This is a genomic window from Micromonospora sp. C81, from assembly GCF_018070425.1.
GTDB lineage: Bacteria > Actinomycetota > Actinomycetes > Mycobacteriales > Micromonosporaceae > Micromonospora > Micromonospora zamorensis.
Genome location: NZ_JAGPXS010000007.1, coordinates 1 through 57671, shown reverse-complemented (window position 1 = coordinate 57671; position 57671 = coordinate 1). Strand labels below are relative to the sequence as shown.

The window sequence follows — 57671 nt, the reverse complement described above, 5'->3', positions numbered from 1 at the left end:
GTCGCCGTGTTGCTTGTCGAACATCGACTGGACCTGGTGTACGCGCTCTCCGACACCGTCACCGTCCTGCGCGACGGTCGGACGTTGGCCGCCGGCACGCCGGACGAGATCCGCACCTCGCCGCTGGTGCGGCAGGCGTACGCCGACGGGGTGGCCTGATGCTGTCGGTGGATCGTCTGTGCGCCGGCTACGCCGGAGGGATCGTGCTGCACGAGGTCAGCCTGCGGGTCCGCCCGGGCAGCATCCAGGCCGTGGTGGGTCGCAACGGCGCGGGCAAGAGCACGCTCGTGCACACGATCGCCGGGCTGGTGCGAGCCTCCAGTGGTCGCATCGAGATCGGCGGTGTGCACGTGGCCGGTCGGCAACCGCATCGCATCGCCCAGTCCGGCGTCGGTCTCGTCCCGCAGGGCCGGCGGGTCTTCTCCCGGTTGACCGTGGCCGAGCACCTGCACCTGGCGGCCGCGCCGTGGCGGGCACCCGTCTCCGGTGGCGAGGGCTGGACGGTGGCCCGGACCCTCGAACTGCTGCCGAGATTGGCGGCGCGGCTGCGACACCGCGGGTGCGAACTCTCCGGCGGCGAGCAGCAGATGCTGGCGATAGCGCGGGCGCTCCTCGGCCAACCACGGGTGCTGCTGCTCGACGAGCCGTGTGAGGGCCTCTCACCTGACCTGGCGGCGCGGGTGCGTGAGCTGGTCAACGGTCTCGCCGCCGACGGCCTGACCGTGCTGCTCGTGGAACAACAGCTCCAGCACGCGATCGACGTCGCGGACCGGGTGGCGGTGCTGGAGTACGGCCGGGTGGTCTACGACCGTCCGACGGCCGAGGCGCGCGTCGACCCGGCCCCACTGGCGGCGATGTTGAGCGTCGCCGCCGCCCCACCGCCGCCGCCGCCCAACCGACCGGCCCCTCGGCTCTGGGCCGACACCCCCACGTCACCCGACCCCTCGGAGAGGTAGACACCCGATGGCAACCGCTACCAGCGATGGCACGTACACGTTCGACAACGGCCAACCGGAGGCCGTTCCCCAGATGCAGGCACTGGAGTCCTTCTTGGACCCGATCACGACGCGTCGACTGGCCCAACCGGTGCTGCGACCGGGAGCGACCTGCTGGGAAGTGGGGGCGGGCGGCGGCTCGATGGCCCGGCGGCTCGCCCGCGCTGTCGGCGACGACGGCCACGTGCTGGCCACCGACATCGACCCCACGCACCTCGCGGCGGAGGGCAACCTGCACGTACGCCGGCACGACGTGCGCACCGAACCGCCGCCCGGGGACGCGTTCGACCTGATCCACGCCCGGCTGGTGCTGCTGCACCTCCCCGACCGGCGACGGGTCCTGCGTACGCTCACCGGCGCGCTGGCTCCCGGCGGGTGGCTGGTGGTCGAGGAGTTCGACTGCACCGCGCCGCTGCGGGTGCTGACCGCGCCGACCGACGACGCCGCGAAGCTCTTCGCGCAGGTCATGGACGCCATGATGGGTGTCCTGGCGGACCACGGCGCCGACCTCGGGTGGGCGCAGGACGTGCACACCGAGATGGCCCTCGCCGGTCTGACCGACCTGGACACCATCACCCACTCGCAGAGCTGGGCCGGCGGCTCGACCGGAGCGTCGCTCTACGAGACGAACTCCCGCCAGTTGGAACCGGACCTGCTCGCCGCGGGGCTGTCGCCGAACCAACTGAACGCCTTCCGGCGGCTGGTCCGCGATCCCGGGTTCGCCGTCATGTCGTACCACTTCGTCTCCACGCGGGGTCGCCTGCCGAAATGAGCAACCGCACCGGCCGGGCTCCCCGCCAGGGAGCCCGGCCGCCGCGTGCTCGCGGGTCAGTGGTGGCGACCCTCCACCACCCGGTAGGTGCGCAGGTTCGGGTCCGCCTTGATCTGCGCCTCGGTGTACTTGATCGTGTCCCAGCCCTTGCCCGAGTAGAGCGCGGTCTGGTCGCCGTACCAGGGTGAGTTCGGGTTGGTCGACTGGGAGTAGGTGAGGATCTGGCGCCCGGACGGCCCGTGCGGGCCCAGCTCCACGGCCATCACGAACGACGAGCCGTGCACCACCTTCGGGTAGCCGACGCCGGGCACCCGGTTGTTGACGATCATGTTGAAGATGCCAGCCTCGGCGCGCCCGCCGTGAATAGGAATACGCCGGTCGCCGCGCTGCTCGGTCTGGACGTCGCCGAGGCGCGCGTCGAGCGGGATGCCAGCGAGCCGCTGTACGGCGTCGGCGAGCGCGGTACGCACGCCCGGGTTGGCGGTGTCGAGCCGGCGTGGCGTGTGCACCGGGTCGCTGACGGCGAAGGGCTCCGCGAAGCGCAGCCCGTTGGCCAGGGCGAACTCGGTGAACAGGTGTGCGCCGCGGCTGTCCAGGTCGGCGTGCAGATCCCAGCGGGCCAGTGTCGTGCAGGCGGCACGCAGGTCGACCGTCGCGCCGTTCGAGGCGGTCCCGGTCGGCTGGGCGGTGCAGAGCGCCACCAGGTCGTCGCGGACCAGTTCGCCGCCGTACACCCGGTTGCCGAAGACGGTCCGCCACAGACGGTCGGTGGTGAACCCGCGGCCGGGTAGCCCGTCGGTGCCGTCGAGGCGCTGCTGCACCTGGTCGAGGCCGAGACGGGTACGCAGGCTGCGGGGGGTGCGTTCGTCACCGATGATCCGCGCGTAGCCCTCCAACGGGGCCTCGGGGTTGGCGAGCCAGAAGCTGTCGTTGGAGTTGGTGACGTAGTCGGTGCGGAAGCGGACGGGCAGGTTCGCGGGGCCGAGGATGCCGGGCACGACGGCGTCCGGGTCGGCGCCGAGCGCGCACGCCGACCGGGAGCCGTCCAGGACAGCCTGGCCGCTGCTGGTGTAGAGCGGCTGGAACGGTGCCGGAATGCAGGCGGCGGCGAGGGCGTCCGTCACCCGGGGCACGACCGAGTGGTCGGCGTAGAGCGCCTCGCCCCTGGCGTCGGCGGCGATCACGTTGACCCAGGGCAGGAACTGGTAACGGTCGAGTACGCGCTTGAGGTCCCGGACCGTCTCGGCGCGGCCCATCTGCAGCCAGCCGTCGAAGGCCCGGTTGTTGGTCGCGTTGATGTCGGTGATGGCGTACGCGGTGGCGGCGGTCCAGTCGAAGCTGCCGGGCACCACCACGACCGGGCCGTAGTGGGTGTCGTGGAAGGTCCGGCTGACCGGCACGGTGCCGCCGTTCGGGCCGGGCACCCGCACCGTGACGGTGCGGGTGGTCATCTTCCGTGGTTGACCGTCCACGTAGTAGGAGGTGGGGTCGCCGGGGACCAGCGCGAGGCGGTGCCAGACGAACCGGCGAGCGGTAGAGACGGTGTGGCTCCAGGCGAGGGTGCGGTTGTGCCCGATCTCGATGATCGGGTCGCCGATCAGCGCGGCGCCCTCGACGTCGTAGCGGCCGGGCACCTTGAGGTGCATGCGGTAGAAGCGTTCCGCGCCCTCCCACGGGAAGTGCGGGTTGGCCAGCACCATGCCGCCCCGGTTGGCGGTCGCCGCCTCGCCCAGCCCGTACGCGTTGCTGCCCACCCCGGCTGGTGCGCCGTCGACCGACGCGAGCACGGCGGCCGCACCGGTCGCGTCCTGGACGGCCGCCGGGCCGGTGGCGGTGGGCGGGGCGGCGGCGACGATCCCGTCGAGCAGCGCCCCTGAGCCGGCCCGGATCATGCTGTCCCAGGTGGTACGCCAGATGTCCAGCTCGGTCAGCGGGCGTACCCACGGCTTGGCCCGGCATGCCGGGTCGGTGAGCCTCGCCGCGCCGGTGCGGCGCAGGTAGGAGTTGTAGCCGGCGACGAAGCCGCGAATCTGGTCACGGACGTCGTTGGACGGGGAGTGCACGCCGTCGCGGCGACCGTCGAGCAGCCGCTCCACCGTCCGATCCTCGATGGCCTTGCGGAAGAACAGGTCGCTGCGCACGTTCGCGTCGGTCGGGCCGGTCGCGCCGAAGTAACGGGAGCGCTCGCCGCTGACCGTCACCGCCTTCTCCGCGATGACGCACAGGTTGTCCTCCGCCTGAACGTACCCGACCCCGAAGCCGAGGTTGGCGTAGCTCGTGGCGGTGATGTGCGGGACGCCGTACGACGCGCGTCGGATCTCGGCCGAGTAGCCCCGGTCGCGCTGGTGCGCGCCGGCCGGGGGCCCGCTCAGGCCCACCAGGACCAGGCCCAGGACCACCCCCGCTGCGCCGAGGCGTGTTGATGCTGTCACCGGTTCTCCCCCCGTCGCCCCCGGGCGCCGCTGCCCGAGGGACATTCACGTTGGTCGCCATTCTCGTCACTGCCGTGCCACCTCGTACACCCCCGGCGCGCCGACCGCGCGCCGAGCTGCGGCCAGCGGCCGTCCGCCGCGAGGTCGCACGGGCTCGGCCGCCTCAGCTAGCCGACTCAGCCGGGCCCTCGCTCACCGAGGAAGCGACTCCTGGTCGGCCAGGACGATCAGGTCGTCGGCGCGGGCCGACTGCGGCGCCCTCGCCCCGTCGGGCCACACGAGATAGCCCACCGGCGGACCCGACGACCCCCACGTGGCCTCGATGATCGTGGCCAACCCCACGTCGTCCGGATGTCTGCGCAGGCGTACCCGGGTGCCCGGCGCGTGTCCGTCGTCGGCGACGATGAGCAGCGCGTCGAGGATCTGCCGGACACCGGCGACGGGCAGCCCCGGCACGTACGGCTCGCCCGCGTACCCGATCCGCGGCGTCATCATCGTGCGGAGGAGCGCGGCCTGCCGGATCGCTTCCTGGCGGATCTGCCAGTCCGCGGTGTGCTCGGCGACAGCCAGCGCCGCCTCGATGACCGACCAGAGCGCCAGGGGCTCCCGATCGAGCACCCGGCGGGCCTCGCGGTCGACCTCGGCGCAGGCAGTGTCGAGCGCGGTGTCCTCGCCCAGCTCCGCGATCCAGACGAGATCCCCCACCTCGGGCAGCAGCCCCGGGGACTCGGCCGCGATCACCACGTACACCATCGCGAGCAGTTCCACCCGGCCCTCGCCGTGATAGAGCGCGCCCACCCCGCTGCCGGTACGACCACGGCTGGGCGGGAACCGCTCGGCGAGGTGCTGCGCGCGGCCATGAGGCAGGACCGCGGCCCGCCTGGTGTCCGACACCCGTTCGTCGAACGACCGCCGCTCACGGCGTTCGACGAGCAGTTGGCGATGCGGATCGAACCCGATCGGATAGATCGTCCGCCCGTACGTGGCGAGGGTTTCGCCGGGTCGCAGCCCCACCGACTCAAGGTGGCGTGCAGCCACCGAGTAGGCGACACCGGCCTGGGCGGCGTGCTCCCGGATGGCGCGCTTGCGAGCACGTCCCGGGGTGGGGGTCGGCCGTGGTTGGTGATCAGACATGACGCCTCCGGTGCAGCCCCACGCACTCCACCGAACGGGCGGCGTGACCGGCACGCCGGGAGTCGACACAGCGGCGCGGAGTCGGAGACTCTTGGCCCCGGGATGCGGTCAGGCGTGGGCCACCACATCGGGCGCTGGCAGGCGCTCTGCCGCCGCCAGCATATCGCGACTTCGACCACTGGTGCGGCAGCGCAGGCGTCGGCCGGCCTGCACGGCGGAAGTCGAGTCCGCACCGCGGGCCGGCCGACGCCGAGCGGTCACCTCGGGACGTGGAAGCGCAGGTGCGTGACGTGTGGTGATTCGATCACCGCGGTGCGTTCGAGTTCGATGTGGTCGGTGCCGAGGTGGTCGAACAGGCGGGTGCCGGTGCCGAGGAACACCGGTACGAGTTGGACGTGGATCTCGTCCACCAGCCCGGCCCTGACGAACTGTTGTCCTGTGGTGGGCCCGCCCATGATGAGGACGTTCCGGTCGCCTGCTGCCTGTCGCGCCTGGCGCAGCGTGCTGTGGAGGCCGTCGTTCACGAACGTGAAGACGTCGCTCTTCATCCGCAACGGGTCGCGCGACTCGTGCGTGACCACGAAGCACGGCACCGGAAACGGGGTGTCCTGCCACAGGTCCACACCGACATCGAACGTCCGTTTGCCGATCACCACGGCGCCGGTCGTGGCATGACGCTCTCGTACCTGCGCGGCGTCGACCCCGACCGGGGTGACGCCGTCAGCCGCAACAGCGCGATCCCCGTCGGCCTGGAACAACCACTCGTGCAGCCGCTCGCCGCCTCTGCCCATCGGTTGTCCGGCGGTGACGTCAGGGCCGGCGGCGAAGCCGTCCAACGACATGCTCATGCTCAACACCGTGCTGCCCATCGGTGCCCCCCTCAACGCTGAAGCTGCGCCATCTTGGAACCGACCACGCCGTCCTGCCAGCGGTAGAGATCGCGCAGCAGGGAAATCTCGGCGCCGTGGTGGATCAGCTCCCTGTTGACGTGCAGGACGATGCCCTCCATGGGAAACCGTTCGGGACCCACGGTGGGCGGATTCTCCAGGTCGGCGTCCGAGAGCTCGCGGACCCCCGCGTTCCATCTCCCGTACATCTCATCGAGCTGTTTCAGCGCCTCGTCAGCGGTCCCCGCGTAGGCGAATGTCCGGGAGTCGACATCCTGGCCGCCGAAGTGAAATCCGACCCGATAACCCAGGCAGGAGACGATGATGTGCGCCAGCCGCCAGGCAATCGTGGTCACCGGCGGCGGGACCGGGTCAGGGGACGCGGAGTCCATCGCCCATTCCCCCGAACCTGCCGATATCGGTGTGGCCGACGTGCCACGTGGACGGATGCTCCAGCAGCCACGCACCGGCTCCCAGAAGTACTCCTCATCGGCAAGGCCGTGCAGCCGCGGCCGCAGGTTCTTCTGCCAGTGCCGGTCCAGCTGGTCCGCGATTCGCTCGCTTCTTGTCACTTCCGCAACCTACACACAACGGAGACCTGGCTACGCCCCTTGCGAACGCCGTCGCCGGCCGGTCTGCGCCATAGCGGCTCGTGCACGGGGACAACCGGATCATCTCATTGACCTCAACATGACTTGAGGTTTTAGGGTCGCTCAGTCGAACACTCCCAGGAGGCACCCGTGGCAACCCAACGCCTGTCCGACGCCGAACTCGCGACGCAGCCCGCCGCGTACTGGACCGGCGTGGCCTACGAGGCCCTCATCGCCTTCACGCGGGCTCGCCACGCCGAGTTCGGCTTCACCCAGCCCCAGTTCTGGTTGCTCCGCAACCTGTCGGGCAACGACATCTCACCCGACGGGCACGGCATGACCATCGCCGAGCTTGAATCGGCCATGAGCACCTACCTGAGGTCCGAGGACGATCTGGAGGCCGAGGCCGACGTTCTGCTGGATCGGGGTTGGCTCACCCGGGACGACCACGAGCGACTGTGGATCACCGAGGCGGGTGAGGCGGCCCGCGTCGACCTCAAGCAGCATGCTCCGGCGATCCGCGCCCGCATCCATCAGGGAGTCGACGACGCCGACTACGTGACGGCACTGAAGGTGCTCCGGCAGATGATCCGGAACACGGACGGCCCGGCGGTCTGACTCGCAGCGCCCGTGTCAGCCGGTGTCGGTGGCTTGTCAGGGCGGTGTCAGCCGACCCGCGCAGGCTGCACGCATGACAGCTGACCTGGTGATCGAGGCCGAGGGCCTCGTGAAGAACTTCGGGAAGACGAGGGCGCTGCAGGGCGTGGACCTCACCGTTCCCCGCGGGACGGTGCTCGGGGTGCTCGGCCCCAACGGCGCCGGCAAGACCACCGCCGTGCGCATCCTCTCCACCCTGCTGGCCCCGGACGGCGGGACCGCCCGAATCGGCGGTTTCGACGTGGTACGGGACGCCGAGCGCGTCCGGCAGAGCATCGGCCTCACCGGCCAGTACGCCTCGGTCGACGAGGACCTGACCGGGCGGCAGAACCTGGAACTGTTCGGCACCCTGCTGGAGCTGGGGCGCACAGGCGCCCGGCGGCGGGCCGCCGAACTGCTCGACTGGTTCGACCTGACCGACGCCGCGAACCGGCAGGCCAAGACCTACTCAGGTGGCATGCGGCGGCGGCTGGACCTGGCCGCCAGCCTGGTCGGCTCTCCCGACGTGATCTTCCTGGACGAGCCGACGACAGGGCTCGACCCGGCCAAGCGCGAGGACATGTGGGACGTGGTCCGCTCGCTGGTCGGCAACGGCTCGACGGTGCTGCTCACCACCCAGTACCTGGAGGAGGCCGACGCGCTCGCCGACGCGATCACGGTGATCGACCACGGCCGGGTCATCGCGCACGACACCCCCGAAGGGCTCAAGCGGGTGGTCGGCGGGCAGACCCTGGAGGTCCGGCCGTCCGACTCGGCGCAACTGGCCCGCACCGCGGCGATCCTGACCCAGGTCGGCTCCGGCGCGCAGGCCGACGAGATCCGCAAGGGCGTGCTCGCGGTGTCGGTCACCGACGACGCGGCCCTGACCGAGAGCGTCGCGCGCTTCGCCGCCGCCGGCATCGCAGTCACCGAACTCTCCCTGCACCTGCCGAGCCTCGACGAGGTGTTCTTCACCCTCACCGGGCGTACGGCGTCCGTTGACGACACCACCCGCCCCACGGAGGTCGCGGCATGAGCACTCTGATCGACACGGCACCCACGAGAAGCCGCGCGCTCTCGACAACGACCCCGAACCCCCGCCCGTTCCGGCTGGTCCGACATTCGTTGGCGCTGGCCAAGCGCAGCCTCATCAAGACCTGGCGCACGCCCGAGGCGCTCATCGACGTCACGCTGCAACCGGTGCTGTTCCTCATCATCTTCGTGTACATCTTCGGCGGCGCGGTCGCCGGATCGACCCACGACTACCTGCAGTTCCTGCTGCCCGGCATCCTGGCGCAGACCATCGCCACCGGCGCGATCGCGATCGGCGTCAACCTCAACACCGACATCGCCAAGGGCATCTTCGACCGGTTCCGGTCGTTGCCGATCCCCCGCTCCGCACCACTGGTCGGTGCGGTCCTCGGCGACGTCGTCCGGTACGTGATCGTCACGGTCTCGACCCTCGCGATCGGCTACGTGATGGGTTTCCGGATCGACACAGACCCGTTCCGGGCGATCGCCGGGTGTCTGCTCGCGGTGCTGTTCGCGCTCTGCCTGAGCTGGCTGCCGGTGCTGGTATCGATGAAGGTGCGCACCCCGGGTGCCGTACAGGGTCTGATGTTCGCGCTGATCATGCCGCTGAGCTTCGCGTCGAACGTGTTCGTCGGCGCCGACACGCTGCCGGGCTGGATGCAGGCGTTCGTGGACGTCAACCCGATGACCCACCTGGTGGCGTCGGTACGCGGACTGTTCCTCGGCACGCCGGTCGGCAACCACGTCTGGTGGACGCTCGCCTGGTGCGCCGGCTTCGTCGCGGTGTTCATGCCGCTGGCGCTGCGCGCGTACCGCAAGAAGATCTGACCTGGTCACGGCGTCGGCACCTCGACCTGCCGACGCCGTGGCCGAATGCTGGCCCGGCTGGATGCAACGCCGACGGCAGCAACACCCCGGACGGCGTCAGTCGTCGCGCCCGACACCACGATCGGGCGCGGACATGTCGCCCGTCCGGGGTGTGCCGTCGGCGATCCCGTAGCGCAGGTGAACGGTGCCCTTCGGACTCGCGACCGGCGGTTCGAGGAGCGTCACGTTGGTGGGCACCGCGCCACCGTCGAACACCTTCTTTCCGACGCCGAGCACGATCGGGTGCACCCAGAGGTCGAGTCGGTCGAAGAGTTGCTCGCGCAGCAGGGTCTGCACCAGGTTCAGGCTGCCGACGACCTTGATGTGCTGGTGCCGGTCACGGATCTCGCGCACCGCGCCCGCCAGATCCGGGCCGAGCTGTGTGGAGCCGGCCCAGGAGAGGTCGGGTGCCCCCCGGGAGGCCACGTACTTGGGGATGCGGTTGAAGAGGCTGGCGATGGCGTTGTCCTCGCCGCCCTCCTGGTGCGGCCAGTAGGCGGCGAAGATGTCGTAGGTCCGCCGACCGAGCAGCAGGGCGTCCGTGCCCTCGTACGCGGCAGCGACCTGCGCCCCGGCGACCTCGTCGAGCAGGGGCGCCTGCCAACCGCCGAACGCGAACCCCTCCGGGTCCTCCTCGGGGCCGCCAGGCGACTGCCCGACCAGGTCGAGGGTGGCGAACAGCTCGATGTGGATGAGGCCCATGCCCTGCTCCCGATGAACTGGTCGGCCCGGCCGGAAGGTGGACCAGCGGCTCACCAGCACACCGGTCCGGGACGCCGCACCGTCACTTCCCGCTCACGATAGACCAGGGTCCGCGCCCAGCTGCGACTTTGACACAGGCCCTTGGGCGAGCAGGTCGTCCATCAGCTCGCGGACCCGGGCGACGGTCGCGGAGACCGACCGACCGCGCCACACGGCCACCAACGACTCGCGTTGCTCCTCGGCCCCGAGGGCGGCGTTGAGTCGTTCGGCGTCGCCGGGTGGGAAGAACGTCCCGGCATGGGTGCCGATGCGCGTCGCGAGCGCGAACAACTCGCGAGCCGCCGCCACGTCGCCCCGGTGGGCGGCGAGTTCGGCGCCGCCCTGCGCCCATGCCCCGATGACCGGCAGGTCCCGTGAGGAGAGCGCCTCGTCGCTGGCGAGGGTCAGTGCGGCGGCCGCGCGCGCGTCGGCGTTCTCTCCCGGCACCGGTCGCACCTGTGCCACCCGCAGGTGCAGGACCGCCACCGCGACCCGGAGCATGGCGCGGGGCTGCGGCGGCGGGCCGGTCCAGCCGGCCAGGATGCGGATCACCCCGTCGCCGTACGCCCGGGCCTCGTCGTACCGCTCGCGCTGCCACGCCACGTGGGCCAGCCCGAGGCACGCCACCGCGGCGTCCACGGCCTCGGCTTCGCCCGGCGCCGCCGTCTCGACCAGCCGCCGCTCGGCGTCCGGGTCGCCGGCGAGGGCGAGTTGCACGTCCAGCCGCACCCGGATGGACCGGGCATCCTGCGTGGCACCGATCAGCTCCATGTGGCGGACGCTGCGCGCCAGCCACTCGGCGGACCGCGCACCCTCGCCCGGCACCAGGAACTGCCCGACGGCACCCGCCGCCATCGCCATTCCCCACTGGTCACCGGCCACCTCGAAACGACGGTAGGCCTGCTCGGCGTCGACGACCGACGCCTCGTACATGCCACCGTTCTCCCGGACCGCGGCGCGGGCGAACAGGCCGAGCCCCTGCACGTACGGGTCGGGATGCTCGACCATGCCGACGGTGCCCTTCATGCTCTCCTCCGGGTCGACGGCGTCGAACAGGGGTAGCGCAGTCGCGATAACGGTCAACCGGGACGACACCTCGTCCGGCCGTTCGGCGAGGACTGTCCGAAGTGCCCGACGGGCGAGCACGGCGAGCCGGAGGTCGCCGCTGATGCCGGCGTTGACCCCGATCAACAGGCACATCCAGGCCAGCCGGTCGGCGTTGGGCAGCGGCAGGCCGCTGCGACGGCCGTAGGTGATCGCGGAGTGGAGCCGTCGCTTCGGGTCCTCGACGTGCAGCAGACCCGCCGCCCACCCGGACACCTCCAGGTGCAGTCCGCGAACCGCCCAGAGGTGGAACAGCGCGGTGGCGATCTCGACGGCGGCCGGCTCGTCGTCCTGCCCGAGTGCCCAGCGCAGACCCGCGAGCAGGTTGTCCTGCTCGTCGGCGCAGCGGGTGAGCGCGTCGATCTGGCCGGGGCCGACGAACTGGTCGGCGAGCGCGACCGCCTGCTCCCGCGCCCACTCGACCAGGCCGTCCATGGCCGGTCCCCGTGCACCTACCGCGTCGAGGCGGGCTTCGCCGTACTCACGGACCGTTTCGAGCATGCGGTAGCGCGGTGGACCGTCCCCCTCGACCAGGGTCAACAGGGACTGTTCCACGAGTGTCGCCAGGCCACGACGGACGTCCGGGGTCTGGGCGACCGCCGCGGCGAGGTCCGCGGTGAACGGCGCGGGGATGACCGCGACCCGCTGGAGCAGGTCACGGTCGTCCTCGGCGAGCAACTCCCTGCTCCAGTCGACCATCGCCCACAGGCTCGCGTGCCGCTCCGGCAGGCCGCGCAGGGCGTCGTCGAGCAGCGCGAAGCGGTCGCTCAGACCGGCGAGGACGTCGTCGATCGGCATGCTGCGCAGTCGCGCGGCGGCGAGTTCGAGTGCCAGCGGCAGGTTGTCGAGCCGGTGGCACAGTGCGAGTGCCCGCGTGGTGTCCCAGGTGGGCACCGCGCCACCGGCCCTCGCCCGGGTCTCGATCAGGGCGAGCGCGTCGCTGTCCGGCAGGGCGGTCAGCCGGTGGACCAGTTCGCCGGCGAGGCCCAGCGGTGCCCGGCTCGTCGCGAGCACGGTGACCTCGGGCGAGGTCACCGCGACCAGGTCCGCGACGACGGTGGCCACCGCGTCGAGGACGTGTTCGCAGTTGTCCAGCACGACCAACCCGTCGAGGTCGGGGGCCACGGCGCGAAGCCGTTCCTCGGGGCTGAGCACCCGCCGCTCCAGGCCCAGGTTGCCGCCGGTCGCCGAGGTGTCCGCGCCCCCGAGGGCCGCGAGCACGGTGGGCAGCACCTCGTCGGACGAGCGCAGGCCGGCCAGTTCGATCACGCGTACCGACCGCCCGGCCGCCGCCGTGCGACGCGTCACCTCGGCGGCGAGACGGGTCTTGCCCGCGCCGCCGGCTGCCACGATCGTCACCAGAGGCGCGTCGGCGAGTCCCTCCACCACGGCCGCGACGTCGCGTTCCCTGCCGACGAGGGCGGTCATCGGCCGGCGCCACGCGGCGGGCAGGGCGATCCGCATCGGCTGCCGGGGCGAGGGCTCGACGGCCGGGGTGGTCAGCTCGCCGCGCAGCAGCGCCAGGTGGACCTGTGTGATCACGGGTGACGGGTCGGTGCCGTACCGGTCGGCGAGTTCGGCCCGGAGTCTCTCCACCACCTCCAGCGCCTCCGCCTCCCGCCCCTGAGCGGCGAGGACCCGGACGAGCAGGGCGGCGGATGGCTCGTCCGGCGGTGTGCGCGCGACGAGCCGACCCAGGTCGACCTCGTCGAACGGGCCCGCGCCGGCGAGTGCCGCCTGTGCGCGCAGCGCGGCGACGTCCGCGAACAGGCGGGTGTCCTCTGTGGTGTCGAGTTCGGGGACCTCGGGGAACAGGGCTCGCGCCTGATCGGCAGTGCTGCGGGCGGCACCGGCGTCGCCCCCCTGGAGCGCGGCGCGCGCCCGGTCGACGATCGCGCGCGCCTCGACCGCGTCGACGGTGATCTCGTCGGCGGGCAGCCGGTATCCGCCCGGCACCGCGACCACGGGCAGACCGAGACGACGTACCCGGGACACGAGCGCCTGGACGGCACCGGTCGCGTCGTCGGGTGGCGCGCCGTCCCACACGGCGTCCGTGAGCAGACTCGTCGACACCGCCCGTCCACGCGCGTCGACGAGCGCGCGGATCACCGCGGCGAGCCGTTCACCCCGGACCGGTCGGCCGTCAACGGCGAGTGGGCCGAGGGTCGTGATCTGCACGGAACCAGCATCCCCCACGCGTGCACGGACCCGACCACCGACGCTCTCCCCGCGGACCACGACTCCGGGACCGGCTTGACACGCGGGCATTTCCTTAGGTTAGCCTCACCTAATGCAGAGCGAGTTGGCGTCGGCCAACGGGGAGCGCAGCCTGTCCGGCGTCGACCTCCGTCTGGGCTACCACGGTGTGCCGGTGGTGCACGGTGCCATGATCAGCCTTCGTGCGGGTGCCGTGACCGCGCTGGTGGGGCCCAACGGAAGCGGCAAGTCCACCCTGCTGCGGGCCCTGGCCCGGCTGCATCCGATCCAGTCCGGCACGGTCCACCTCGCCGACGGCGTCACCGCCGCCAGCCTCCCGTCCCGGGAGTTCGCCCGTCGGGTCACGCTGCTCGCCCAGAGCCGGCCGGTGCCCAGCGGGGTCACCGTCCACGACGTCGTGGGATACGGCCGCCACCCCTACCGAGGGCGCTGGCGCGCGGAGGATCCGAACGGTCCGGCGGCCATCGCCCGCGCCATGGACGTCACCGGCGTCGCCGCAATGGCCGATCGACCCGTCGACGAGCTGTCCGGCGGCGAGTTGCAGCGGGTGTGGCTGGCCACCTGCCTGGCCCAGGACACCCCGGTGCTGCTGCTCGACGAGCCCACCACGTTCCTCGACCTGCGCTACCAGGTGGAGATCCTCGACCTGGTCCGTGACCTCGCGGACGACCACGACGTCGCCGTCGGCGTCGTGCTGCACGACCTCAACCAGGCAGCCGCCGTGGCCGACGAGGTGGTCCTGCTGCAACAGGGCCGGGTGCGCGCCACCGGCACCCCCGCGGCGGTCTTCACCGAGGACGCCCTCACCGAGACCTACGGGATCCGCATCGAGGTGACCACCGACCCGATCAGCGGACTGGTCACCACCCGCCCGGTCGGGCGGCACGCGATCCGCGCCCTGGTCTGAACACCCCTCATCCCCAGCAGAGAAAGACCGTCATGACCCGTACCCGTTTCACCGCCCTCCTCGCCGTCGTCGCCGCGCTGACGCTCGGCGCCTGCGGCACCACCGAGAACGCCGCGGCCCCCGAGACCTCCTCCTCGGCGGCCGGCGGCCCGGTCACCCTCACCGACAGCCGCGGCAAGGAGATCACCCTCAAGGCCCCGGCGACCAAGGTCGTCGGGCTCGAGTGGGGCGAGGTCGAGATGCTGGTCAGCCTGGGCGTCATGCCCGTCGGTGTCGCCGACCCCAAGGGCTACGGCACCTGGGTCACCTCCGCGAAGCTCGACCCGGGCGTCAAGGACGTCGGCACGCGCGGCGAGCCCAGCGTCGACTCGATCGTCGCCCTCCAGCCCGACCTCATCGTGATGGAGGACGACCGGGGCGCCAACATGGTCAGCCAGCTGGAGAAGTACGCCCCCGTCGTGGTCGCCAAGGGCAGTGACGCCACCGACAACCTCGGCCGGATGCGCGCGGACCTCAACATGATCGCGAAGGCCGTCGGCAAGACCACCGAGGCGGAGAAGCTGCTCGCCGACTTCGACGCGGCCATCGCCGACGGCAAGAAGAAGATCGCCGACGCGGGCGCCGCCGGCCGGCCGTTCGCCATGGCCGACGGCTGGAAGGAGGGCAGCACCGTCAGCATCCGGATGTTCGGCAAGGGCTCTCTCGTCTCCGAGATCGGCACCCAGCTCGGCCTCACCAACGCCTGGACCGGCAAGGTCGACGAGGCGTGGGGTCTCGGCCAGACCGATGTCGAGGGCATGACGGTCCTCAAGGACCCGAACCTGCGCTTCTTCTACAACGCCTCCGACGGCGACGACGTGTTCGCCGACGGTCTCGCCGGCAACGCCATCTGGAAGTCGCTGCCCTTCGTCCAGAAGGGCAACGTGCGCAAGATGCCCAACGGCATGTGGACCTTCGGCGGCCCGCTGTCCGGCAAGCAGTACATCGACGAACTCGTCAAGACGTACGCGGTGTGAGCGTGCTGAGCGCACCCCCACGTCCGGAGCCGGCCACCCGGCCGGCTCCGGGCGGACGCCTGGCCGTACCCCGCGTCGCCGCTGTCTTCGTCGCCGCGATCCTGCTGCTGCTCGTGGTGGGCGCGGTGCACCTGACCCAGGGCACCTCGACGGTCGGCGCCCTCGACCTGCTGCGGCTGGCGACGGGCGCCGACGACGAGGCGGCCCGCGTCCTGCTCGCCTCCCGGTTGCCCCGGCTGCTCGCCGGGTTGGCGATCGGCGTCGCGCTCGGGTTCGCCGGCGCCGCGTTGCAGTCGATCGCCCGCAACCCACTCGCGTCCCCCGACACCCTCGCTGTCAACGCGGGCGCCCACCTGGCGATCGTCGCCGTGGCCGCGTTCGGCGTCTCGCTGCCCGCGCTGCCCGCTGGTGGCCTCGCCTTCTGCGGAGGGCTCGCCGCCGCCGGCCTGGTGATGGCGATGTCCTCCGGTGGCCAGGCCGGCACCACCCGACTCATCCTCGCCGGCTCGGCGACCGCGCTGGCCCTCGGGTCGGTGACGACCCTGCTGCTACTCCTGTTCGAGCAGGCCACCATCGGTCTGTTCGCCTGGGGCAACGGCTCGCTGGTGCAGAGCGACCTGACGGCGCTGACCCAGTTGGCCCCGGTAATCGTCGGCGCCGTCGTGGTGCTGATGCTGCTCGGGCACCGCCTCGACATCCTCGCCCTCGGCGACGACACCGCCACCGTGCTCGGTCTCAACGTGCGGCGCACCCGGCTCACCGTCATGGTGCTGGCCGTGCTGCTGTCCGCCGCGGCCGTCACCCTCACCGGCCCGGTCGGTTTCGTCGGCCTGTGCGCCCCGGTGATCGTCCGGCTGCTCGCCCCCGTGGTGCCGGGGGTGCACCGGCACCGGATCCTGCTGCCGTTGTCCGGCATCGCCGGGGTCATCATCGTCCTCGGCTCCGACGTGCTGCTGCGCGCCGTGATGGGCGGGCAGGCCGGTGTCGACATTCCCACCGGCGTGGTCACCACACTGTTCGGCGCGGCAATCCTCATCTGGCTGGCCCGCCGGCACCGCGACGCGGGCCCCACCCGCCGCCCGCCCGGCGGGCACGCGGCCGTCCGCTCCGCCGCCTTCCACCGCAGCGTCCTCACCGTCACCGCCGTCCTGACCGTCGGGGCCGTGGCGGTCGGCATGCTCGCCGGTGACACCTGGGTGCTGCTCGGTGACGTGCTGAACTGGCTCAACGGCAGCACCGGGCCCGCGTACACCTTTGTGCTGGACCAGCGGTGGCCGCGCGTCGCCGCGGCGGTCCTGGCCGGCGCGGCGCTCGCGGTGGCCGGCACCACAGTGCAGGCGGTCTGCCGCAACCCGCTGGCCGAACCCGGCATCCTCGGCATCACCGCCGGCGCCGGGCTGGGGGCCGTCTCACTGCTCACCTTCGTGCCGCTGGCCGGGGTGTGGGCCGTCTCCGGTGTCGCCGGGCTCGGCGCGATGCTGGCCTTCGCCCTGGTGTACGGCCTGGCCTGGCGCGGCGGACTGAGCTCCGACCGGTTGGTGCTGATCGGCTTCGGCGCCTGGCAGGGCGGCATGGCGGTCATCACCTACCTGGTCGTCGCCTTCGACCCGTGGAACACCGGCAAGGCGTTGACCTGGCTGTCCGGCTCCACCTACGGTCGGATGCCCACCCAGGTGCTGCCGGTGCTGATTGCCCTGCTGGTGCTCACCCCGGCCGTCGTCGCCGCCCGTCGCGAACTCGACCTGATGGCGCTGGACGACGACACTCCCCGGGTGCTGGGCGTCCCCCTGGAACGCACCCGTCTGATCGCGCTCGGCGCGGCGGCGCTGCTCACCTCCACCGCGGTCTCGGCCGTCGGGGTCATCGGCTTCGTCGGGCTGGTCGCCCCGCACGCCGCCCGGGCGCTCGTCGGTGGCCGGCACTCCCGGGTGCTCCCGGTGGCCGCGCTGCTCGGCGCGGCGCTGGTCAGCATCGCCGACACCGTCGGCCGGACGCTCATCGCTCCGGCCCAGATTCCCGCCGGCCTGGTCACCGCCATGATCGGCGCCCCGTACTTCGTCTGGCTGCTGTGGCGGTCACGCGCAAAGACGACCAACACCCGGTAGACGCCGGACCGAACCCGGAGAGGCACCCATGACCAACACCCTGCCCATCGCCCCGTGGCGCGTGTTCACCGTCACCGTCAGTGCGGTACGCCGCCTCAGCCCGTCCTTCCTCCGGGTGACCTTCACCGGAGTGGACCTCGACCGCTTCGCCGACAACGGCTACGACCAGCGCATCAAGTTGGCGCTGCCGCTGCCCGACCAGCGCGGGGTGGATTTCCCGGAGGGGGCGGACTGGTACGCGCAGTGGCGGGCGCTGCCCGAGCACCGGCGTAACCCGATCCGCACCTACACCGTGCGGGCCGTCCGACCGCACCTGGCCGAGGTCGACGTCGACCTGGTGCTGCACGGTGACGGCGGGCCGGCGACACGCTGGGCGCGGCGGGTGGGCGCCGGCGACCAGGTCGCCATCGTCGGGCCGGACTCCGGCTACGACGGCAACCACGGCGGGGTCGAGTTCCGACCGTCGGACGGGAGCTGCCTGCTGCTGGCCGGGGACGAGACCGCCGTGCCGGCGATCGGCAGCATCTGCGAGCGACTGCCCCTCGACACCCGGGGGATGGTTCTGCTGGAGGTGCCCCACGCCGACGACGTGCTGCCGCTGGTGGCGCCTCCCGGCGTCGAGGTCCGCTGGATGACCCGGGGTGTCGACGGGTACGGCAGCCGGCTGGTTCCCGCCGTCGCCGCCGCGGCCGACCAACTGCTGGTGCCCCGCGCGTCGGCGACCAGGCAGCCCGTCCCGGACGTGGACGTGGACACCGAGATCCTCTGGGAGGTGCCCGAGGAGGTGGCCACGGCGCCGCTGTACGCGTGGCTGGCCGGGGAGGCCGGCGTCATCCGCACACTGCGCCGGCACCTGGTCGCCGAGCGAGGTCTGGACCGGCGGGCGGTGGCCTTCATGGGCTACTGGCGCCTCGGCCACGCCGACGCCAACTGACGCACGAGGTGCGTCGCGGGCCGCACGGTGCGTACAGTTTCGGGTCGGACTTGGGGCGAGCCGGCTGGATCCGGCACGGGATACGGGACGAGACAAAGACGCATGACGGTGGACAACATTACCGAAAACGGTCAGGACGGCATTGACCGAAGCCGGCTGGAGGCCTGCCTCAGCGTCTTCGAGGCGTTGGAGGCGTTGCCCTCCGACCATCCCGACGTGGTGCGGGTGCAGCGGGCCACCGCGCGGCTCTACAAGGTGATCAAGCAGAGGCGACGCGAGGAACGGCGGGACGCCATCCTCGCCGCCGACCGGGCTGTGACGGAAGCCACCGCCACCGGCGCTCCGGGACGCATCGACGACGAGACCCAGGGCATCCCGCTCGCCACCTCCGTCGCGGGCGAGACGGCGGGCTTCCTGCACAACCCACGCGGCTGCTATGTCTGCAAGCAGCGCTACCGCGAGGTGGACGCCTTCTACCACCAGCTCTGCCCGTCCTGCGCCGCGCTCAACCGGGAGCGCCGCGACGCCCGTACCGACCTGACCGGGCGGCGCGCCCTGCTCACCGGCGGCCGGGCCAAGATCGGCATGTACATCGCTCTGCGGTTGCTGCGCGACGGCGCCCACACGACGGTGACCACGCGGTTCCCGCACGACGCGGTCCGCCGGTTCGCCGCGATGCCCGACAGCGGGGACTGGCTGCACCGCCTGCGCATCGTCGGGATCGACCTGCGCGACCCCGCCCAGGTGATCGCCCTCGCCGACTCGGTCAGCAGCCAGGGCCCCCTCGACATCCTGATCAACAACGCGGCGCAGACCGTCCGCCGCTCCCCCGGGGCGTACGCGCAGCTCATCGCCGCGGAGGCCGCGGCTCTGCCGGACGGCCCGCTGCCGGAGCTGATCACCTTCGCCAAGCCGGACGGCCAGGGCGGCCCAGTCGGGAGCCTGACCGCCGCGCCACAGTCGACGGCGCTCACTCCGCACGCGCTCACCGCACTGGCACTCACCAGCGGTTCGGCCTCGCCGGAACGCATCGCGGCGTCCACGGCCATCGACGCCGGTGGCCTCGTACCGGATCTCGACTCGGTCAACAGCTGGGTCCAGCGGGTGCAGGAGGTGGACCCGGTCGAGCTGCTCGAGGTGCAACTGTGCAACGTCACCGCGCCGTTCGTGCTGGTCAGCCGGCTGCGCCCGGCGATGGCCGCGGCGGCGGCCCGCCGCAAGTACGTGGTGAACGTGTCGGCGATGGAGGGCCAGTTCGGCCGGGGCTACAAGGGGCCGGGGCACCCGCACACCAACATGGCCAAGGCCGCGCTGAACATGCTGACCCGCACCAGCGCCGAGGAGATGCTGACCGACGGCATCCTGATGACCAGCGTCGACACCGGCTGGATCACCGACGAACGCCCCCACCCGACGAAGATGCGACTGGCCGACGAGGGCTTCCACGCCCCACTGGACCTGGTCGACGGCGCGGCCCGGGTGTACGACCCGATCGTCCGCGGCGAGCTGGGCGAGGACCTGTACGGCTGTTTCCTGAAGGACTACGCGCCCTGCGCCTGGTGATCGCCCCGCGCCTGGTGATCGCCCCGTTCGACGAGGAGAAGAAACATGTCAACTGACCGTGACGCGTGGCCGACCCTGGACGAGCTGAGACGCGAGGAGGGCGAGCTGGAGCTCGCGGGCCTGTCCGAGACGGACGCGTACGAGCTGGGGATGCTTGCCGTCACCGCCGCGACCGAGCAGCGGTTGCCGGTCTCGGTCGGGGTGTGGCGGGCCGGGCGCCAACTGTTCCACTGTGGCCTGCCGGGGTCGACGGCCGACAACGACGCGTGGCTGCGCCGCAAGGGTCGGGTTGTGATGCGGTTCGAGCACTCGTCGCTGTACATGGCCCGGTTGTGCCAGGACAAGCAGGTGACGCTGGCCGAGAGGTACGGCCTGCCGGCCTCTCGGTACGCGGCGGCCGGTGGCGCGGTGCCGCTGCGCGTCCGTGGCACCGGCGTGGTGGGTTGGGTCGGTGTGTCCGGGCTGCCGCAGCTCGACGACCACCGTTTCGTCGTCGACGTCCTGCGCAAGCTCCCCCGCTAGACGATCGGACCCGGCGGCCTCGTCACGAGGTCGCCGGGCCGTCAGTGCTCAGGTGCGGGGTCGTGAGCGGGCGCGTCGGTTGGCGCGCAGCGCGCCGAGGAGCACGCCGGGCCGGGCCAGCGCCCGTGGGTGCTCGCGCATGGAGACCACGTCGTTGAACCGGCGGGCGGTCGCCACGTCCGTGACGGTGGCGGCGATGATCTGCCGGCTCGCCCAGCTGGAGATCCGGTAGCCGCGCGGGTAGGGCCCGTCGACGTGGGGCAACGCCAGGTCGGCGGAGGTCGAGATCGACCACGCCGCGTCGACCACGACCTGTTGCAGCGCGAGGAAGTGGCGCGCGGGCGCCCGCAGATCGGGGCCGGACCGCAGATACATCGACAGGCAGGCCGCGTGCAGGGCCGCCGACGTCATCCCCTGCCCGTACACCGGGTTGAACGACGCGACGGCGTCGCCGACGCTGACCAGGCCGGCCGGAAACCGCTTCAGCGCGTGGAAGTCCCGTCGCCGGCTGTCAGCGTGGTGGTAGGTCTGGACGTCGCCGAGCATCTCCTGGTCGGCGAGCTCGCCGAACTCCGGTGGGAACTGCTCCCGCAGACGGCGGACGAAGTCCTCCGCGGTGCGCCCCGGGCGGTTGTCTCCGTAACCGGCCATCATGGCCATCCACCGGCCGTCCTCAATGGCGAAGAAAGCGGCCCCGGCCACGTCCAGCCCCACCTGCGGTGTGTGCAGCGCCAGCACGACCGTCGAGGGCGGGGTGACCGCCGGGCGTCGGAACAGGGCGGTCGCGTAGTTGAGGTGCGTGGTCATCCGCCGGGTGACCGGCCGGTCCCAGCCGGCCTGCTCCAGCCAGTCCGAGAGTCGGCTCGACCGCCCCATGGCGTCCACCACGAGGTCGCCCCTCTCGACGCCGACGACCCCGCCGACCTCGCAGCGGACGCCGGTGACCGCGGCGCCCTCGAACACGAGGCCGGTGGCTCGGGCGGTAACCGTCTTGACGTTGGGCAGCCGCAGCACCTGCTGACGGATCAGCCCCTCCAGCAGCGGCCGGCTGCCCGCCAGGCTGTCGGCGTCGTCGGGGACGACGACCTTCGCGCGGCCGTCGAGGTAGTTGCGCCGGGCTTCGGGTGGCGCCTCGATCGCCCCGTGCGCCAGCGCCTCTTCGCGGAATCCGGGGAAAAGGCGCTCCAGCTGGAGGAGGCCGCCGGGCAGCAGCGCGTGCAGTTGGGTCCCCTGGGGGACGCCGGGCCGCGCGCCGGCCACCTGGGGGTCGTCCCGGTCGATGATGACGACGCTGTCGGCGTGATCGGACAGCACCCGGGCGGCCAGCAGGCCGGCGATGCTGCCACCGACCACGACGGCCGTTCCCATCATCGGGGCGGCCTGGTCAGGGGGTCGAGCCGCGTTCAGCTCTGCGAAGACCCGGGAAGGGGAGAGGGACATCGTGCTCTCCAAGGGATGCGAGGTGTGTGCCCTCCGCCGTGCCCGCCAGCGTTCGGTGCGCGGTCGGACCGGTGGACGGTCGTTCGGCGTGACGCTCGCCGATCGTCGCACAACCCCACGGTTGTCGACCGACCGTGTCCGGCAGGTGACCACTTGTCGGCCGATGGGATGGACGACATCGACGTTCGGCCGGCCCGGTTGGCGTGCGTCAGTGTCAACTGTCACGATCTCCGGCATGCTCGTTGCGCGTCGTACTCTGCTGGGGGCCGGCCTGGCCGCTGCCACCTCCGCGATCGCCGGGTGCGGCGACAGTGGCTCGCCGGACCCGGGTGTGGCCGGTCCCGGTGACGCGGTGACCGCGACCGACGCCGCCGGCAACACTGTGGGTTTCGGCTCGGCCGGGAACGCCACGTCGCCGTCGGGCTCTCCGAGCGCCACCGCGTCCCCGAGCGGCGCCGCCGCGCCGGCCGCGCAGGCCCGCTACGCGCAGGACGTGACCGCGCTGCTGCGGCGGCACCTGCCCGCCACACCGCAGACCGTCCAGCACAAGGGCTTTCCCGGTGCTGTCGCTGTCGTCCTGGTCGACGGGAAGACAACTGTGCACACCGCGGTCGGGGACGCGCTGCGCTACGGAGCGGGCCCCAAGCTGCTCGCGGCGGGCCAGCGCGTCGAGATGCGTCCCGACTCCGTCTTCGACCTCGCCTCGGTCACGAAGGTGTACACGGCCATCCTGCTGTTGCAGCAGGTCGACAAGGGACGCGTCGACCTGGGTGCGCCGGTCCGCGACTACCTGCCCGCCTTCACCGGCGCGGGCACCGAGCGGGTCACCGTCGAGATGCTGCTCACCCACACCAGCGGTCTGCCCGTCGGCGCCAAGGTCACCGGGCTTTCCGACAACGCGGCTCGCTGGAACGCCGTGCTCACCACCGGGCTGGTCTCCGGTGCCGTGCCCGGCAACACGTTCCGCTATTCCAGCGTCGGGCTCATGGTCGCCGGCAAGATCGTCGAGAAGGTCACCGGCCAGCGTCTCGACCAGGCGCTCAAGAGCGGCCTCACCGGCCCGCTCGGCCTGCGCGACACCGGCTTCAACCCGAACACCTGGCTGTCCGGCAGCGCGAAGGCCGGTCGTCTCGTCGCCACCGACGCCCGCTCGTCGCGGGGTCTGCTCCGGGGCACCGTCCACGACGACGTCGCCAACCACCTCGGCGGTGTGGCCGGCCACGCCGGCATCTTCGCCACCGCCACCGACCTGGCGGCGATCGGTCAGATGCTCCTCGACGGGGGCACTTACCAGGGCAAGCGGGTCCTCTCGGCGGCGACCGTACGCCGGATGCTCACCAACCAGAACTCCGGGAAGCGCGCCGTCGACCCGGAGCGGCCCAATCGGACCGCCGCCCACGGACTGGGAGTGGTGCTCAACCAGAGCTGGTTCATGGGTCGGCTCGCCTCGGCCCGGACGTTCGGCCACACCGGTTTCGCCGGCCCCTCGCTCCTGGTCGACCCGGGCCGCAGACTCGTCCTGGCCCTGCTCACCAACCGCGCGCATCCCAACTGGAGCTGGGCGAACCCCGACCCCGTCCGCGCAGCCGTCGGCGACCTGCTCGCCAAGGAGGTCAACTGACCGAGGAAGGTGTGGACCGCCGCGCCTCACCCTGACACGATACTTGCGCTAACAGTGCACATACTTTGTCGCTCAGGGTGGAGGACCGATGCACACGTTCCGCCGGAGACTGCTCTGCGTGCTGGCCGGAGGCGCCCTCGCGGTCGGCTTGTCCGTCGCCCCCGTTCCGCTCGCCGCCGCCGACGCCGCAGCCACGCCGACGTACCGCCCAGTGATCTTCGTGCACGGCAGCGCCGGGTCGGCCTCGCAGTTCCAGACCCAGGCCAAACGACTCGCCAGCAACGGCTACCCGGTCGACATCATCGAGGCCCACGAGTACGACTCGCCGAACATCGCCACGATCCTCCCCCAGGTGTACGCGGGGCTCGACGCGCGGATCTCCCGCCTGCTGGCGACGACCGGCGCAGACCGGGTCGACCTGCTCGCGCACTCCCTGGGCACCTTCGTCCTGCAGGGTTACCTCACCAGCTCACCGGCGCGTGCCGCCCGGGTCGCGCACTACGTCAACCTGGACGGGCGCACCGCGACGTCCCCACCGGGCGGTGTGCCCACGCTCGCGATCTGGGGTGAGGGCGATCCGGCCCGCGCCATCGTCGGCGCGACGAACGTGCACCTCCCGGACCAGTCCCACACGCAGACCGTGTCGTCGGCGGAGTCGTTCGGCGAGATCTTCCGCTTCCTTCAGGGTCGCGCGCCGCACACCACACGGATCGTGCCGCAACTCTTCGGCACGGCCCAGGTCTCCGGTCGCGCGGTGCTCTTCCCGAGCAACGTCGGCGTCACCGACGCCACCCTGGAGGTCTACCCGGTCAACTCGCTGACCGGTGGTCGATTGTCGGACCGTCCCACTCATCGGCTGCCCCTGAGTGGCGACGGCGCGTTCGGTCCCGTCCCGGTGCTCGCCACGGCCCGCTACGAGTTCGCGATCGTGCGCGCCGGCGCGCCGACGCACCACTTCTACGCCCAGCCGTTCCTCCGCTCGGACTCGTTCGTCCGCCTGGCGACCAGCATTCCCGGCGAAGGGCTCGGCGCGCTGGTGGACACCAGCGACCGGCACACCGCGCTGACGATCCAACGCCAGAAGGAGTGGTGGGGCGACCAGGGCGACGCCGGTGACAACATCTGGATCAACGGCCGGGATGTCCTGAACGCGGCGAACACGCCAAGGGTCAAGCGGACGATCGCCATCTTCGCGTTCGACGACGACAGCGACGGCGTGACCGATCTGACCGCTCCCCTGCCGGAGTTCTTCAGCCAGACCTTCATCACCGGCATGGACCTGTTCATCCCGTCGACGCCGGCGCACCTCGGCCTGGTGCGGATCACAGTGGGTCAACGCGGCGGCGGGTACGACGTGATCAACCTGCCGAACTGGAGATCGAGTGCCCATCGCGTGACGGTCAGCGTCGACGACTTCTGACCCCCGGCCGCGGGCGGCCCGGCCACGTCAGCTCCCGACGGTGGCCGGGACCCGCTCACGCGTACGGCGTCCGACGGCGAAACTGACCATCCCCAGGGCCAGCCCGACGATCGCCAGGACGACGCCCACCCGGGCCGGCGCGAGGTAACCGAGCCCCGCGGCGATGGCGACGCTGCCCAGGGCCGCGCCCAGACTGTTCGCGATGTTCATGGCGGACTGGTTGAGCGCCGCGCCCATCATCTGCGCTCGGGGGGCGACCGTGATCAGTCGCGCCTGGAGGACCGGCCCGAGATAGAGGCTTGTCGCGCCGACCAGGAACGCGCCGACGAACAGGCCGACGCGAGTCGACGCGACGAGGCTGAACGCGGCGATGCTCACGGTCATCGCGACGAAGCCGATGACCATGCTCCGTTGCAGGTCACGGTCGGCGAACCAGCCACCCAGGGCATTCCCCACGGTCATGCCGAGCCCCACCGCGACCAGAGCCCACGGCACCGTCGCGGCCGAGAGGCCGGCCACGTCGGTGGTGACCGGCGCGATGTAGGTGTTGACCGCGAAGAACCCGGCAAACCCGACCGCCCCCGTCGCCGCGACCAGCCAGACCTGCGAGGACCGCAGCGACCTCAGCTCGGCCGCCGGCGAGCCGTCGACCGTCGCGGCGACCTCCGGCACGACCGCCAGCACCGCCAGCAGCGTGAGCACGAAGACACCGGCGATGACCAGGTACGCGACGCGCCAGTCGGCCGCCTGCCCGAGCCGGGTGATGAGGGGTACGCCGACCACGTTGCTCACGGTCAGGCCGCTGAGCACTGTGGCGAAGCCACGGGCCTCGTTGCCGGGGCCCATCAGGGTCGCCGCGAGCAGACCGGCCGCCCCGAAGTACGCCCCGTGCGGCAACGCCGCCGCGAACCGGGCCACCAGCACCAGGTCGAAGGTGGGGGCGATCGCGGAGGCGACAGTGCCGACGGCGAAGAGCGCGAGCAAACCGAGCACGAGCTTCTTGCGGGGCAGGCGGGCGCTCAGCGCGGCGATCAGGGGCGCGCCCACGACCACGCCGAGGGCATAGGCGGTGATCGTCCATCCCGCTCGGGCGACCGCGTCCGAGGACGACCGGGCGTACTCCTGCGGGAGCAGGCCGCGCGCGATGTCGGGCAGCAGGCCCATCGCCGCGAACTCGGTCAGGCCGATCGCGACGCCACCCAGTGCCAGCGCGACCAACGCCGCCACCCGTCGACCTCTGCTCAACTCGATCACCGAAAAAATTTAGCAACAGCGTTGCGTAATAGGCTGGTGAGATGACCCGCATCACTGCCGACGTGAGCTTCCTGCGCGGCTACAACCAGGCACGGGTCATGGCACTGGGGCGCACCGTGCGAACGTTCGAGCGGTCGACCGTGGTCGAGGCCACCGGGCTGACGCCGCAGGCGGTCTCCAAGGTCATCGGCCGCCTGAGCGCCGACGGCCTGATCCGTCCCGCCGGTGTGCGCCGTACGGGCATCGGCAAGCCCGCGGTCGTCTACGAACTCGTCCCCGACAGCCGGTTCGCGATCGGCGCGCACGTGGCCCGGCGCACCCTGCGGCTGGTCCTGGTCGACCTGGCCGGCACCGTGCACCACTCGACGGTCAGCCCACTGCCCGGCGACTTCACCCCGGAGCAGCTGCTCGACGCCCTGATGGCCGGCATCGACGCGATGACCGGCAGCAGCGACGTCCGGGGCCGGCTCACCGGGGTGGGCATCGGCATGATCGGCCCGCTGGACCACGCCAACGGCCTGGTCCGTGACGCCCACGGCCTGCGGCACTGGCACGACGTACCGCTGCGCGAGATCGCCGAGAAACACCTCGGACTGCCCGTCCACCTCGACAAGGACGTCACCGCCGGGATCACGGCCGAGGCCTGGCGCCACGGCGCCACGTTCGGCGACGCGGCACTCATCATGATCGAGTCCGGCATCGGTGGCGGATTCTGGCTGGGAGGTACGGCCCACCGGGGCGCGCACACCAACGCGGGCGAATTCGGCCACACGGTCGTCGACCTGAACGGACCTCGCTGCGTCTGCGGTCGCCACGGGTGCCTGGAGATCGTGCACAGCCAGGCAGCCGATGCCGGAGACATCGACCGGGCCGCCCGCGTCGTGGCGGTGGGCGTGGTCAACCTGCTCCAGACACTCGATCTCGCCCACGTGGTGCTCGCGGGCGCGGATCTCCTACGGCACTCGCGGACCTATCTCGCGGCGGTCACCGAGGCCGTCCAGGCCGACGCGCGACGCGCGGACTGGCTCACCACGAAGGTGACCCTGTCCAGCCTCGGCGCCGACGTCATCGCCGCGGGCGCCGCCATGCAGGTCCTCGACCAGCACTACGGCGTGCCGGAACTCGCCCCGGCCTGAGCCCCGACCACCGACTCGCCGGGTCGTCGCTCACTGGCAGACGCGCCACTCACCGTCCTCCTTGACCAGCACCATGCTCTGCGTCATCCGTGCACCCGTGGCCTCCTGGACCATCTCGACGGTCGAGGTCCCGGTGACCCGCCCGTTGGAGTTGTTGACGTACACACCGACGATCTTGTAACTGCCGATCTTCAACTGGGCGGCCTGGATGCGGGCGAAATCGGCCTGCGTCATGGTCTCGCGCACCTTTCCGCACAGCCGCCCGTACGCGCCCGGGTAGTTGCCGGCCTGCACGTCGTCGATGTACGCAGCCGTGGCCACCCGGACCGGTTTGACGGCGTCCTTGATGGAGCGGTAGAACCAGAACCCGCCGCAGACGCCGACAACGCAGCACACCGTCAACACCACGCCGACGACGATCAGGACGGTACGAGTCGTCCGGTTGGGCTTCCGGCTGGGAACCATCATCGGCTCGTACGTCATGACCCGGAGGGTAGAGACGTCCGGCAAGTGCGTTGAGCCTGTCGGACACCTGCCGGTTCAGCCGCCGGAGGCGGAGGGACCGGACGTCGGCGAGCCGCCGCCCGCCGCGTCCGCGTGCGGCACCGGGGTCGGAGCCGGTCGAAGAGCGGCGGGTACCGGCAGTGCGCTGCCCTTGACGAACTGCTCCCAACTGGTGTTCCAGGCCGTCCACCCGTTGCCCGGTTGCAGCCGGACCTCGGTGCCGGTGAAGGTGACCAGATCACCGACCTGCGTGACGCCCATCAGCCAGTCGGCGGCGGCAGCCGAGACGTTGGTGCAGCCGTGCGACACGTTGCGGTGTCCCTGATCCGACACCGACCAGGGCGCTCCGTGGATGAACTCGCCGCCCCAGGTGAGCCGTTGGGCGTCCTGGACGTCCACCACGTAACCGCCGTTCGGCTCGCCGCGCGTGTCGAACCTGGTGCGCTGGTGCTTCTCCATGATCACCATCTTGCCGCTGGAGGTCGGCGTACTCGGCTTGCCGAGGCTGACGGGGATCTTGCGGATCAGCTTGCCGTCGCGTAGCACGCGCATCTGCTTGGTGGCGTTGTTGACCTCGATCGCCACCTGCCGCCCGATCGTGGACGTCGCGGTGCGGTCGGCGTCACCGACCCGGTTCCGGCCGATCGGCAGACCCTGCAGACCGGCCCGGACGCTGATGGTCGTGCCCGGCCGCCAGAAGTCCGGAGCGCGGTAGTAGACCTGGCTGCCGTCGTCCACCCAGGACCAGACACCCGGCTGCGGTGGGTTCGTGGTGACGAACAACCGGCGCTGCACGTCGGCACGAGCCGCCTTGGCGATGGGTGGATCGAAAGCGAGGGTCACCGGCATCGCCGTGCCGTACGTCCGTTCGTCGGCGAAATACAGCGTGCTGGTCACCTGCGGCTTCGTCGACGTCGCCATGGTGGTGAAGGTCGTCGTGCGGGTGGTGGTCCCCCCGGAGTCGCCGGTGGCGATCACCTCGGCCGTGTAGGTGCGCTGGGGCTGCAACGGAACGGTCGGCACCCACGCCGAGCCGTCCTCCCGTGGCTGAGCCCTGACCAACATCCCGTTGTCGTCGGCGATACGCACGGCGGTGATCGTTCCGCCCTTGACGAGCACCGCGACCTCGGCGCTGAGCGGCACGTTCCGGGACCGGTCGGCGGGCGTGAGGGTCAGCTCCGGCGACGGCACCTCCCGTTCGGCCGGCCGGGCGGCGGGCTTCCGCTCGACGGTGCATCCGCCGAGGACCAGAGGTGTCGCCGCGACGATCACCACCGCGAGCGCCATTCGCCTTCGTAAACCCATCGAACATCTCCCGGCTCTACGTGCTTTCCGTGGCCGCAATTCTCTCCACGTCCACGGCGCCGCGCGCTGTTTTTGGAAATCACGAAGCGAAGGTGGGAAGGCGCGGCCGCACACCACCCGGCCGGGGTTCGTCGCCGCTGTCCGCCTTTCGTGACCTGCGGGGCATCGAAGCGTGATACCGACGTGGAATGCTGCGGACATGCGCAGAAGACGACGTTCCTGGATTGTCCTGACGCTTCCCCTCCTCCTCCTGACCGCCTGCAGCCCACCTGACGAGCCGGTGGTCGCGCTCGCCGTCCGCGATGGCCAGCCGGTCGGCGTACTGGTCCCGTGCGGTGGCAGTTTCGGGCAGCTCGGCGTGCACGTGAACCACGACGACCAGGGTGACCAGGCCAACCGGCCACCACTGATCACATGGGACGTCCACGGCCGATCGACGAGCGAGGTCGTGGAGGCCACCCTGCTGGGTCAGCCGCCGGAGGGCTGGGAGGTCGCCGACGCGGTCGACCTCACCGCCGCCGAGGCAGGCATGGATGTGGACGTCGAGCCGCTCACCGAACTGCGACCCGGGGTCACCTACACCGTCAGAGGGTCAGCCGGTCGTGACTCCATCCCGGTGGATTTCACCCTCGCGGATCTCCCGCGGATCGGCCCGGATCAGGTGCTCGCCCCGCGCGGTCGTGACGCGACGACGGTGGTGTCGCGCAAGGCCTTCCTGCGCAAGGCACGCAGCAGCTGCTGACGAGACGGGGTGCTGGCCATCAGCTCGTCGCGCCCGGCAACCCCGGACGCCCAGAAAAGTGGAGTGCCGCCGGAGTCGCCGATTACAGTTTTTGGAGAAGAATCATGGAAATGAGATTGAATCGACAGCGCGGCGGCTCCGCAAAACTGACCAGGCAATTGCTGGGCGATATTTAAGGCAGATTTAATCGTTGCGGTTGTGAACGAACAGGTGGGCGACTCGTACTCTTCCTTCTCGGAAGAAAGGTGCGCCCCCCTTGATAAATCTGCGATCCACCCCTCGACACCGTCGTTCCGTCACCGCCCTGCTGCTGGTGAGCCTGGCGCTCGCCGGCGGATGCAAGGAGGTCCCGGGCACTCCCGGTGCGTCCGGCCCATCCGGCGACACCGGCATCGGCTCGTCCGGCCCTGAGGCGCCGACGGACATGGCCCCGACCGACCCGTCGCTCACGCCGAGCGCCCCGGGCACGTCCGCGACGCCATCCACCCCGGGCAAGCCGACCACCCCGTCGACCGGCACCGTCCCGCCCACCGCGTCCGGCGGCTGGATCACCACCGACGCCGCCGCGCAGGCAGCCGCGACGAAGGCGTTCTTCGCGCGCAAACCCAAGGCGGTGACCGGCAACCCGGTCAAGGTCCCCGAGTTCAATGTCGGCTGTAAGACCAGCCACCACAACAGCGACGACCCGATCGTGCTGCCCAAGCTCGTCGGCGGCTCACACAACCACACCTTCTGGGGCAACCGGTCGACCGACGCCAACTCGACCGCCGAGTCGCTGCGGGCGTCGAAGGCGACCACCTGCAACTCGCCGGATGACCAGTCCGCCTACTGGGTGCCGACGATGTACCAGAACGGCAAGGTCGTCGACCCGACGGAGGTGACCGTCTACTACGGTTCCCGGCTGAAGGACCCGAGCCGGACCCAGCCCTTCCCGTTCGGCCTGCGCATGATCACCGGGAACGCCAAGAACCAGGTCGACACCCCGGACAAGCAGGGCAACCACTTCTGGTGCGCCGGCATCGGCGGCGAGATCGGCCGCAGCGCCGACAAGACCTTCCCGGTCTGCGCCAGGACCGCGAACATCGTCCGGCAGATCACCTTCCCGGACTGCTGGGACGGCAGGCACATGGACAGTCCGGACCACAAGGCGCACATGGCCAACGCTGACCACACCGGGGCCTGCCCGAAGAGCCACCCGGTGCCGGTCCCCTCGGTGTCGTTCGTGATCTCGTACCCGTTGAGCGCGAACACGGACGGCATCACCCTCGCGTCCGGCACGTCGTTCTCCATGCACGCGGACTTCTTCAACGCGTGGAAGGACGAGGCGCTGGCCGCACGGGTGCGCAACTGCCTCGACCAGGGCGTGAAGTGCAACTCGGCCGGCAACTTCTAGGCAGGGCTGACGGCGTCGGCCTCGGCTGGCCCGCCATGCCGATGTGCTGTTGAGCGATATACCTCAGAGGCATATTCATACCTCTGAGGTATACCGCTCACTACCGCATCCGCCCCGACGGAGGTGACCGACGATCACCACCGGCCGCCAGCTGCGCCCACCGTGCCAGCCAGGGTTGGGGCTTGCTCGGCTAGAGCCTCGCGGCGCCGGCCGCGGTGGCCTCCAGCACCGCCGAGGTACGCCGGACCTCCGCCCGCTGGCCACCGGCGTCGTCCCGGTCCGCAGCGGCCATCCGGGCAGCCCGGTTGGTGGTCGTGGCCGCCTGGTCGCCGGTCACGCCACCACGGATGCGGTTGTTGGCGGCCACCTGGGCGACCGGGTCGTTGCCGGTCACCGTCAACTGACCGTTGATGATGTTGTCGTCGACGGTGACGCCACCGGTGGTGCTGGTGATGCTGACGTCCCCACCCCAGTAGCCACCGGAGGCGCAGCTGTCGAGGGCGCCGTTCGGGCCGACCTGCACGCCGCCCAGGTTGCCGGCGAACGTGGCCCTGCCGCGTACCGCACTGCCGCACACGACACTGCCGGTGGCGCTGTTGAGCACCGACAGCGTGCCGTCGACGAACGAGTCGTGCAGGTCGGTGTAGTAGGTGCCGGTGCTGCTGAGGTTGCGTTGCACCTGGGTGCCCCGGTCGAGCCGGACCTCACCCGCGCCGACTGTGACGTTCCCGGCGACCGTCGACTCCTCGGCGAACAGGAAGCTGTCGATGGTCGCGCTGCCCTTCGGCCGCACGGTCACGGTGCCGGTCTGTGCGTCCTTGAGGAAGATGCCGTATCCGCCGGCGGCCAGCACCACCTGGCCGTCGACTGTGGTGTCGGTGGCGTCGAGGTAGCCGTCCGCGGCGATGCGTACCTCGCCGCTGACCCGCCCACCGGTCACCACCAGGTTGCCGCCGGCCGCGACGGTGACGTTGCCGGTGATCGTGGTGCCGGTGAGCGCGCAGGACTCGCCCGCCGGCACGTACAGGTCGTTGGGCACGGTCACCGCCCCACCGGTGCCGATGCAGTGAGTGACCAGGTCGGCGTGGGCGGTGGGTGCCACGGCCAGCACCGAGGCGGCGACGACGGCGCTCACGGTGGCCAGCTTGGCGACGGTACGTCCGGGCATCGTTGTACTCCCTGTCGATGAGATTCGAGGACTCATGCGCCGACGTCCGATCGGGCCGCGGCCCGGACGATGGCGCCCTGCTGCCGCCGGTCGAGCGTTCCGTCGGCCACCAGCGCGGTGGTGACCGCCTCGACGTGCCGGACGAAGTGGGCGTGGCCGGGGTAGTCGGCGTGTTCGTCGATCAGATCGTTGATGGTGCAGCCGTCGCCGGTGTCGACGTTGCCGACCCCGGTGTCGTCACCGTCGATGACCACTGTGGCCCGGGTGTCGGACCCGGGGCAGGCGTCGGTGCCGTCGGCCACCACGGTGAACGTCGTCGACTGCTCGGTGGAGGCGTTGCCCGCGGCGTCGGTCGCCCGGTACCGCAGGGTGTGCGCGCCGGTGGCGCGGACCGTGACCGGTGTGGCGTACGCCGTCCAGCCCTCGGTGTCGAGCGCGTACTCGACCGACGCCACACCGGAGCCGGCGTCGCTCGCGGTGACGGTGACAGTCGCGGCCCCGACGTACGCGCCGTCGCCGTTGCGCTCGCCGGTCACCGTGGCGGCCACGGCCGGCGGTGTGTCGTCCTCCTCTGGCGGGGCGACGACGGTGAAGTGGGACATCTGCTCCGCCGACGTGTTGCCGGCGACGTCGGTGGCCCGGTAGTGCAGCATGTGCATCCCGGCCGCGTTCACGACGATCGGATTCGTGTACGCGGTGAAGGCTGCCCCGTCCAACGCGTACTCGATGGTGGCGACACCGGATCCGGCATCGGTGGCGGTCAGCGTGGCGGTGGCCGTACCGATGTAGTTGCCGTCGCCGTCCTGCTCGCCGGCCAGTGCGGCCGTGACCACCGGCGCGGTGGTGTCGTCCTCCCCCGGCTCGACGATCCGGAACGACACCGAGCCGACCGCGCTGACGTTGCCGTCCTGGTCGGTGGCCCGGAACTGCACCGAGTGGTCACCGATCGCGGTCACCCGCACCGGCTCGGTGTACGGCAGGAAGCTGGTGTCGTCGACCTGGTACTCGACGGTCTCCACACCGGAGCCGGTGTCGGTGGCCGTCACGGTCACCGTGGCCGCGCCCAGGTAGTTGCCGTCGTCGTCGCGGTCACCGGTCACGGCGGCGGTCACCGTCGGCGGCGTGGTGTCGTCGCCTCCGCCGCCGTCGGTGACCACCAGCTCACCGACCATCTGGCTGTGCCCCGGGATCGAGCAAAAGTAGCGGTACCGGCCCGGGGTTAGCGTCACTGTCGCCTGGTGGCGGCCGTTGTTGGCGTCGAACGGGCTGGCCAGGATGTTCAGCGTGACGTCGTGGTTGTAGCCCTCGGTGCTGGTGTCGAAGGTCAGCGTGTGCGGCATCCCGATGGTGTTGCCGGTGGCCTCGCTGTTCTCCCAGATGATCGTGGTCTCGCCGGCCACCGCCTGGGCGGGTGCGGACTTGTAGCGGGTGATGTCGCCGTCGGCGGTCCAGGTCAGCACCTGTTCCGCGACGCGCGGGGCGGCGGAGGCGGGCGTCGCGGCCCACGGGATCACCGTGAGCAGGAACGCCGCCAGCGCAGCCGTCAGTCGTCGGGTCATCGTCTCTCCTAGAGCTCGCGCACGCGGACGTTGCGGAACTCGGTCAGGTCGTTGTCACCGTGGTTCTGCAGGCCGATGAAGCCGCGCAGGAACTGCCGCAGGTCCGTCGGCGGGTCGCCGGCGCGGGACGACTGCTTGCCCGGCGTGTTGTCGAACTCGTTGATCACCACACCGTTGCGGACCATCGTGTAGTGCTGTCCGACGACGCGGATCTCGTAGTCGTTCCACTGCTCCTTCGGGGTGACGCCGGCCTGGGCGAGCGGCACCGGGTCGAAGTTGTAGACCGAGCCGGTCTTCTGCGGCTCGCCGGTCTCACCGTCGTAGATCTGGATCTCGTGTCCGCAGTAGATCGCCACCCACGCCTGCGAGGTGCGGGCCGATCCGACAGTGCCGCAGCTGCCCGGCGGGCGTTGCTCCAGCGGGATCCGCGGGTCCGGGAAGCGGGTGAAGACGCCGGTGTTGGCCCGGCCGGTGCCCGGTGCGATGTCGCGGAACTGCACCTTCAGCGAGAAGTCGCCCAGTTCCTTCGTGTGCCAGAGCATGCCCAGGCCGCCGCTGGAGCGCAGCGACCCGTCCGGCTGGATGGCAAACGAGCCCGTCGGCGCCTGCTCCCAGCCGCGCAGCGACTCGGCGGTGCCGTCGAAGAGCGGCTCGTAGCCGGTGCGCCCGTTCCGACCGACCTCCGACGCCGCAGCCAGGCGGGTGAGGGTGCCGGACTCCCGGGCCGTGAGCAGGTCGTCGTCCTGCAACGCGCGGGTCACCGCGCCCACGTGTCGGACGAAGGCGTCGTGGTCGGCCCAGGTGCTCTCGTCGTCGATCAGGTCGTTGATCGTGCAGCCCTGCCCGACCGGGCGACTGGGCACCCCGGTGTCCGTGTCGTCGAGCCACACGTTCTGCCGGCTGTCGGGCACCGCGCAGCCCACCGTGACCGTGCTCTGCACCGTCGCGGTCTCACCGTCGGCGTACGTGACGGTCAGCTTCGCGGTGTAGGTGCCGACAGTGGCGTACGTGTGCCGGGGGTTCGCCTCGGTGGACGTGGTGCCGTCGCCGAACTCCCACCGGTGGCTGACGCCGCCGGAGCGGGCGCCGTCGAAGGCGATGGTGAGCGGCTTGTTCTGCACGGCGACCGAGTTCGCCGCCGGCACCGGGGTGGGCGCGCCACCGGTGTAGGTGATCCGGATCAGCTTCTGGTTGGGGTGCAGGCTGAAGAACCCGCCGCCGTAGTCCAGCAGGTAGAGCGCGCCGTCCGGGCCGAACTTGGCGTCCATCCAGCTCTGCAGCCGGGCGTCGCCGTTGCCGCCCGGGATGATGGCGCGCAGCGACTCGGCGTACACCGGTGGGGTGGCCTGCGGCACGCCGGCCGGGTCGACGGTGACCGCTACCCGGTTGGCGGCGTTGGACTGGTCGCCGATGAACCACTTACCGTCCCAGTGCTCCGGCCACGCCACACCGCTGGTGGTGTCGACGAGTTCCCGGTGGTACGTCGGACCGGACATGATGGCCTGGCCGCCGCCGCGCAGGTATGGCTGGGTGTAGGTGGCGTCGGCCGCGACGTAGGTCGGCAGGCCGCTGCCGTCGGTCCGCTTCGGGAAGACCGGGCCGCCGCCGTCGGGCGAATACCAGATCATGTTGTCCCGGGCGGCCGGGATGTCCACCAGACCGGTGTTGCGGGGCGAGGTGTTCTTCAGGTTGTCGCAGTCGTACCAGCCGGTCAGCACCGTCGCGTCGGTGCTGCTGCGGTCCCGGTACGGCTGCCGGTTGCCCATGCAGTACGGCCAGCCCTGGTTACCGGCGGAGGTGATGATGGTGGCCGTCTCGTACTTGGCCGGGCCCAGGGTGGGGCTGGGCGACGAGGCGTCCGGGCCGACCCAGCCCGCGGTCAGCCACTGGTGCACCGGGTCGATCTGGAGGCGGGCGATGTTGCGTACGCCCATCACGTAGATCTCCGGGCGGGCCTTCTCGGTGCCCGGTGGGAACAGGTTGCCCTCCGGGATGGTGTACGTCCCGTCGGCCTCCGGGTGGATCCGGATGATCTTGCCGGCGAGGTCGTTGGTGTTGCCCGAGGTGCGGCGGGCGTCCTGGAACGAGATCCCCTGGTACTCCTGGGTCCAGTTGTTGCCGGAGTAGCCCTGCGACCCCTCGGAGGAGTTGTTGTCGCCGGAGCCGACGTAGAGGTTGCCCTTGGCGTCGAACGCCATGCCGCCGCCCGCGTGGCAGCAGCTGTGGACCTGCACCGGGAACTGCAACAGGTCCTTGCGGGTGGCCTGGTCGATGGTCTGCGCCTGGCGGTCGTAGGTGAACCGCGAGATGGTGCGCTGCCCGACCCGCTGCACCCGGTCGACCGACTCGTGCGGCATCCAGTAGACGTAGAGCCAGCCGTTGTCGGCGAACTTCGGGTCGGGCACGATGCCGAGCAGGCCCTCCTCGTTCTTCACCAGCTCCGAGCCGCTGCCCCGGTTGCCCATCACCTCCAGGGTCGTGAGCAGTTTTGCCTGCTTGGTCCGTGGGTCCCAGGAGTGGATGGTGCCGCAGCCCAGGCCGACCTCCGGGTTGTTCCAGTCCGCGATCGGGCCGCTCGGGCAGGCCGCCTTGCCGACGTAGAACACCGTGCCGTCCGGCGCGATGGTGAGCCCGTGCGGCTCGCCGATCTGGTCCAGTTGCCCGGTCTGGTTGGCCGCGGTGAGCCGCTCCACCTTGTAGTTCGCGGCGATCGTGGCCTGGCAGTCACCGCGTACGCGGCCGGTGGTCCAGTTGAGAGCCCCGGTGAGGTGCGTGCGGAACGCCTCCTCGCCGTAGCTGCCCTCGGTGTGACCCATGCCGGTGTAGAACGACCGGCCGCCGTCGTAGTCCCGGCACCAGGACACCGGGTGGAAGGCGCCGTTGGCGGCCACTCCCGGGTTGTAGTGCCGCTCCTCGACCTGGGCGAGGGTGTGCACCGTGCCGATCGGGTTCGGGTCCCAGTTCTCCCAGCGGTCCGAGCGGGTGATGGTCAGCGGCAGCGACGCCGTGGCCGGGTGTTTCCGGTCCAGGATGTCGACCACCGCGCGGTTCACCGCGGGCGGCTCCGGAGCGGTGGTGCTGCCGGTGAACAGGCGCAGGTCGGCGAGCTGGACCAGCGGTTCGCCGCTGTTCGCGGTGACGTTGAGCCGGTAGCGCGTGAACTCCTGCGGCGTGGCGATGTCGAACCGGCGGGTCTGGTACCGGTCCGGGAAGCTCTGGCCGGTGCGCCGGTCCAGATCGGTCCAGGTCTGGCCGTCCGTGGAGCCCTGGAGGGTCCAGTCCTTCGGGTCCCGGCCTGAGGAGTCGTTGGCCGACGTCAACGCGTACCCGGTGATCCGCTTGGGTGCGCTCAACTCGTACGCCACCCAGGCGGTCGGGGTACGGACGAGCCACTTCGTGTTGGCGTCGCCGTCGGTCAGCTTCTCCTTGGTCTCGTTGGGTGGGTTCTCACCACTGACGGTCACCCGGGCAACCGGCTCGGCCACCGGGATGGCGCCCGCCGGGCGGGTGCCGATCAGGCCGGTGAACCAGGTGGAGTCGACCTGGGCGCGGGCGGCGTCGGCGATGCCGACGAAACCGCCGCCGGCCTTCATGTAGCTCTGCAGCGCCGACTCCTGGTCGCGGTTGAGCGCGGCGCCCGTCGCGGAGAGAAACACCACGCTGCGGTACGCGGACAGCTTGGCCGTGGTGAAGACAGCGGGGTCCGTGGTGGCCGTGACATCGATGTCATGACCGGCACCAAGCTGTTTGATGGTGTCCACCGCACGGGCCACCGGGTCCTGCTGCTCGGCCACCGGCCCGTGGAACACGAGGACGGCGGTCCGCTGCGCCTGCGCTGCCTGCGGGGCGGCTGCCGGTGGCGGCGCGGCTGCCGCCGTCGTCGCGGGAATCAGTGTCGCGAAGGCCGCTACCGCGGCAAGAACTCGTCGTATTTTTCTGGTCATCCCCGTCCCCACTTTCGGTTAACTTCCGTGCGTGTGGGTGTGGCCCTGGAACCGGTGGATCGCCTCCTCGGCGCCCGGTGGCATGCTGCCGTCGGCGTTGCGCACCAGGAAGATCCCGGCCATGCCGCCGTCGGAGTGGGTCTGCACGTGGCAGTGGTACATCCACGCCCCGGGTCCGACGCCCTCCCCGGCCAGCACCTGGAAACCGAACGAGCTGCCCGGGTTGAGGTCCTTGTTGTCGACGACCAGGCTCGGGTCGCTCGGGCCCTCCAGCATTCCGGTGCGGTTGTCCGCCCAGCGGTGGGCGTGCAGGTGGAAGGTGTGGAACAGGTTGCCGTGGCCGATGGCGATCCACTCCACCCGCTGGCCCAGGTTGGCCTCGAACATGGGTGTGGCCGGCGCCATCCGATTGTTGATCATCATGTCGTGGAACACGACAGTGAACTGCTTCTCCGGCAGGATGTCGCCACGGCGCCGGACGATCAGCGCCCCGTACAGTCCCTTCGCGACACCGGCGGTGCCGTGGTCGGTGCCCATCGCGTGATCGTGGTAGTGCCAGTAGCCGGCGCTGCCCGGCATGTACCGCCGACCCGCCGCGGCCACCATCTCGTGGGAGCGCCAGACGTACGTCCGTGTCTCACCGGGATTGTTGAACGAGGCGTTGAAGGGGCTGCCGTCGGACTCGGTGCTGTAGTCCACCCCGTGCGGATGGATGGACAACCGCTGGTCGGTCGTGTTGACCAGGGTGATCTCCAGGGTGTCGCCCTCGTACATCTCCAGCAGTGGTCCGGGCACGGTGGCCTGACCGGGCGCGAGGCCGTAGCCGAACAGGTTGCCGGGCAACTGCTCGGCGTAGATGGTGATCTTCTTGGTGACGCCGGCGGCGGCCCGGGCGGGGCTGCCTCCGAACGCGGTGCCGATCGTCGGGGCGGACGCGCCCAACGCCCCGGCGGCGAGCGCGCCGGTGGCGATCAGCGATCGGCGGGACAGGTGGCGGTGGGAGCCAACGGCGTGATCGTCCATGGGTCTCCGTTCCCAACCGGGCGAAGACGCGACGAGGACAGGGTGCATCGACCCGAGCACGGGGGCGGTAGCACGACTGAGGGTGAGGCTCGTCGCGAACTTTGCTCGGAAGACTCAAGACTTTCGGTGGATGACAGCAACTTATGTAATCCATCGACGAAAGTACAGGGTCTGATTGCAGGAAGATTACCTTGACATCACGACGACCGTCGATTGACATGAAGCTGACACCCGGCCGCCAGAACGACGTCGGGCCGCCTCATCGCTGAGGCGGCCCGACGTACAGGATCAGTTGGTCAGAGGTTGTGGCGGTCGTCAGCCGGCAGGCCGGGGGTCTCCGGCGGCTCGGGCGACTGGTCGGTCTGACCGAGCTGGGCGACCCGGGTCGGGTCGAGGACCCGGGAGAGGAACGCACGGGTCCGCTCGTGCTTCGGGGCGCCCAGCACCTCCTGCGGTGGCCCCTGCTCGACCACCACCCCACCGTCCATGAACACCACCCGGTCGGCGACGTCGCGGGCGAAGGCCATCTCGTGGGTGACCACCATCATCGTCATGCCGTCCTCGGCCAGTTTGCGCATGACGGTGAGCACGTCGCCGACCAACTCCGGGTCCAACGCGGAGGTGGGCTCGTCGAAGAGCATCACCTTCGGCTCCATCGACAGCGACCGGGCGATGGCCGCCCGCTGCTGCTGCCCACCGGAGAGCTGCGCCGGGAACACGTCGGCCTTGTCGGTCAGCCCGACGCGTTCCAGGTTGGCCCGGGCGACGCGCTCGGCCTCGGCCCGACCGCGCTTGAGCACCCGGCGCTGCGCGATGGTGAGGTTGCTCAGCACGGTCAGGTGCGGAAACAGGTTGAACGACTGGAAGACCATGCCGATGCCGCGGCGTACCGCGTCGACCTCGACATCCGGGTCGGTCATCTCGACCCCGTTCACCCAGATCCTGCCGGCCGTCGGCTCCTCCAACAGGTCGACGCAACGCAGCAACGTCGACTTGCCGGACCCGGACGGCCCGATCACGCAGACCACCTCACCCTGGCCGACCTCGAAGTCGATGCCCTTGAGCACCTCGAGCGGCCCGAAGGACTTGTGCAGGTCGCGGATCTCGATGGCAGGGCGGGATGGAGTCGTCGTCATGCGGTCACCGGGCCTTGGCGTAGCGGAGTTCGAGGCGACGTACCACCTGGGACAGGGGCAGAGTGACGATCAGGTAGGCGAGGCCGGCCACCAGCAGCGGGGTGGCGTTCACCCGGTCGTTCAGCATGTCCCGACCGAACTTGGTGATCTCGATGGTCTGCGCCGTCACGCCCAGCACGTACGCCAGCGACGAGTCCTTGGTGAGCAGGATGAGCTCGTTCGTCAACGGCGGGATCACGATCCGGAACGCCTGCGGGATGACGATCGTGCGCATGGCCGTGAAGTGCGACATGCCGAGGGTGCGCGCCGCCTCCATCTGCCCCTTGGGGACGGCCTGGATGCCGGCGCGGATGGTCTCGGCCATGTAGGCCGCCGCGGTCAACCCGAGGCCGATCGCGATCGAACCGAACACCCCACCCGGGATCTCCCGCTCCGGGAAGGCGATCGGGATGCCGTACCCGACGAGGAACAGCACCAGCAGGGCGGGCAGACCCCGGAACAGCTCGATGTACGCCGTCGCCACCCAGCGGTACGGCGCGACCCGGGACAGCCGCATCAGCGCCAGGATGGTCCCGAACACGAGACCGAAGGCGAACGCGCCCAGCGTGTAGAGGATGGTGTTGCGCAGCGCCACGGTGATGATCGTCGGGAACATCGACTTGATGATGTCGACGCGGAAGAACGCGTCGGCCAGCCTGTCCCAGTCGGCGGCGAAGAGCACCGCGGCGATGACGGCGATGAAGACCAGGTACTGGAGCCCGAGGGACAACCGCTCCCGCTGGCGGCGTCGCAGCTTCACGTTCGCTCGTTGCCTTCCCGGAGATTACCGACACGGAGGGCGCGCGGGGCGCACGCCCTCCGGTACCACGCGATGATCAGGCGCTCGGCCGCTTGCCGATCCACTTCTCGTAGATCGTGTCGTACGTGCCGTCCTGCTTGGCCTTGGCCAGCACCTCGTTGATCTTCTTGAGCAGCTCCGGGTTGGCGTCCTTCTTCACGGGGAAGCCGTACTGCTCGCCGGTGTCGAACTCGGCGGAGACCTCGAACCCGCCCGGGTTCTTCTTGAGGTACTCGCTCCAGACCGGCAGGTCGTTGATGGCGGCCTCGACCTGGCCGTTGGCGACGGCCTGCTGCAGGGCGGCGAGGTCCTCGAACTCGACGAGCTGAAGGCCCTTCTCCGCCTCGAACTTCTTGGCGTAGTCACGACCCGTGGTGGCCGCCTGGACACCGAACTTCTTGCCCTTGAGGTCGTCGAGCGACTTGTACGGCTTACCGGTCTTCACCAGCAGCGCCTGGGTGGCGTCGAAGTACGGGTCGGAGAAGTTCATCACCTTCTGCCGTTCCTCGGTGATCGTCATGCCGGCGGCGGCCGCATCGCACTTGCCGGTGTTCAGGTCCTGGCCGGACTTGATCCCCTCGAACGGGGTGTCGATGATCGTCTGCTCGACACCCAGCTCCTTGGCCACCAGGTCCATGATCTCGACGTCGAAGCCGGTGACCTTGCCGCTGGCGTCCTTCGACTGGAACGGCGGGTACGGCAGGTGGGTGCAGACGGTCAGCTTGCCCGCCTCGACCAGCTTGACCCCGCTCGCCTGGACCTCGCTGTCGTCCTTCTTGGCACAACCCGCGCTCAGCGCGAGGGCGGCGATGGCCGCGACGAGACCGGCCCGACGGACGGCAGTTGGGAACCTCACGGCTGTGTCCCTCCGATGCGGCTTCCCTTGCACAGAAAGCCAATCTGGTTCATAGACTTTGCGATAAGCGACCGTACCCGATCCGGCCGACCACTCCCAGATCTTGAGCGGCCGTCCGGCCGCCACGGCAGCAGCGCCCGCAGTCGAACCAGACATCAAGCAGCAAAGCGCCGCTCAGCCGCCGGTCCCCTCGGGCGCCCCGTCCGGCGTGAGCGCCCCCTCGTGGGAGTCTGTGTCGAGGAACACGTGCTGATGGCCGTGCCCGGCGTCGACGCTGACCTGGTCCAGCTGGGTCGCCGCGACAGACCACATCGTCACTGCCTGGGCCGCCTGTCGCGCCGTGACGGCCAGCAGGGCCGCACGCTGCGCCGCAGGGACGTCGACGGCCAGCGCGTACGCGTCGACGGCCAGCGACGCCTGCTGGATCGCCGCCCGCAACCCTCCACGCGCCACGTTGGTGGCGGTGGTGCCCGACGGTGGGTCAGCGAACGGCTCGGCTGCCTGGCGCATGATCTCCTGCCATTGGCGCGCCTGGCCCGGATCCGGCGCACGCCCGGCTGACGTCTCCGTCTTGATGGCGGCCAGGACGGGGGCGATCTGGTCGCGGACGCGTCGGGCCGTTTCGGTCAGCTCCAGGATCTGCTGAGCGTCCCGCTTCGCCTCGGCTTCCTGGATGGTCGCGATGGCCGCCTCGGTGGCGTCCGGGCGGCCCACCTGGTAGCCGACCAGCCCACCCAACAGGGCGGTGACCAGCGCGACCGCCCCCGCGCCCGCCACGAAGCGTGTCGTGCGGCGATGGCGCACATCGGCTTTGTCCGACAGGTAGGAAGGCCGGCCGGTGCGACGCGCCATCGCATCTCCTCACATCGATGGAGTGTGGGGCAACAGATTAGTCGCCTTTCCGGACGCCCGTCGATGGTGCCGGCCGGCCGGCTCGCTCTGGTCGAGCCTGCGAGACCTCAGCGGTTGGCCGGCTCGCTCTGCGTCCGCACCTTCCTCCGGCCCGTCAGCACGGTCAGCGCGAGGGAGATCGCCGCCGCGACGCCGACGCCGGTCCACAGCAAAGGATTTGTCCGCAGCTCCGTGGGCAGTTGCTGGACGAGAACGAGGACGCCCATCACCACGACGAACCAGCCGAACGACTTGCGCAGGACGTCGGCCGGGATCCGACCGGCGAGCCGCCCGCCCGCAACGCTGCCGACGATGGCGGCGGCGGTGACCGCTGACGCGAGGCCCCAGTCAATGCTCACGCTGGACAGGTAGCCGGCCAGCCCGGCGAACGACTTCATCGCGATGACCACCAGCGAGGTTCCGACCGCGACGGGCATCGGCAGCCCACCGAGCAGCGCCAGGGCGGGCACCACCAGGAAACCGCCGCCGGCGCCGACCAGGCCGGTCACCAGTCCGACCACCAGACCGTCGAGGATCACCCGCAGGATCGGCAGTTCGTGCGGCACCGCCCTGCCCTCGGCGTCGCGCCGGCCGCGGATCATCGTGACCGCGGTGGCCAGCATCATCACGGCGAACCCGGTGAGCAGGAACCCAGCCGGGACGAACCCGGCCAGGCGTCCGCCGATGTAGGCACCGATCATGCCGGCGAAGCCGAAGAGGAGGCCGGTACGCCAGCGCACCCGATGGGCACGAGCGTGTGGAAGGACGCCCACCACGCTGGTGGCGCCGACAACGAGTAGCGAGGTCGCGATGGCTTCTTTCGGGGGCAGGTCGGCGACGTAGACCAGCAGCGGCACGGCGAGGATCGATCCGCCGCCGCCGAGGAGCCCGAGGCTGACGCCGATCAGCACGGCCAGTCCGATGGTCAGTGCCAGGACTGGTGTCATCCTCGGCCACTGGTGCTGTCGCGCAACTGGCCGACGATGGTGTCCACGTCACAGTTGGCACCCCGGTTGTACGGCAGTTTGCCGAGCATCATGCCCATGGCGCAGGTGTTGCTGACGGCGGCGAAGGTGAGGCCGGCGCCGATGAATCCGGCCACCCACTTCAGCTGCGGCACGAACACCGAGCCGAGGACGCTGACCAGCACGATCGCCCCGGCGACAAGGCGGACCTGGCGTTCGAGGTCCCAACGGGGGGCACCCTGGCTGATCGGCGCGTTGACCGCCTGCCAGGCCATGATGCCGCCGTCGAGGACCTTGAGGTTCGGAAGACCCACCCCGGCCAGGGTCTGCTCGGCCTGAGTGGCGCGGGCACCGGTGCGACACACCAACACGACATCCTCGTCCAGGTGGTTGCGCAGCTCCTGGCGGTGCTCCCTGAGCAGGTCGAGCGGCACGTTGTAGGAGCCGGGGATATGCGACGTCTCGAACTCCGCCGGGGTACGCACGTCCAGCAGGCGCGGCCCGTGGCCGGAGTCGATCAGCTCCCTCAGCCCGCTGGCATCGACGGTGGCGGGGCGGGCGGTCTCGGAAGGTTTCATTTCTCCTCTTTCAGGGGCAAACTGCTACGCGACAGGGCAGGGGTGCCCGGCCGACGCTGGGCGGCGGCGCCAGCCGGTGGTCCGTGCTGTTCGGGTCAGGCGTCGGTGGCCATCTGCACGCCCGCGCTCTCGGCCCGGTCGAACTTGTCGTCGATGACGACCACCTCGCGGCCGGCGTTGGCCAGTAGCGACGCCGCCGCCGTGGCCCGGTAGCCGGAGCCGCAGTGCACCCAGACAACGCCGGTCGGCACGTCGGCCAGCCGCCTGGGCAGCTCAGGCAGTGGGATGTGCAGGGCGCCGTCGATGTGGCTGGTCCGCCACTCGTTTGTCATTCGCACGTCGAGGACCACGTCCGCGGCAGGGAGGCCGGCAGGGACATGCCCGGCGCGGGCCGCCGCGAGGGTCACGAAGTCGGCCATCCGCAGCTCCCGCAGCTGACCGGGCTCGGCTGCCCACCGCTCCACCTCGCCGGTGACCTGCGCGGCCGGGCGGTCGATGCCGATCCGGACCAGCTCGCGCTGGGCATCGGCGACCTGGCCCGGGGTCTCGGCGAGCAGGGTGATCGGCACTCCCCAGTCGATCAGCCAACCGAGCCAGGTGGACATCGGGCCGTCCAGGCCGAGGCTGACCGTGCCGGCCAGGTGCGAGGTGGCGTACGCCTTGCGGTGCCTGAGGTCCACCACCCACTGCCCGTCGGCCATCCGCTCGCGCAGTTCGGCAGCATCGGCGAGGCTCACCGGGGTGAGGTCGACCGGGGCCGGTCCCGCGAGGTTCTCCACGCCCATGTGTGCGTAGTACGCCGGGTAGGCGTCGAGGCCGGCGAGGGTCTCCGTGACGAAGTCCTCCGCGGCCAGCCGGAGAACCTGGTTCTTCTCCTTCTCCCGGCCGATCGTCGACTCCGGGGCGTCCGACTGACTGGCCGAGCAGAAGCTGCCGAAGCCGTGCGTCGGCCATACCTCGGCCCCGTCGGGCAGCAGATCCGCCAGCCGCTTCGCCGAGGCGTGCTGCTGGTGGGCCAACTCGTGGGCATGCTGCTTGCCCAGGAGGTCCGTCCGACCCGTCGTGCCGAACAGCAGTGAACCACCGGTGAAGACACCGGCCGACCGCCAACTGCCGCCTACGGCCTCATCGAGGACGTATGACAGGTGGTGGAAGGTGTGACCCGGCGTGGCGATCACCCGCAGCCGTAGCGAGTCGGAGACAGCCACCTGGTCGCCGTCGGTGACGGGCGTCCGCTCGAAGCCGACCTCGTCAGCCGCGGCCACCAGGTAGTGGGCGCCGGTGATTCGGGCGAGCTCCAGCCCGCCGGAGACGTAGTCGTTGTGGATGTGCGTTTCCACGACATGGGTGATGCGGACCCCCAACGCTCCCGCGAGGTACATCACGCGGTCGATGTCGCGCTGGGGGTCGACCACGATCGCCACCCGCCCGTCTGAGGCGAGGTAGCTGCGGTCACCGAGGGACGACGTCGCGACGACGGAAACCTCAACTGCCATGTCCACTCCTTAAAGTTCAACAAACTCTGCATACCCCCGGGGGTATGCAGATGACACACTGCTGCCGTGTTCTTCATGTGCACGCCGTCACCCACAGTGCGGCCAGCGCCGTGGGTGACGTCGTGCCGCGTCAGGCGAGAGCCAGGAAAAGCTTCTCCAGCTCCTCCTCGGTCATCTCCGGCTCCTCGCCACGTTCGCGCGCAGCCCCGCAGTGCCGCATCCCCGAAGCAATGATCTTGAAACCCGCTCGGTCTATCGCCTTGGACACCGCAGCGAGCTGGGTCAGGGCCTCACGACAGTCCTGACCGCTCTCCATCATCTCGATAACCGCGTTGAGCTGCCCACGGGCCCGCTTGAGCCTGGTCAGCGCATCCGACGTCATCTCCGGTCGAAGTTTCACCGCCACCTCCTGCGTTCGACTATACCCCCGGGGGTATGCGATCCGCCAAGGTCACCCAGAATACGGGCGATCGGCGCGGTACGGCATACCTGCTCAGGGGCGTGCAATGGCCGACGAGCCCCGGCCAATCACTGATGGATTGACCGGGGCTCGTCGGTGTCAGGCGGTCAGGCGATGTCGAAGCGGTCGAGCTCCATGACCTTGGTCCAGGCTGCCACGAAGTCGGCCACGAACTTGTCGCGGGCGTCCTGGCTGGCGTAGACCTCGGCGAGGGCCCGCAGCTGCGAGTTGGAACCGAAGATGAGGTCGACCGCGGTGGCGGTCCACTTCACCTCGTCGGTGGCCAGATCGCGGATCTCGTACACGTGCTCCTCGGACTTCGACGCGCTCCACCGGGTGCCCGGGGACAGCAGGTTGGCGAAGAAGTCGTTGGTGAGCACGCCCGGCTGGTCGGTGAGGACACCGTGCTGGGCACCAGCGGTGTTGGCGCCGAGGGAACGCAGGCCGCCGACCAGGACGGTCATCTCGGGCGCGGTCAGGTTGAGCATGTAGGCGCGGTCGATGAGCAGCACCTCCGGCTGGGTCTTCTCGCCGGGACGCAGGTAGTTGCGGAAACCGTCGGCGCGCGGCTCGAGGACCCGGAACGACTCGACGTCGGTCTGCTCCTGCGTGGCGTCGGTGCGGCCCGGCCGGAACGGCACTGTCACCTCGACGCCGACGTCACGCGCCGCCTTTTCGACGGCTGCCGAACCGGCCAGCACGATCAGGTCGGCGAGCGAGATCTTCGCGCCGCCGGCCTCGTTGAACTCCCGCTGGATGCCCTCCAGGGTGGTCAGGACCGTCGCGAGCTGCTCCGGCTGGTTGACCTCCCAGTTGCGCTGCGGCTCAAGACGGATCCGTGCGCCGTTGGCGCCACCACGCTTGTCGGTGTAGCGGAAGCTCGCGGCGGACGCCCAGGCGGTGGAGACCAACTGGGCGGTCGTCAGACCGGACTCCAGGACCTTCGCCTTGAGCGCGGCGATGTCGGCGTCACCCACGAGCTCGTGGTCGACGGCCGGCACCGGGTCCTGCCACAGCTGCGGCTCGGCCACCCACGGCCCGAGGAAACGCTCGATCGGACCCATGTCGCGGTGCAGCAGCTTGTACCACGCCTTGGCGAAGGCCAGCGCGAACTGGTCGGGGTTCTCCAGGAAGCGGCGCGAGATCTTCTCGTACGCCGGGTCGACACGCAGCGACAGGTCGGTCGTGAGCATCGTCGGCTTGTGCTTCTTCGACGGGTCGTGGGCGTCCGGGATGATCGCCTCGGCGTCCTTGGCGACCCACTGCTTCGCGCCGCCCGGGCTCGTGGTGAGCTCCCACTCGTAGCCGAACAGGATCTCGAAGAAGCGGTTGCTCCACTGCGTCGGCACGTCGGTCCACGTCACCTCGAGCCCGCTGGTGATCGTGTCACCGCCCTTGCCGCTGCCGTGGGTGCTCAGCCAGCCCAGGCCCTGCGCCTCCAGCGGGGCGCCCTCGGGCTCCGGACCCACGTGGTTGTCGGCGACGCCGGCACCGTGGGTCTTGCCGAAGGTGTGGCCACCGGCGATGAGGGCGACGGTCTCCTCGTCGTTCATCGCCATTCGGGCGAAGGTCTCGCGGATGAAGTGCGCCGCCGCGAGCGGGTCGGCGTTGCCGCGAGGCCCCTCCGGGTTGACGTAGATGAGACCCATCTCGGTCGCCCCGACGCCAGCCGCCATCTCCTTCTCGGAGGCGTAGCGCTCGTCGCCGAGCCAGGTGTCCTCCGGGCCCCAGAAGATCTCCTCGGGCTCCCACACGTCCTCACGACCGAAGCCGAAGCCGAAGGTCTTGAAGCCCATCGACTCCAGGGAGACGTTACCGGCGAGCACGATCAGGTCGGCCCAGGAGATCTTCTGGCCGTACTTCTGCTTGACCGGCCAGAGCAGCCGGCGGGCCTTGTCGAGGTTGGCGTTGTCCGGCCAGCTGTTCAGCGGAGCGAAACGCTGACCGCCGTCGCCGGCTCCACCGCGACCGTCCTCGATGCGGTACGTGCCGGCGGAGTGCCAGCTCATCCGAATCATCAGGCCGCCGTAGTGGCCGAAGTCGGCCGGCCACCAGTCCTGCGAGGTGGTGAGGGCCTCGGTGATGTCGCGCTTGAGGGCCTCGACGTCGAGCTTGGCGAACTCCTTGGCGTAGCTGAAGTTCTCGCCCAACGGGTTGCCCTTGGACGAGTGGGCGTGCAACACCGAGAGGTCGAGCTGGTTGGGCCACCAGTCCCGGTTGTTGCGCGGACGACCGCCGGTCTTCGGAGTCGGCGAGTCGATCGCCGGGTTCTCGCTCTCGCTGCCGTGCGCGGTCACCGAGTCGTGCGCGACCGGGCAGCCGGCCGCTGCCTTCTGGTCCACGCCCTGCGCACTGGTGGGGCCGTTGTCCTGGGTGTCGCTCATGTAATTCCTTCCGAGCTTGCGGATCTCTGGGGCGTGCGTTCGGTCGCGCAGTCGGGACAGGTGCCCCAGTAGACGACCTCCGCCTCGTCGACCACGAAACCATGGTCGTCGGAGGCGGTGAGACAGGGAGCGTGGCCGACGGCGCAGTCGACGTCGGCGATGGCGCCGCAGGAGCGGCACACGATGTGGTGGTGGTTGTCCGCGACCCGGGACTCATAGCGGGCGGTCGCCCCGGCCGGCTGGATGCGCCGCACCAGACCAGCGTCGGTGAGCACCCGCAGCACGTCGTACACCGCCTGGTGGGACACCGTGGGATGATCCGCCCGGACCAGCGCGATAACGGCGTCGGTGCCGACGTGCGGGTGGTCGCGCAGCGCCGCGAGCACCGCCAGTCGAGGCCGGGTCACCCGCAGCGAGGCGGCCCGCAGTTGCGCCTCGAAGTCGGACATCACCCGACGAACACTAGCTCACTATTTTGGAACGAATCAAGTTTCACGCCGGTCCCGCACCACCGTGTCCGACCGGTTCCACCCACGCTGCTGAGCCAGAGTAAAAATAATCCGGACGGCCATGTCGAGAACCGGCGACCAGCTCCGTCCCCGGGGTGAAGGCGGCCACGAAGGGCCTCACACCCGCACCGAGGAGAAGACGATGGCGAAGTACCTGCTGCTCAAGCACTACCGCGGCGCCCCGCGCGGGGTCAACGACGTACCCATGGACCAGTGGACGCCGCAGGAGATCACGGCGCACATCGCGTACATGAACGACTTCGCGGCACGGCTCGAGCAGACCGGCGAGTTCGTCGACGGTCAGGCCCTGGCCCCCGACGGGGTGTTCGTCCGGTACGACGGTGAGGGCCGCCCGCCGGTCACCGACGGCCCGTTCGCCGAGACCAAGGACCTCATCGCCGGCTGGATGGTGATCGACGTCGACAGCTACGAGCGCGCCGTCGAGCTGGCCGGGGAGCTGTCCGCCGCCCCCGGAAAGGACGGGAAGCCGATCCACGAGTGGCTCGAACTGCGCCCGTTCCTGACCGAGCCGCCCACCATCACGGAGTGAACGAGGCACTGATCCGGAGCCTCACGCCGAGTGTGCTCGGGGTCCTCGTCCGCCGCGGAGCTGACTTCGCGGCGGCCGAGGACGCCGTACAGGACGCGCTGGTCGAGGCGTTCCGCGTCTGGTCGGCCGACCCGCCACGGGACCCGAAGGGCTGGCTCGTCACCGTGGCCTGGCGCCGGTTCCTCGACGCGACCCGGGCGGACGCGGCCCGCCGTCGACGTGAGGACCTCGTCGACGAGGAACCCCCGCCCGGCCCCACCCCGGCGGTGGACGACACGCTCCAGCTCTACTTCCTGTGCGCCCACCCGTCGCTGACGCCGTCGTCAGCGGTCGCGCTCACGCTGCGCGCCGTCGGCGGGCTGACCACCCGCCAGATCGCCCAGGCCTACCTGGTGCCCGAGGCGACCATGGCGCAGCGCATCAGCCGGGCCAAGCGCATCGTCTCCGGAGTGCGGTTCGACCAGCCCGGTGACGTCGCCACCGTGCTGCGCGTCCTCTATCTGGTCTTCAACGAGGGCTACTTCGGCGATGTCGACCTCGCCGCCGAAGCCATCCGGCTCACCCGGCAGCTCGCGGCCGCGATCGACCACCCCGAGGTGGCGGGGCTGCTCGCCCTCATGCTGCTGCACCACGCCCGGCGCGCCGCCCGGAGGGCGGCCGACGGCAGCCTGGTGCCGCTGGCCGAGCAGGACCGCGGCCGATGGGACACTGCGTTGATCGCCGAGGGCGTCGGAATCCTCCAGGCGGCCCTCGCCAGGGACCGACTGGGCGAGTTCCAGGCCCAGGCCGCCATCGCGGCGCTGCACGCCGACGCTCCGACCGCCGGGGAGACCGACTGGGTGCAGATCGTCGAGTGGTATGACGAACTCGCGCTGCTGACCGACAGCCCGATCGTCCGGCTCAACCGCGCGGTCGCCGTCGGCGAGGCCGACGGCCCGCGCGCCGGTCTCGCGGCGCTCGCGGCACTGGACGACGCACTGCCCCGCTACACGGCGGTCGCGGCCTACCTGCACGAGCGCGACGGCAGCGCGGCGACGGCGGCGCGGCTGTACGCCGAGGCGGCCCGGAGGGCCGCCAACCTGGCCGAGCGCGACCACCTGACCCGCCAGGCCGCGCGGCTCAACGCCCTCCGGAGCTGACCGGGCTCCTGCCTGCCTCGCACCCTTTGACCGCCGGGTGATTGCGGTCCGGAAAGTCTCCGGAAGTTCTCGGCAGGTTCTTCTCACGCCCTCGTCGGCCGCCACAGCTCCCAGGGAGAGCGTCTCGGCTTCTGATCGACTACTGACCTGGATAGATACCGCTCCCACGGCAGACGGCCGGTCGCCGCGACGTTGCCAGCGTGTTTCCGGAAATTGTTGACAAGTCGACGGCCGGGTTAATACGGTCGCCATCGACGGCGCTCAATTGCCGTCAGCACCAGTCACCGCGACCCACTCCTCCGGTCGTCGCGCAGGACGACCGGCCACCACCACGCGGTACGACGCCGATGGCCGTCCCGGGCCACCGACAGCCTGCGGGCCGTATCGCACCGCTGGCCCCCGCCAGCCGCCACAAGGAGGAACACGTTAATGATCGACACCGGCGAGATCCCCACCAGACCCAGGAAGCGTGGCCGCATGCGGCTGCTCCTCGGCGCCGCCTGCGCCGCCGTCCTGGCCGTCACCGGCACGATGACCGCCACCAACGCGTACGCGGAGGCCGACCGGACCCTCACCTCGAACCTCACCGGCACGCACAACGGCTACTTCTTCTCGTTCTGGAAGGACAGCGGCAACGCCAGCATGACGCTGCGCGCCGACGGCCGTTACACCAGCAGTTGGGACAGGAGCACCAACAACTGGGTCGGCGGCAAGGGTTGGGCCACCGGCAACCGACGCACGGTCACCTACTCGGGCAGCTACAACCCGGGCAACAACAACACCTACCTCGCCCTGTACGGATGGACGCGCAACCCGCTCATCGAGTACTACGTGGTGGAGAACTTCGGCAGCTACAACCCGAGCAGCGGCGCCACCCGGATGGGCACGGTCACCACTGACGGCGGCACCTACGACATCCTGCGCAGCCAGCGGGTCAACGCCCCGTCGATCGACGGCAACCAGACGTTCTACCAGTTCTGGAGCGTCCGCCAGCAGAAGCGCTCGAGTGGCACCATCACCACCGCCAACCACTTCGACGCCTGGGCCCGTGCCGGCTTGAACCTCGGCACCAACCACAGCTACCAGATCATGGCCACCGAGGGCTATCAGAGCAGCGGCAGCTCCGACATCACCGTTCGGGAAGGCGGCGGCAGCAACCCGGACCCGACCACCACCACCAGCCCCCCGCCCGGCAACGGCAACTGCAACGCGACGCTCTCCGCCGGCCAGCAGTGGGGCGACCGGTTCAACCTCAACGTCGCGGTCAGCGGCACCAACAACTGGGTCGTCAGCCTCGGCCTCGGCGGGGGCCAGAGCGTGCAGAACAGCTGGAACGCCTCCGTCAGCGGCACGAGCGGCACGGTAACCGCGAGACCGAACGGCAATGGCAACAACTTCGGGATCACGATCATGGCCAACGGCAACTGGAACTGGCCGACGGTCACCTGCCGCACGGGCTGACCTGATCAGCTCCTGACAATCACACTCTGGCGTGGCGGCCCCGGCCGCCACGCCAGAGCCGTGCCACGGGTACGTCCCCACCTCGCCTCGGCGTTCCCGGCGCAGGCCTGCCAGCGCTTCCGAAACACGCCCTACACCTGCGGTTGCGCGGTCTGCCCCGCCGCCGACTCATCCCCCGCCGCCGACTCCTCGGTCGACGGCTCGTCGGTCTCATCCGAAACTGGTTCGTCCGTCGGTTCCTCCGTCGTCTCACCCGTCGGGGCTCCCGTCGGTTCAGCCGGGGCACTCTCGGACGTGGTGGGCTCGGGCGTATCCACAGTGCCCCCACCGGGCGACGCCGACGGGCTCGCCGCGGCCCCGCCCGCTGAGCCGGTGGCCGTCGGGCTCGGAGATCCGGGTGCCCGCACCGGCAGACCCGCGGAATCGCGGGTGGCCGGTTCGCCGCCGCCGACACCGGGGCCGGGGCCGGGCTCCCCCTGCGGCGGCACCGTCGGCGACACCGCGGGTGGCACCGCGGGAGGGGTCGACGGCCGCCCGGTCGGGCCCGTCATCATCCCGGTGGGATCGGCGAACACCAGGACGGCAGCCGCGGCGGCCAGCGATCCGAGGAGCACCGCGAGCCCGGTGGTCCCAGGGCTGCCCGCCCGACGCGCCCGCCGCTCCGCGCCGCCGAGGGCTGAGCGCCGGGCAACCCGCTGCTCGGCGGGCACCGCGATCGAGGTCGCCGCGGTGGCGGTGCGCAGCAACTCATCTGACGGGTCGGTGACCGCCTGCGCCGCCGTGGCCATGGCCGCCGCCGTCGGAAAGCGGTGGGCGGGCTCCTTGGCCATCGCGGTGGCGACCAGCCGCCGGACCGCGTCCGGAACGTCCTCGGGCAGCGGAGGCGGTTCCTCTCCAAGGTGCCGCAGCGCCACCGCGAGGGCGGTCTCGCCCTGGTGCGGCGGCCGGCCGGCGAGGCAGTGGTAGACGACGGCGCCCAGCGCGTAGATGTCGATCGCCGAGGAGGTCTCGTTCTTCGCGATCTGCTCCGGGGCCATGTACAGGGCGGTGCCGACGACCTGGTTCGTAGCGGTCAGGCTCACCGCCTCCTGCGTCACCGCGACGCCGAAATCGACGAGGACGACGTGCCCGTCCGGCTCGATGATCAGGTTGCTGGGCTTGACGTCCCGGTGGACGACCCCGGCGTCGTGGGCCGCCTGGAGGGCACGGGCGGTCTGCGCGGCGATCGACATCGCCTCGGCCACATCCAGCCGGCCGACCTCGGCGATCCGCTGCGACAGGGGCTGCCCCTGCACGCATTCCATCACGATGTAGGCGAGGACCGGCGCTCCGGCATGCGACACCTCGCCGTAGTCGTAGACCTGGGCGACGCCCGGGTGACGCAGGGCCGCCATCGCCCGGGCCTCGCGGCGGAACCGCTCGCCGAAGCCGGCGTCGGTGACCAGCCGAGGTTGCAGCATCTTGATCGCCACACAGCGGTCGAGGGTTTCGTCGACGGCTCGCCACACGTCACCCATACCGCCACTGGCGATGCTTTCGACCAGACGGTAACGGTCTCCGACGACTTGCCCCACACTCGGCATGAAGCTTTCGGTACCCCGGACTTCCCGATCTCAAGCACCACCCGGTCGGTCGACCGTCCTCGTGGGTGCGCGCGACCGGCCGCTTCCTGACCGTCCCCACCGTCGACACCGATGGCGAAACAGCACGTCAGACGGTGATGACGACCTTGGCCCGCGCGTGTTCGGTCTCCAGGTAACGCATGGCCTGGGGCACCTCGCGCAGCGGATAGGTCCGGTCGATGACCGGGGTGAGGCGGCCGGTTTCGACGTGGGCGCGGAGCGCGTCGAGGTGCTGCCGACCGGGCACCGCCGCGAGGATGACGATGCGTTGTCGGACGAAGGGTGCCCGCAGCCGCCCACGCGCGATGAGCCCGACCGGGCCGATGAGGCTGCCGCCCCGGTACACACCGCCGCCGGAGAGCACCAGCGTCCCGGTCGGGGTCAGGACCCGTCGGAGCGCCGCGAGGGAACGGTTGCCGACCAGGTCGAACACGACGTCGTAGCGACGGGTGTCGCGGGCGAAGTCGTCACGCGTGTAGTCGACGACGTGCTCGGCGCCGAGCGACCGGACCAGATCGACGTTGCGGGTGCTGCACACGGCGGTCACGCTCGCGCCGAGCACCGTGGCCAGTTGGACCGCCAGCGTGCCGACGCCACCGGAGGCACCGTTGATGAGAACGCGGTGGCCTGGCTCGACCCGCCCGGCGCTGGTCAGACCCATGAGCGCGGTGATGCCGGCCAGCGGCAGGGCCGCCGCCTGCTGCGGCGTCAGGTTCGCCGGCGCCGTCGCGACCAGGGTCTCGGGCACGCACACGTACTCGGCGAACGCGCCGTTGGCGTCACCGAGGTCGCCGAAGACGGCATCACCCGGGCGGACCTGCCGAACGCGGGCGCCGACGGCCTCGACCCGCCCGGCGAAGTCCCGGCCACGGATGCGCGCGCGGGGCCTCGACCGGCCCATCGCCAACCGGGCCATCCGTGGGTCGCCTCGCATGGCATGCCAGTCGTACGCGTTGAGCGCGGCGGCCTCCACCCGCACCAACACCTCATCGGCGGCAGGCACCGGCGTCTCCACGTCCGTGAGTGTGAGCGTTTCCGGCGGACCGTATCGGTCCTGAACGATGGCCTTCATCCCTCTCCCCTCCCCTGGTGTACGCCGTACACCTTGCAGAGAACGGTAGGTATACGGCGTACACCTGTCAAGGGGATTAGGGTTCGAATGCCCGCCCGACGACGAGGAGCGAGATGGCTGAGCAGGCTGAGACGCTGCGCCGTACGCCGCTGAGCAGGGACCGGATCCTGCGCGCCGCCGTCGCGCTCGCCGACGAGGCCGGGATCGAGTCCCTCAGCATGCGCAACCTCGCCCAGGACCTGGGCGTCGTGCCGATGGCCCTCTACAAGCACGTGGCCAACAAGGACGAGTTGCTCGACGGCATGATCGACGTGGTCGTTGGTGAGATCGACCCGCCCGTGCCCGCGGCCGACTGGAAGCACGCGGTCCGCCAGCGCATCCTCTCGGCGCGGCAGGTCCTGCTGCGCCATCCCTGGGCGCCGCTGGCGATCGAGACGCGGAACATGGCCACGCCGGCCGTCCTGGCCTACCTCGACTCCATGATCGGGGCGTTCCGGGCCGGCGGATTCTCCGTCGATCTCGCGCACCACGTGATGCACGCGATGGGCAGCCGAATTCTGGGCTTCAGCCAAGAACTCTTCGACGACTCCCGGCGCGCCGGTCGGTCCGGCAGGACCGACCCGGCCCCACCGCCGGCGGCCCTACCACCGGAGATCGCGGCCAGGTTCCCGCACGTCGCGGAAATCGCCATGGCGGCGTCGCACGACGACGAGTCCGTCCTGGGGCAGGGCTGTGACGACCAGTTCGAGTTCGAGTTCGCGCTGGACCTGCTGCTGGACGGCATCGAACGCCTGCACCAGCGCGGCTGGGCATCGCCACGTCGCTGAGACGGCAGCCGCGAACCTGCCCCGCCGTTGCCGACGGGGCAGGTTCAACCGATCGCGGGCCGGGTCAGCTATTCAGCTTGGCGAGCACGGCCGTGGCCATGCCCTGCTCACCACGGGCGTTCGGGTGGAACGGGGCGGCCGCGTTCTGGGGGACGAGCCCCTCGACCCACCGGGTGCCACTGCTCTTGCACGTGTCGCGGCCGATCGACGGGGTGTAGACGTCGGCGTAGGTGGCGCCGTTGGCGCCTGCGGCGCTGGCCAGCATGGCGTTGAGCGACTTCTCGACGCCCCGCAGGTACGGCACGTCCTGGTAGGCGATCGGAACGACGGGCCAGCACCCGTACCCGGAGTCCGGCAGGATCGCCGGGTATCCCAGCACCACGACCCGGGCGCCCGGCGCGGCCCGGCGGACCGCCTGGAGCACCGCTGTCACCTTCGGCGTCGCGGCCACGATCCTCGCCTGCAACTGGTCGACACCTCCGGCGGTGAAACGGTTCTTGCACGGCGAGCCGAGCGGGCTGCTGAGGCTCGCCTCCGCGCAGTCGGTGATGATGCCGGAGAAGCCGATGTCGTTGCCGCCGATCTGCACCGTCACCAGCGACGTGTTCGACGTGACCGCGTTCAGTTGTGGCGGCAGTGCGATGCCCAGCGCGCCGCTGCCGCCGGAGAGGATGTCCTCCGTGGTGGCCCCGGAACAGCTCACGTCGGCAAACGACGACGAGCTGGCGGCCGTGGCCACCAGCGACGGGTAGTTGCGGTTGGACCGCAGGCAGTTCAGGTCGACCTGGGTGGGGATCAGCGGACCAGCGGCGTACGAGTCGCCCAGCGCGACGTAGCGGCCGGCGGGCACGGCCGCGCTGGCGGGTGTGGCGACGGTGAGCAGCACGCCGGCGGTGGCCAGTGCGAGCGCGGCCAGCCGGGTGGCTGACCGCAGGAGGGGCAGGCGAGGACGGTTCATGGCGTCTCCCAGACGGGATCACAGTGGGGGTGGTGCCAAGATCCTGTCGTTGCCAAGGCCGAACGTCAATATAGACGGAGCTAATTAAATGGTGGGTCGGGGTGTGGGACAGCCCGATGGTGCTCACTGCAACGGCGAGCACCACCGTGCGCCGGTGACCCGGATCGGTCTGGACCGGGCACACGGCCGGCGGGGCACCTCCGCGCACTAGTTTCCGGCCGGCACCTGGTCCTTGACGTCGTCGTAGCCGGCCGCGTTCGGGGCCACGCCCGGCGCGTAGATGACGCGCAGCACTCCCGTCGGAAAGGCTTCGGACGCCATCAGACGCAGGTGGTACGCGGCATCGCCCTCGTCGAACAGCCTGCGGCCCTTGCGGGCCGCGACCGGATGCACCAGCAGACGCAGCTCGTCGACCAACCCCGCGGCGAGCAGTTGCTGCACCACCGAGATCGACCCGGGGATGAGGATGCCTCGGACACCCGCGTCGGCCTTGAGCGCGGCGACAGCATCGAGGAGATCGCCCTGGATCAGCTCCGAGTTGCGCCAGGGCAGGTCGAGCGACTGACGCGAGACGACGACCTTGCGGACGTCGCCGAGTTGTTTGGCGAACGAGGCGTCGTCGCCACCGGCGGCCTCACGGTCGGGCCACGCCCCTGCGAAACTGTCGTAGGTCTCGCGGCCGATGAGCAGCACGTCGGCGGTGTCGTAGTCCTCGCTGACGGCGCGACCCATGTTCTCGTCGAAGTACGGGAAGTGCCAATCGGGGTCGATCTCGGCCACACCGTCGGCCGAGATGAACAACGTGGAGATGACCTTTGCCATCGCGGAGGTCCCTTCGAGTCAGGTGATGTCGGCTGGATCGACCGGCGCATCATCCCAAACTCGTCGGCCACAGACCCGTACCGATGACGGATGTCGTGGCGTGGGTCGGGGGGGGGGGGGGGGCCCCCCCCCCCCCCCCCCCCC

At 70.7% G+C, this 57671-nt stretch carries 49 protein-coding genes (1 of these 49 running past the window's edge); 21 read left to right on the top strand and 28 right to left on the bottom strand.

The window, feature by feature from the left end:
• The 3 genes in view from KBX46_RS13970 to KBX46_RS13960 are tightly spaced (at most 7 nt apart) and all read left to right on the top strand, a layout consistent with a single transcriptional unit that may run on beyond the window.
• Nucleotides 1–159: the end of an ABC transporter ATP-binding protein gene (locus tag KBX46_RS13970; RefSeq protein ID WP_210792823.1), read on the top strand. It extends 585 nt beyond the left edge of the window; the window shows 159 of its 744 coding nt (coding positions 586–744); the start codon falls outside the window, past its left edge; it ends in the stop codon at nucleotides 157–159.
• Complete coding sequence (locus tag KBX46_RS13965) at nucleotides 159–956, top strand: ABC transporter ATP-binding protein (RefSeq protein ID WP_141909064.1); 798 nt, start codon at nucleotides 159–161, stop codon at nucleotides 954–956. Before KBX46_RS13970 ends, KBX46_RS13965 begins: the two co-directional genes overlap by 1 nt.
• 7 nt (nucleotides 957–963) lie before the next feature.
• Nucleotides 964–1767 carry a bifunctional 2-polyprenyl-6-hydroxyphenol methylase/3-demethylubiquinol 3-O-methyltransferase UbiG gene (locus KBX46_RS13960; RefSeq protein ID WP_210792822.1) on the top strand — a complete coding sequence of 268 codons (804 nt, stop codon included), beginning with the start codon at nucleotides 964–966 and terminating at the stop codon, nucleotides 1765–1767.
• A gap of 56 nt (nucleotides 1768–1823) precedes the next feature.
• Here KBX46_RS13960 and KBX46_RS13955 read toward each other — a convergent pair whose 3' ends face one another.
• The 4 genes from KBX46_RS13955 to KBX46_RS13940 all read right to left on the bottom strand — a co-directional run bounded on the left by KBX46_RS13955 (nucleotide 1824) and on the right by KBX46_RS13940 (nucleotide 6792).
• Nucleotides 1824–4199 (bottom strand): acylase, encoded by a 2376-nt coding sequence (locus KBX46_RS13955; protein ID WP_308159502.1) that lies wholly within the window; start codon nucleotides 4197–4199, stop codon nucleotides 1824–1826.
• A gap of 192 nt (nucleotides 4200–4391) precedes the next feature.
• A complete protein-coding gene (locus tag KBX46_RS13950; protein ID WP_210792820.1) occupies nucleotides 4392–5333 on the bottom strand; it encodes a hypothetical protein in 942 nt (313 codons plus the stop codon).
• Between the two features lie 257 nt (nucleotides 5334–5590).
• On the bottom strand, nucleotides 5591–6181 hold the full coding sequence (locus KBX46_RS13945) for a dihydrofolate reductase family protein (protein ID WP_210792819.1): 591 nt from the start codon (nucleotides 6179–6181) through the stop codon (nucleotides 5591–5593).
• A gap of 32 nt (nucleotides 6182–6213) precedes the next feature.
• The gene (locus KBX46_RS13940; RefSeq protein WP_210792818.1) at nucleotides 6214–6792 is read right to left on the bottom strand and encodes a DinB family protein; all 579 of its coding nucleotides are present in this window, start codon (nucleotides 6790–6792) and stop codon (nucleotides 6214–6216) included.
• Between the two features lie 168 nt (nucleotides 6793–6960).
• Between KBX46_RS13940 and KBX46_RS13935 the strand changes: the two genes are divergently transcribed.
• From KBX46_RS13935 to KBX46_RS13925, 3 genes are all read left to right on the top strand, one after another.
• Nucleotides 6961–7428, top strand: a complete 468-nt coding sequence (locus KBX46_RS13935) for a MarR family winged helix-turn-helix transcriptional regulator (protein ID WP_210792817.1) — start codon at nucleotides 6961–6963, stop codon at nucleotides 7426–7428.
• Nucleotides 7429–7501: 73 nt separating this feature from the next.
• Nucleotides 7502–8482: an ATP-binding cassette domain-containing protein gene (locus KBX46_RS13930; RefSeq protein WP_210792816.1), complete on the top strand. Its 981-nt coding sequence runs from the start codon at nucleotides 7502–7504 to the stop codon at nucleotides 8480–8482.
• Entirely contained in the window at nucleotides 8479–9306 is an 828-nt protein-coding gene (locus tag KBX46_RS13925; RefSeq protein WP_210792815.1) for an ABC transporter permease, read from the top strand. Before KBX46_RS13930 ends, KBX46_RS13925 begins: the two co-directional genes overlap by 4 nt.
• Before the next feature lie 96 nt (nucleotides 9307–9402).
• On the opposite strand, the gene KBX46_RS13920 is transcribed toward KBX46_RS13925, so the two are convergent.
• Both KBX46_RS13920 and KBX46_RS13915 read right to left on the bottom strand, forming a co-directional pair.
• Nucleotides 9403–10047, bottom strand: a complete 645-nt coding sequence (locus tag KBX46_RS13920) for a dihydrofolate reductase family protein (protein WP_099852587.1) — start codon at nucleotides 10045–10047, stop codon at nucleotides 9403–9405.
• A 93-nt stretch (nucleotides 10048–10140) separates the two neighbouring features.
• Nucleotides 10141–13368: a BTAD domain-containing putative transcriptional regulator gene (locus KBX46_RS13915; RefSeq protein WP_210792814.1), complete on the bottom strand. Its 3228-nt coding sequence runs from the start codon at nucleotides 13366–13368 to the stop codon at nucleotides 10141–10143.
• Between the two features lie 112 nt (nucleotides 13369–13480).
• Between KBX46_RS13915 and KBX46_RS13910 the strand changes: the two genes are divergently transcribed.
• From KBX46_RS13910 to KBX46_RS13885, 6 genes are all read left to right on the top strand, one after another.
• Complete coding sequence (locus KBX46_RS13910) at nucleotides 13481–14314, top strand: ABC transporter ATP-binding protein (RefSeq protein WP_210792813.1); 834 nt, start codon at nucleotides 13481–13483, stop codon at nucleotides 14312–14314.
• Nucleotides 14315–14346: 32 nt separating this feature from the next.
• On the top strand, nucleotides 14347–15330 hold the full coding sequence (locus KBX46_RS13905; protein ID WP_088947779.1) for an ABC transporter substrate-binding protein: 984 nt from the start codon (nucleotides 14347–14349) through the stop codon (nucleotides 15328–15330).
• 5 nt (nucleotides 15331–15335) lie between these two features.
• Nucleotides 15336–17435 carry an iron ABC transporter permease gene (locus tag KBX46_RS13900; RefSeq protein WP_141912588.1) on the top strand — a complete coding sequence of 700 codons (2100 nt, stop codon included), beginning with the start codon at nucleotides 15336–15338 and terminating at the stop codon, nucleotides 17433–17435.
• A 28-nt stretch (nucleotides 17436–17463) separates the two neighbouring features.
• Nucleotides 17464–18369 (top strand): siderophore-interacting protein, encoded by a 906-nt coding sequence (locus KBX46_RS13895; RefSeq protein WP_210792812.1) that lies wholly within the window; start codon nucleotides 17464–17466, stop codon nucleotides 18367–18369.
• 102 nt (nucleotides 18370–18471) lie between these two features.
• The gene (locus KBX46_RS13890) at nucleotides 18472–19932 is read left to right on the top strand and encodes an SDR family NAD(P)-dependent oxidoreductase (RefSeq protein ID WP_088947777.1); all 1461 of its coding nucleotides are present in this window, start codon (nucleotides 18472–18474) and stop codon (nucleotides 19930–19932) included.
• A 45-nt stretch (nucleotides 19933–19977) separates the two neighbouring features.
• Complete coding sequence (locus tag KBX46_RS13885) at nucleotides 19978–20454, top strand: heme-degrading domain-containing protein (protein WP_210792811.1); 477 nt, start codon at nucleotides 19978–19980, stop codon at nucleotides 20452–20454.
• A gap of 48 nt (nucleotides 20455–20502) precedes the next feature.
• On the opposite strand, the gene KBX46_RS13880 is transcribed toward KBX46_RS13885, so the two are convergent.
• On the bottom strand, nucleotides 20503–21894 hold the full coding sequence (locus KBX46_RS13880; RefSeq protein WP_210792810.1) for an NAD(P)/FAD-dependent oxidoreductase: 1392 nt from the start codon (nucleotides 21892–21894) through the stop codon (nucleotides 20503–20505).
• A 235-nt stretch (nucleotides 21895–22129) separates the two neighbouring features.
• On the opposite strand from KBX46_RS13880, the gene KBX46_RS13875 reads away from it, so the two are divergent.
• Both KBX46_RS13875 and KBX46_RS13870 read left to right on the top strand, forming a co-directional pair.
• Nucleotides 22130–23515, top strand: a complete 1386-nt coding sequence (locus KBX46_RS13875) for a serine hydrolase (protein ID WP_210792809.1) — start codon at nucleotides 22130–22132, stop codon at nucleotides 23513–23515.
• 88 nt (nucleotides 23516–23603) lie between these two features.
• Nucleotides 23604–24935: an alpha/beta hydrolase gene (locus tag KBX46_RS13870; RefSeq protein ID WP_210792808.1), complete on the top strand. Its 1332-nt coding sequence runs from the start codon at nucleotides 23604–23606 to the stop codon at nucleotides 24933–24935.
• A gap of 27 nt (nucleotides 24936–24962) precedes the next feature.
• Here KBX46_RS13870 and KBX46_RS13865 read toward each other — a convergent pair whose 3' ends face one another.
• Nucleotides 24963–26189 carry an MFS transporter gene (locus KBX46_RS13865; protein WP_088947773.1) on the bottom strand — a complete coding sequence of 409 codons (1227 nt, stop codon included), beginning with the start codon at nucleotides 26187–26189 and terminating at the stop codon, nucleotides 24963–24965.
• Between the two features lie 41 nt (nucleotides 26190–26230).
• On the opposite strand from KBX46_RS13865, the gene KBX46_RS13860 reads away from it, so the two are divergent.
• A complete protein-coding gene (locus KBX46_RS13860; protein WP_210792807.1) occupies nucleotides 26231–27325 on the top strand; it encodes an ROK family transcriptional regulator in 1095 nt (364 codons plus the stop codon).
• A 30-nt stretch (nucleotides 27326–27355) separates the two neighbouring features.
• Here KBX46_RS13860 and KBX46_RS13855 read toward each other — a convergent pair whose 3' ends face one another.
• Nucleotides 27356–27808 carry a hypothetical protein gene (locus KBX46_RS13855; RefSeq protein ID WP_210792806.1) on the bottom strand — a complete coding sequence of 151 codons (453 nt, stop codon included), beginning with the start codon at nucleotides 27806–27808 and terminating at the stop codon, nucleotides 27356–27358.
• Nucleotides 27809–27865: 57 nt separating this feature from the next.
• Nucleotides 27866–29116, bottom strand: a complete 1251-nt coding sequence (locus KBX46_RS13850) for an Ig-like domain-containing protein (RefSeq protein WP_210792805.1) — start codon at nucleotides 29114–29116, stop codon at nucleotides 27866–27868.
• Between the two features lie 217 nt (nucleotides 29117–29333).
• On the opposite strand from KBX46_RS13850, the gene KBX46_RS13845 reads away from it, so the two are divergent.
• The gene (locus KBX46_RS13845; protein ID WP_210792804.1) at nucleotides 29334–29876 is read left to right on the top strand and encodes a hypothetical protein; all 543 of its coding nucleotides are present in this window, start codon (nucleotides 29334–29336) and stop codon (nucleotides 29874–29876) included.
• A 256-nt stretch (nucleotides 29877–30132) separates the two neighbouring features.
• Nucleotides 30133–31269, top strand: coding sequence for a DUF1996 domain-containing protein (locus KBX46_RS13840; RefSeq protein WP_210792803.1), 1137 nt, complete (start codon nucleotides 30133–30135; stop codon nucleotides 31267–31269).
• Nucleotides 31270–31459: 190 nt separating this feature from the next.
• Here KBX46_RS13840 and KBX46_RS13835 read toward each other — a convergent pair whose 3' ends face one another.
• From KBX46_RS13835 to KBX46_RS13770, 14 genes are all read right to left on the bottom strand, one after another.
• On the bottom strand, nucleotides 31460–32437 hold the full coding sequence (locus KBX46_RS13835) for a hypothetical protein (RefSeq protein ID WP_210792802.1): 978 nt from the start codon (nucleotides 32435–32437) through the stop codon (nucleotides 31460–31462).
• Between the two features lie 32 nt (nucleotides 32438–32469).
• On the bottom strand, nucleotides 32470–33996 hold the full coding sequence (locus KBX46_RS13830; protein ID WP_210792801.1) for an OmpL47-type beta-barrel domain-containing protein: 1527 nt from the start codon (nucleotides 33994–33996) through the stop codon (nucleotides 32470–32472).
• Between the two features lie 8 nt (nucleotides 33997–34004).
• Nucleotides 34005–37940: a ThuA domain-containing protein gene (locus tag KBX46_RS13825; protein WP_210792800.1), complete on the bottom strand. Its 3936-nt coding sequence runs from the start codon at nucleotides 37938–37940 to the stop codon at nucleotides 34005–34007.
• A gap of 18 nt (nucleotides 37941–37958) precedes the next feature.
• On the bottom strand, nucleotides 37959–38963 hold the full coding sequence (locus tag KBX46_RS13820; RefSeq protein ID WP_088947765.1) for a multicopper oxidase domain-containing protein: 1005 nt from the start codon (nucleotides 38961–38963) through the stop codon (nucleotides 37959–37961).
• Nucleotides 38964–39259: 296 nt separating this feature from the next.
• A complete protein-coding gene (locus KBX46_RS13815; protein WP_088947764.1) occupies nucleotides 39260–40099 on the bottom strand; it encodes an amino acid ABC transporter ATP-binding protein in 840 nt (279 codons plus the stop codon).
• A 4-nt stretch (nucleotides 40100–40103) separates the two neighbouring features.
• Nucleotides 40104–40898 carry an amino acid ABC transporter permease gene (locus tag KBX46_RS13810; RefSeq protein ID WP_210792799.1) on the bottom strand — a complete coding sequence of 265 codons (795 nt, stop codon included), beginning with the start codon at nucleotides 40896–40898 and terminating at the stop codon, nucleotides 40104–40106.
• A 76-nt stretch (nucleotides 40899–40974) separates the two neighbouring features.
• Nucleotides 40975–41793 carry a basic amino acid ABC transporter substrate-binding protein gene (locus KBX46_RS13805; RefSeq protein ID WP_088947762.1) on the bottom strand — a complete coding sequence of 273 codons (819 nt, stop codon included), beginning with the start codon at nucleotides 41791–41793 and terminating at the stop codon, nucleotides 40975–40977.
• 174 nt (nucleotides 41794–41967) lie between these two features.
• Nucleotides 41968–42645, bottom strand: a complete 678-nt coding sequence (locus tag KBX46_RS13800) for a hypothetical protein (protein ID WP_210792798.1) — start codon at nucleotides 42643–42645, stop codon at nucleotides 41968–41970.
• Between the two features lie 107 nt (nucleotides 42646–42752).
• A complete protein-coding gene (locus tag KBX46_RS13795; protein ID WP_210792797.1) occupies nucleotides 42753–43631 on the bottom strand; it encodes a sulfite exporter TauE/SafE family protein in 879 nt (292 codons plus the stop codon).
• A complete protein-coding gene (locus KBX46_RS13790) occupies nucleotides 43628–44227 on the bottom strand; it encodes a rhodanese-like domain-containing protein (RefSeq protein WP_210792796.1) in 600 nt (199 codons plus the stop codon). Before KBX46_RS13790 ends, KBX46_RS13795 begins: the two co-directional genes overlap by 4 nt.
• 95 nt (nucleotides 44228–44322) lie before the next feature.
• A complete protein-coding gene (locus tag KBX46_RS13785) occupies nucleotides 44323–45723 on the bottom strand; it encodes a rhodanese-like domain-containing protein (protein WP_210792795.1) in 1401 nt (466 codons plus the stop codon).
• A 130-nt stretch (nucleotides 45724–45853) separates the two neighbouring features.
• Nucleotides 45854–46123, bottom strand: a complete 270-nt coding sequence (locus KBX46_RS13780; RefSeq protein WP_091406954.1) for a metal-sensitive transcriptional regulator — start codon at nucleotides 46121–46123, stop codon at nucleotides 45854–45856.
• Nucleotides 46124–46290: 167 nt separating this feature from the next.
• A complete protein-coding gene (katG, locus tag KBX46_RS13775; protein ID WP_210792794.1) occupies nucleotides 46291–48567 on the bottom strand; it encodes a catalase/peroxidase HPI in 2277 nt (758 codons plus the stop codon).
• Nucleotides 48564–49019: a Fur family transcriptional regulator gene (locus KBX46_RS13770; protein ID WP_269458571.1), complete on the bottom strand. Its 456-nt coding sequence runs from the start codon at nucleotides 49017–49019 to the stop codon at nucleotides 48564–48566. The genes katG and KBX46_RS13770 overlap by 4 nt, the downstream gene beginning before the upstream one ends.
• Nucleotides 49020–49218: 199 nt before the next feature.
• On the opposite strand from KBX46_RS13770, the gene KBX46_RS13765 reads away from it, so the two are divergent.
• The 3 genes from KBX46_RS13765 (at nucleotide 49219) to KBX46_RS13755 (ending at nucleotide 52226) form a co-directional block, all read left to right on the top strand.
• Complete coding sequence (locus tag KBX46_RS13765; protein WP_210792793.1) at nucleotides 49219–49626, top strand: YciI family protein; 408 nt, start codon at nucleotides 49219–49221, stop codon at nucleotides 49624–49626.
• Nucleotides 49623–50765, top strand: coding sequence for an RNA polymerase sigma factor (locus KBX46_RS13760; protein ID WP_210792792.1), 1143 nt, complete (start codon nucleotides 49623–49625; stop codon nucleotides 50763–50765). The genes KBX46_RS13765 and KBX46_RS13760 overlap by 4 nt, the downstream gene beginning before the upstream one ends.
• Before the next feature lie 477 nt (nucleotides 50766–51242).
• Nucleotides 51243–52226 carry a glycoside hydrolase family 11 protein gene (locus KBX46_RS13755; protein ID WP_247667505.1) on the top strand — a complete coding sequence of 328 codons (984 nt, stop codon included), beginning with the start codon at nucleotides 51243–51245 and terminating at the stop codon, nucleotides 52224–52226.
• 131 nt (nucleotides 52227–52357) lie between these two features.
• Here KBX46_RS13755 and KBX46_RS13750 read toward each other — a convergent pair whose 3' ends face one another.
• Nucleotides 52358–53743 (bottom strand): serine/threonine-protein kinase, encoded by a 1386-nt coding sequence (locus KBX46_RS13750; protein ID WP_247667504.1) that lies wholly within the window; start codon nucleotides 53741–53743, stop codon nucleotides 52358–52360.
• Between the two features lie 193 nt (nucleotides 53744–53936).
• The gene (locus tag KBX46_RS13745) at nucleotides 53937–54920 is read right to left on the bottom strand and encodes an NAD(P)-dependent alcohol dehydrogenase (RefSeq protein WP_210792790.1); all 984 of its coding nucleotides are present in this window, start codon (nucleotides 54918–54920) and stop codon (nucleotides 53937–53939) included.
• Nucleotides 54921–55033: 113 nt separating this feature from the next.
• Here KBX46_RS13745 and KBX46_RS13740 point away from each other — a divergent pair, with 113 nt between their 5' ends.
• Nucleotides 55034–55747 carry a TetR/AcrR family transcriptional regulator gene (locus tag KBX46_RS13740; RefSeq protein WP_141909035.1) on the top strand — a complete coding sequence of 238 codons (714 nt, stop codon included), beginning with the start codon at nucleotides 55034–55036 and terminating at the stop codon, nucleotides 55745–55747.
• A 64-nt stretch (nucleotides 55748–55811) separates the two neighbouring features.
• Here the strand turns inward: KBX46_RS13740 and KBX46_RS13735 are convergent, their stop codons facing one another.
• Both KBX46_RS13735 and KBX46_RS13730 read right to left on the bottom strand, forming a co-directional pair.
• Entirely contained in the window at nucleotides 55812–56705 is an 894-nt protein-coding gene (locus KBX46_RS13735; RefSeq protein WP_088947753.1) for an SGNH/GDSL hydrolase family protein, read from the bottom strand.
• Between the two features lie 207 nt (nucleotides 56706–56912).
• A complete protein-coding gene (locus KBX46_RS13730) occupies nucleotides 56913–57527 on the bottom strand; it encodes a dihydrofolate reductase family protein (protein ID WP_210792789.1) in 615 nt (204 codons plus the stop codon).
• Nucleotides 57528–57671: the final 144 nt, after the last annotated feature.

Coding starts and splice junctions, on each gene's coding strand:
- KBX46_RS13965 (WP_141909064.1), top strand. CDS start 159: ATGCTGTCGGTGGATCGTCTGTGCGCCGGCTACGCCGGAGGGATCGTG.
- KBX46_RS13960 (WP_210792822.1), top strand. CDS start 964: ATGGCAACCGCTACCAGCGATGGCACGTACACGTTCGACAACGGCCAA.
- KBX46_RS13950 (WP_210792820.1), bottom strand. CDS start 5,333: ATGTCTGATCACCAACCACGGCCGACCCCCACCCCGGGACGTGCTCGC.
- KBX46_RS13945 (WP_210792819.1), bottom strand. CDS start 6,181: ATGAGCATGTCGTTGGACGGCTTCGCCGCCGGCCCTGACGTCACCGCC.
- KBX46_RS13930 (WP_210792816.1), top strand. CDS start 7,502: ATGACAGCTGACCTGGTGATCGAGGCCGAGGGCCTCGTGAAGAACTTC.
- KBX46_RS13925 (WP_210792815.1), top strand. CDS start 8,479: ATGAGCACTCTGATCGACACGGCACCCACGAGAAGCCGCGCGCTCTCG.
- KBX46_RS13920 (WP_099852587.1), bottom strand. CDS start 10,047: ATGGGCCTCATCCACATCGAGCTGTTCGCCACCCTCGACCTGGTCGGG.
- KBX46_RS13910 (WP_210792813.1), top strand. CDS start 13,481: ATGCAGAGCGAGTTGGCGTCGGCCAACGGGGAGCGCAGCCTGTCCGGC.
- KBX46_RS13905 (WP_088947779.1), top strand. CDS start 14,347: ATGACCCGTACCCGTTTCACCGCCCTCCTCGCCGTCGTCGCCGCGCTG.
- KBX46_RS13895 (WP_210792812.1), top strand. CDS start 17,464: ATGACCAACACCCTGCCCATCGCCCCGTGGCGCGTGTTCACCGTCACC.
- KBX46_RS13890 (WP_088947777.1), top strand. CDS start 18,472: ATGACGGTGGACAACATTACCGAAAACGGTCAGGACGGCATTGACCGA.
- KBX46_RS13885 (WP_210792811.1), top strand. CDS start 19,978: ATGTCAACTGACCGTGACGCGTGGCCGACCCTGGACGAGCTGAGACGC.
- KBX46_RS13880 (WP_210792810.1), bottom strand. CDS start 21,894: ATGTCCCTCTCCCCTTCCCGGGTCTTCGCAGAGCTGAACGCGGCTCGA.
- KBX46_RS13875 (WP_210792809.1), top strand. CDS start 22,130: ATGCTCGTTGCGCGTCGTACTCTGCTGGGGGCCGGCCTGGCCGCTGCC.
- KBX46_RS13870 (WP_210792808.1), top strand. CDS start 23,604: ATGCACACGTTCCGCCGGAGACTGCTCTGCGTGCTGGCCGGAGGCGCC.
- KBX46_RS13860 (WP_210792807.1), top strand. CDS start 26,231: ATGACCCGCATCACTGCCGACGTGAGCTTCCTGCGCGGCTACAACCAG.
- KBX46_RS13855 (WP_210792806.1), bottom strand. CDS start 27,808: ATGACGTACGAGCCGATGATGGTTCCCAGCCGGAAGCCCAACCGGACG.
- KBX46_RS13850 (WP_210792805.1), bottom strand. CDS start 29,116: ATGGCGCTCGCGGTGGTGATCGTCGCGGCGACACCTCTGGTCCTCGGC.
- KBX46_RS13845 (WP_210792804.1), top strand. CDS start 29,334: ATGCGCAGAAGACGACGTTCCTGGATTGTCCTGACGCTTCCCCTCCTC.
- KBX46_RS13835 (WP_210792802.1), bottom strand. CDS start 32,437: ATGCCCGGACGTACCGTCGCCAAGCTGGCCACCGTGAGCGCCGTCGTC.
- KBX46_RS13830 (WP_210792801.1), bottom strand. CDS start 33,996: ATGACCCGACGACTGACGGCTGCGCTGGCGGCGTTCCTGCTCACGGTG.
- KBX46_RS13825 (WP_210792800.1), bottom strand. CDS start 37,940: ATGACCAGAAAAATACGACGAGTTCTTGCCGCGGTAGCGGCCTTCGCG.
- KBX46_RS13820 (WP_088947765.1), bottom strand. CDS start 38,963: ATGGACGATCACGCCGTTGGCTCCCACCGCCACCTGTCCCGCCGATCG.
- KBX46_RS13815 (WP_088947764.1), bottom strand. CDS start 40,099: ATGACGACGACTCCATCCCGCCCTGCCATCGAGATCCGCGACCTGCAC.
- KBX46_RS13800 (WP_210792798.1), bottom strand. CDS start 42,645: ATGGCGCGTCGCACCGGCCGGCCTTCCTACCTGTCGGACAAAGCCGAT.
- KBX46_RS13795 (WP_210792797.1), bottom strand. CDS start 43,631: ATGACACCAGTCCTGGCACTGACCATCGGACTGGCCGTGCTGATCGGC.
- KBX46_RS13790 (WP_210792796.1), bottom strand. CDS start 44,227: ATGAAACCTTCCGAGACCGCCCGCCCCGCCACCGTCGATGCCAGCGGG.
- KBX46_RS13785 (WP_210792795.1), bottom strand. CDS start 45,723: ATGGCAGTTGAGGTTTCCGTCGTCGCGACGTCGTCCCTCGGTGACCGC.
- katG (WP_210792794.1), bottom strand. CDS start 48,567: ATGAGCGACACCCAGGACAACGGCCCCACCAGTGCGCAGGGCGTGGAC.
- KBX46_RS13765 (WP_210792793.1), top strand. CDS start 49,219: ATGGCGAAGTACCTGCTGCTCAAGCACTACCGCGGCGCCCCGCGCGGG.
- KBX46_RS13755 (WP_247667505.1), top strand. CDS start 51,243: ATGCGGCTGCTCCTCGGCGCCGCCTGCGCCGCCGTCCTGGCCGTCACC.
- KBX46_RS13750 (WP_247667504.1), bottom strand. CDS start 53,743: ATGGGTGACGTGTGGCGAGCCGTCGACGAAACCCTCGACCGCTGTGTG.
- KBX46_RS13745 (WP_210792790.1), bottom strand. CDS start 54,920: ATGAAGGCCATCGTTCAGGACCGATACGGTCCGCCGGAAACGCTCACA.
- KBX46_RS13740 (WP_141909035.1), top strand. CDS start 55,034: ATGGCTGAGCAGGCTGAGACGCTGCGCCGTACGCCGCTGAGCAGGGAC.
- KBX46_RS13735 (WP_088947753.1), bottom strand. CDS start 56,705: ATGAACCGTCCTCGCCTGCCCCTCCTGCGGTCAGCCACCCGGCTGGCC.
- KBX46_RS13730 (WP_210792789.1), bottom strand. CDS start 57,527: ATGGCAAAGGTCATCTCCACGTTGTTCATCTCGGCCGACGGTGTGGCC.